This is a genomic window from Pseudoalteromonas ulvae UL12 (assembly GCF_014925405.1).
Taxonomy (GTDB): Bacteria; Pseudomonadota; Gammaproteobacteria; order Enterobacterales; family Alteromonadaceae; genus Pseudoalteromonas; species Pseudoalteromonas ulvae.
In genome coordinates this window covers 57,672-115,342 of sequence record NZ_AQHJ01000022.1, presented here as the reverse complement: position 1 = coordinate 115,342, position 57,671 = coordinate 57,672, and the positions used below count along the sequence as shown (strand labels likewise).

Here is a 57,671-nt window from a genome sequence, read left to right as displayed (position 1 = left end):
CTGCGTGGCAAGGGTTTTCACAAGCGGAAGTGATTTACACGGATGTGAATGATTTAATTGCCAATAAAGCTCGTTTCAAAAGCTTTATCAAACCGACTGAGCAGGTATCAATCAAAGGCATCAATTTCACCAAGTCAGCCATTTTGGTCACGGTGATGGAAGATGTAAAAAATAAAGTTTACCGTTACAGTGAACAAGCCGATGGCCAATGGCAGATAAAACAAATTGGTTTTCCAGAAACCGGCACTGTGTCAGTGTTTAATACTGACACTGATAAAGATGACTTTTTTGTCAATTACACGGATTTTTTAACCCCTTCAAGCTTGTATTTAGTGTCGGGAGATGATCTGAAAATTACCAAATTGAAAGGGGCTAAATCTCAATTTGATAGCAGTCAATATGTTGCCGAACAGCGTTTTGCTACGTCAAAAGATGGCACCAAAGTCCCGTACTTTATTGTTCATGCCAAAAATATGAAACACAATGGTAAAAATCCAACTTTGCTGTATGGCTATGGTGGATTTGAAGTCTCTATGCAGCCTTACTATTCGGCCAGTATTGGTAAAAACTGGTTAGAGCAAGGGGGTGTATATGTGTTATCAAATATTCGTGGTGGTGGCGAATATGGTCCACGCTGGCATCAAGCAGCATTAAAAGAAAATCGCCATAAAGCCTATGAAGATTTTGAAGCCATTGCCGAAGACTTAATTGCGCATAAAGTGACATCGCCGAAGCATTTGGGGATCCAAGGGGGCAGTAATGGTGGTTTGTTAGTTGGTGCGGCGTTTACTCGTCGTCCGGATTTATACAATGCGGTTATTTGCCAAGTGCCTTTACTGGATATGAAGCGCTTTAACCAATTGTTGGCAGGCGCCAGTTGGATGGGGGAATATGGTAACCCAGATATTGCAGAGCAGTGGGATTACATCAAAACGTATTCACCTTATCACAACCTCGATAAACAAACTAAATATCCAAAAGTGTTCTTTACAACATCAACCCGTGATGATCGCGTACACCCTGCGCATGCACGTAAAATGGTCGCGAAGATGAAAGCAATGGGACATGATGTATTGTATTTCGAGAATATGGAAGGCGGCCACGCTGGCGCTGCGAATAACGAACAACGTGCAATGGTCAGTAGTTTAAGCTTTGCTTATTTAATGGATCGTTTGCAATAATCGAGTCAAAATTATCCATTTAAAACGGCACCCTATGCGGGTGCCGTTTTTATTAACGGTGTTGACTTTCGATCTGATTTTTAATACTAAGGCTTTATTTTTCGCCATACTTCGGTTTCGAGTACGCCATTGACCATTCCTTGATGGTGCCAATAAATGCTTTCGACGCCATCCACTTTGCTGGTTTCTAACCATCCTTTGAAGGTGAATGTTTTGCCTTGATGTTCATCACTGCTTCCGGCGGTAATGATTTCAGAATAAGTGTCGCGCTCAGTTTTAAATTCGCCAGCGAGATAACCATTAAATACGCCCTCACGCATATTTGTTAAGGCAAATTTATCCCCTTTGACCGTTTTAATCGCCACAACGGTTTGATTATCAGCTTTTATTATTTCTCCACTTTTAAGCGTGTATTCGCCTTTGATGAAATACCATGCGCCATCATATGTCCCGCTGATGGCTTGAGTGCTGACAAATAAGAATAGGGGCAATAAAAATTTCATAGGTTACTCCTTGGTTATTTTTTTGCACTGTATCAACCATGGTCCATGATTTCGATGTCTGTGATGTGAAATCAGAAAAAATTCAGCTTTTAAATCGTAGGTTTAAAACAAAAAGAGCCGTTAATCTGTGCTAATGTTAATGGTATCAATTTGTGACTCTTTAATTCGATGATATGACACATACGCATATGCCGACATGGATATCGACTTGGTTGTTAGTTTCCAGTGTATCTTATGTTTTTTTTAGTGCGCCACTTTGGGCCCGTGAGTCTGATGCCAACTCCGATTTTTTTGCCTTGAGCATTGAAGATTTAATTAATGTTGAAGTGAGTATTGCCTCGAATAAAAAAACCACTATTCGTGAGCAGCCCAGCACAGTGACTTTATTAAACGCCGAACAAATCGAGCAAATGGGTGCACTGTATTTAATGGATCTCCTCAATCAAGTCCCAGGTTTTTGGGTTGGGACAGATACTATCGGTACATTTTCTGCCAGCTTTCGGGGTGTGTGGGGAATGGAAGCAAAAATTTTATTATTGATTGATGGCATAGAGCAAAATGAGTTGGCATTTGGCTCTATGGTGCTGGGCAATCGTTACCCGACAAATTTGATTGATAAAGTCGAAATTATCCGTGGGCCTGGTTCAGTTAAGTTTGGTGGCCAAGCCGCACTTGCGGTGATCCGCGTGACGACCAAAAGTGTCAGTCAGCTAGGTAGCTCAGTGTCGTTTGCGAGTCATTTAGGAAAAGGAGGCAATCATCAAGGGAATGTCAGCATTCGCTCAGCCCATGAAGTTGCACTGAACCATCAGCCATTGCGCTTGGGGTTTTCTGCTTCAATGGGTCAAGGAGATTATAGTGATAAGTTATGGACGGGGTTGGATGGTTATCAGTTTAACTTAAAAGATAATAGCAATTCTCAACCGACGGAAGTGAACTTAAATCTTGACTATGCTGGCTGGCGAGTGACTTATCAGCATCATGAGTTTGAGCAAGAAGATAAATTATTGTTTGGAGATTCAGGTTTATTTTATTCGCCAAATCAACGTTATACCCAAGCCAATTTATTATCATTTTTGCATCAAGCCATCAATATTAGTCAATCATGGCAAGTTACAAATTCATTCAATATCGAAAGCCGATTGAGTCATACACATCAAAAGCCTTGGAATAGTGAAGGACAATATCAACACCGGGTGTCCCGTACACTCGATCGAACCAGTTTCGATTTAACCGCAGTCGCATCTTTGTCTGAACGTGCGAGTGTGTTATTTGGAACCTCCCTCTATCAAGAGCGTGCGAAAGTCACCAACTCATATATTTTTGATCCCAAGACTCGCTATCAAGGCCAGTCTACTGCCAAAATTAATGATGCTGCGGTGTTTGCTCAATATGAATCATCGTTTGATTGGGGCAACTTAACGGTGGGGGGGCGATTTGAAAACCATGAATATGCAGGCAGTAAGTTTGTACCTAGATTGTCTGTGACTAAACTGTGGCAGCAGTTACATCTTAAATTTGTTTATAACGAAGCCTTCAAAATACCGCAATTTGATACGGTAGCCAGTGCTGCAAATGCAAATCAGCCGATAGAAAAGCCAGAAACAACTAAAAGTTGGGAAATGGAGTTAGGTTATCAGTTCAATGAGTCATTGGCGTTTGTCAGTAATATCTTTTTGCAGCACATTGATAACTACATAGGTTTTAATCCACAAACTGCTTCAAATGCAACGCTGGGAGATTTAGGTAGCTACGGACTCGAATTACAAGCCCATTGGCAATACCAACAGTTGGGTGTCAATGCCAGTTACAGTTATTTTGCCATTGAACACAACACCATTGACACTTTGAGTGTGGCTGAGCATAAAAATAGTGTGCTGGGGATCCCCAACCATATGTTTAAAATCGATGCTCATTATGCATTTAATCAATCATCATCGTTGCATTGGGTCGCACAAACTGTGTCAGCGCGCTATGCCTGTACAGAGGATGCCAACTGGGTTTGTGGTCAAGAGCAATTAATGTCACCACAGACAGATATGAGGCTCTTTTATCAGTTCACGTCTCACCACTGGCAACTTAGCATGGGGATAGAACGGCTGTTAAATGATGATAATGTGTTTATCCAGCCATATCGGGGGAGCCAGTCACCTATTCAAGGACAAGGCCGCCAACTCATGCTCAATGTAGCTTATCGTTTTTAATTAGCGTAACGAGTACAGAGATTAGATGAATGAATCACGCATTGATCATTTGCTGATAGTCAGTGTGGTAAAAAGTTGGTTAATAAAGCAGTTAAACATGCGGTTAACACCGATTAACGGGTAAACTAACGTTCTTTCAAGTACCAATGTTGTAATTATGAACCTATTAACCACCTATGTGTCGGTCTGTTTTTCTGGGCTGACCAAACTGCAAGCATTAACCCTGAATAAAGAATTAGCCGATGTCGATTACTTTCCTCAAAGTGATTGTCACGCACCTTCTACTAAGCAAAACCCTGCGCCAATATACACTGCCATCTTACCTCTTCGAAGCGAAGTCATCGATGATGTCATGAGTTTTTATATTAAGCAGCAGCTCACCATTGAGCAATGCCGTATTCAAATCTCCATTCCGACCCAAGTCTCGGGTACTAAACCGGTATTTACAGTGCCTCCTATTGTTAATCACATGCTAATACACCTCAATTGTGGGCTGGTGGTGATGACTGAGTAGATTCTTTTGAAGAAATAAAGGCACTCAAAACGGTAGTTAATCTATTGATTTATAACTTCATTTATATTTTTGGGTACTGGCTAACACTGTCCTGCTGTTTATGCAGAAAACGTCAGGTAATAAAATGTGCGACAAGTGTCGCATTTTGTCTTGCATATTTGCGACACTTGTCGCACTATGATGACACATTGATTATTTTTGCAGGTGACACAATGCAACCCACAGCCCCAGAATTAGAAATATTAAAATTACTTTGGCTTAACGAACCTCGCACCGCGCGCGAGCTGCATGATCTGATTGCGCCAATTTATGATTGGAGTTACTCGTCGACACGAAAAACACTCGAACGTATGGGTGAAAAAGAATTTGTCCGCAGCGAATCCCAAGGGAATAAGCGTATCTATTATTCGACGTTAGATAAAATGACGACCCTTGCCCAAATAAGTAAAGACTTTGCTAAACGGGTTCTAGAACTTGATGGCCCTTTGCCAATGGCGATGTTTGCTGATAGTAAATTAATCAACAGCAATGAGATTGATGATTTAGAAAAGTTGTTAAATGAATTAGATTCTCCACAAAAAGGGGAGTAAAACAGATGGATCATTCTGTTATTCTTAGCGCTTTTTTTATCCCATTACTGGCATTTATTGTATGCAGCGCAGTCCTTAGCTTATTAAGTTTGGTGATTAATAAATATGCGCAACAATTGTATTTATGGTCTCGATTTTGGCTGATTTTATTAGTATTGGCGTTGCTGCCATTTTTTCCGTTGTCGCTTTTGCCTTCACAGGCGGTGATCCCCGACATACTTAAACAAGAAATATCCAGTGCTTCAGGGCTATGGCTGGCTAAAGTGCATCAACTTGAACATCAAGTCAGTGCCACTGTGTCGTTTCACGAGTTCATGGTGGTATTGTTTTGGCTGTGTGTGCTGGCAGTTTGTCTGGGGTTAATAAAATTTATTCGATCTGTGCGTAAAGTGACCGCAATAATTACTCAAGCCAAAGCGATCAGCGACTTCAGTTGGTTTACCAGCGCGCAGCAGGACGTTATTCGGCGCAATCGTATTAAAGTTAAGATCAGTCAATTGAGTCATTCTCCGTTTGTATTTGGGTTTTTTAAGCCAGTATTGGTGTTACCGTTTACTTTAAATAAGATGGAAGAAGCGCAGCGACACTTGATTTTTGAGCATGAACTCACGCATCTTAAACGCCACGATCACCGTGCAGTATTGTTGTTTAGCTTCTTTAGTTGTGTTTGCTGGTTTAACCCTTTTATTAAACGCTTCGAACAGCGCTTTATAATCAGTATGGAGTTAGAGTGTGATCAAGCGGTAGTATCGAATCATCACAGTCAAAAAGCAACCTATGCCCGAGCGCTGATCAGCAGTTTAAAACTCAATCAAGCCACCATAATGCAATCGGGAAGCTCTTATTTTGGTGATCCGCTATGCAGTAAACAATTTTTCGAACAACGGATCCGAGCGACGATGGCCAATACACCTGCAACACAACTGGGTGGAGTGCATCGCCTAATGTTAGCGATGATATTGCTGTTTTCATGCAGCTTTATGGTGTTAGCACAATCGCCTCATTTAGTGTTGAGCAGCCCTTTGGGTGATGGGCGAGGGCAACATCCAGTGCAATCAGCGTTTATCAGCTCTGATTTTGATGAAATCAATTTATTTCGTGGCGAAAAACCACATCAAGGTATTGATTTTGCTGCACCTTCTGGCACACCTATTATTGCCAGCTTTAGTGGCAAAGTGCTCATTGCTGATGATACGAGCTTAGCCAGTAACTATGGTAAAGTGATTTTAATTGAGCACGGCCAGCATCAAGGTTTATATGCACATTTAAAAACAATCAATGTCAGTGCCGGGCAAATGATTACTGCGGGTGACGTGATTGGTGAGGTCGGCAGTACCGGGCGAGTGACAGGCCCGCACCTTCATTTTGAACTCCTTAAAAATGGCAGCCGCGTTAATCCACGCCCTTATTTAAACCTTTAATTTCTATTTGTTGCAAATTCAAGGGGCTAAGTAATTAGCTCCTCGCTTCTTTGCGGCCAAAATTTGAGAATTGTATGAAATATTTCCTTTATTTACTGTGTTTGTATGTGTTGTCTTGCTCAAATAATTCAGAGAACTCGCAACATGTGCTTAACCATACACCGTTCACACATCATAGCGATCCAACACAAAATGAGAGTCAGTCGGTACATAAACCAACGCATGATGTACGCCAACAGATCAAAACGTTAGCGGTCGGGCAAACCCTCGATAGTTTATTACTGCCTTATAACCTGAGTATTAAACAACTATGGTCAATCGCGCAGCAGCTCAACCCCATTTTTCCCGCTGAAAAATTAAAAGCAGGGCAAAGGTTTACATTTTATGTTGATGACACACAACTAAGCCGTATCGAATTTAGTCCTATGTTCGCTAAAGAAATTCACATCGTATTAAACGGTGAAAATTGGCAGGTGTCTGCTCATGATACTGAAATAAATAGTGAATATGTGTTTGCATCAGGACGTATTCAAGGCAGCTTTTTTCAAAGTGCCCGTGCGGCAAACGTACCAGTAAGTGTGATTAATCAGTTTTTACTGCTTTACTCCCATCAAATAGATTTTCAGCGAGATTTACGATTTGGTGATGAATTTTCACTGATTTATCACCAGCAATCGTTACAAAGTGCACCGCAACAGGTCAATGTTGGGCAACTTGAGTTTGCATCGTTAAGTGCCAATGGGCGAGAACACAAGTTATATGCTTATAGTAATCAACAAGGAGTGCGTAATTTTTATACTCACGAGGGGTTTCAAGTCGGGAGTTTTTTACTCAAAACCCCTTTAGATGGTGCAAGGTTGTCATCTGGTTTTGGGCTGCGCAAGCATCCGGTATTAGGGTATACGCGATTACACAAAGGCCTAGATTTTGGTGCACCGATTGGCACGCCTATTTTAGCGACAGGCAAAGGTGTGATCGAAAAAATAGGTCGTGAAGGCGGTTTTGGTCTGGTGGTGAAAATAAAACATGCCAATGGTTATCAGACTCTATATGCACATTTAAATGGTTTTGCGTCTGGAATTAAAAAGGGCAGTCGAGTAAAACAAGGCCAAGTGATTGGCTACCTGGGTAATACAGGTTTAAGCCAAGCAAAGCACCTTCATTATGAGATACACAAAAATGGTCGTGCGATTGATCCACTGACATTTAAAGGAAATAGTCACAGCCGCTTAACAGCTAATGAATTAAAAAAATTTACAATTAAAAAACAAAACGTTGAACAATTAGCCGCAACGGGGGAAAAGCAAAAACGCATGCCTTATCAATCCGATTTACACCAAGAGAGCTTAATTGCAGAGTAACGCATCCTGTGACTTTTACCTATGCTGACACTTTTTTACAACTACAGGTACAGTTTTAAACACCTTTACACAAAGTCACCACAGATATAACAGTGCTGCCTGCTTATTATCTTGTAAACCCAACACGATAAGGACGCACTGTTATGACACTGTTTACAACTTCATTACTCAAACCAAATTTACTCGCGCTGTCACTGGCCACTGTTTTTATAACGGCCTGTGGCGCTAGTGATAAAAAAAATAGCTCACCTGAAAAGGCCTTAGAAGGTGTTTGGCTTAAACCCGGTTACGGTGAAATTTGGCAGTTTGATCAACAAGGGCTGCAGATTTATCAATATAATCAGTATGGTTGCCTTAAAACTGATACTCACAAAAACGGGACCCTCAAAGATTTAAAAACCTTAGCTCAAGTGTCGGGTGAACAGCTAGTGATCGCTAATCGAATTACAAGTTCGCTGACATTTGAAAAACAACCCACCTTGCCAACGCCATGTCATGAGGCGAACTTACTCAGTACTAATGATGCACTGGTGACGTTTGACTATGTGTGGCATGCCTTTAATGATTATTATGCGTTTTTCAGTGAACGAAATATTGATTGGCAAGCGCAATACGATCAATATCGACCACTCGTTAGTGCGACCACATCTGACCAAGACTTAGCAGAGATACTGAGAGCGATGATTGAGCCTTTTGGTGATAGCCATGTGTGGTTGAGCGACAGCAAAACATTTGGCGTCGATGCAAGCCCAGCAAAAGGGTTAACAAAGGAAATCGCTCGCGTGATGGAACAGGAAGAGATGGAGGATCCTGAGCCTGTTTTAGCGTATTTTCGTCATCAAATAGAACAGCAAACCTTGAACCAACTGCCAAGTGCAAAAATGTCGCAATATGAAGAGTCTGAGGCAGTTCGCTGGGCAACATTACCAGGAAATATCGGATATTTAAGAGTGGATAATTTGTCGGACTTTTATGATACGGATTCTGAGCCTGCGAGTATTGATCAAACTCTGAGTTATTTTGATGCGCAAATGGACTATTTAGGTGTCGTTATGGATACCATGATGGCTGATTTAGCACAAACAGACGCAATGGTGATTGATTTACGCTTTAATGAAGGCGGATTTGACCAAGCTGGGCAAGTGATTGCCAGTTATTTTAATGACCAAGAACGTCTTTTTGCGTATAAATTTGTTGATAATCGCAGCCAATTAGGAGAAAAAACGGCATTAATAATTAATGTCGCCAAAGGTGTGCCTTACATGCAGCCTGTGTATGTGATTATTGGTGGCACCACCGTAAGTGCCGGTGAGGTGATGACATTAGCATTCGATGCATTGCCCCATGCCACTTTGATTGGCGAGCCAACCAATGGCGCGCTTTCCGATATTTTGCAGTTTAACTTACCTAATGGCTGGCAAGTGGGGTTAAGCAATGAGCGTTATACCGACTTGCAGGGTCAATCGATTGAGAATGTTGGTGTTATGCCAGATGTAAATATGCCTGTCTATTCTCGCCAAGACTTTAATTACAACGCCAATACACCGATTGACTATGTATTAAGAACATTGAATGTGACGCCTAATAATAGTGTTAACAATGTAGAATTAACCGAAAAAGTCACTGAACTGTTTGCACAAACAGGTATTCCGGGCATGTCGGCAGCCGTCATTCAAGACAATAGGATTATTTGGCAACAAGGGTTAGGGGTCAATAACATTGAAACACAACAAGCCATGACCGCCAATACGCCAGTAAATGTTGGTTCAATCAGTAAAGCGGTGCTTGCAGTGGGTATTATGCAACAAGTTGAACAAGGAAATGTGGCGCTCAGTGATAGTTTAATGTCTGCCAACTTACCCTTTTCTGTACAAAATCCGCAGGATCTCGACACACCGATTACCCTACAACACTTGATGACTCATACTTCGGGCATTATCGATAATTTGGGCTATCTATGTAGTTATTATATCTATGACAGCAGTTTATCTTTGTACGGCACGTATGGATTAGCTGACTGCCCGCTTGATGTAAGCACCGATCCTGCAACCTTTTATCAGCAATATTTTACACCGGGTGAGAAGTATCATATGGATAATGTCTTTGTCACTGGTGACGATTCTGGTGCAGGTAAGCAGCATGTTTATTCTAACGTTGCTGCGGGATTGGCCGGTTTTATGGTTGAGCAGCGCCTAAATATCAATTTAGCTCAGTCTATGAAAGACACAGTTTTTACCCCTCTGGGTATGAACGATACAGCCTGGTTACATACTGAACTCAATCCAGAGAACCAGAAAGCCACCCAATATACTTTCATTGACGATGAGCTGTTTGAAGTACCTGAATTTAGTTATCCGACTTTTTATGATGGTGACTTAAATACCAGCGCTCAAGATTTGGCGCGCTTTTTAATCGCGATTACTCAAGGCGGGGAGTTAGATGGTAAACGAGTGTTGTCTGAGCAAAGTGTCAAAACGATGTTAAGTTCGCAAACCAGTGCCAATGTTTTAGATTTTGATACACAAGGGTTGTTCTGGTTTTGGCAAGGACCATTTGTGGGCCACACTGGTGGTGATCCGGGCACTCAGGCCGTGATGCATTACAACCCGTATACGCAATCTGGATATGTCATGCTGCTTACAGGAGAAGATAATTCACTCGCAGATGGTAAGCGTAATGCAACTATTGGACACATTACTCAGCTTCTTTATCGTGCCGGGTTAGCGCATCAATAACAAGCTTATTGAATTCTGTTAAAAAAGTCAGCCAATTGGTGCTGACTTTTTTAATAACAAAACACCATTTTACATTTAAGACCCTCAGCCGTTATGATGGTCAAATTAAACACTTTATTAAGAAAAATGATGAAATTAAGCGCCTTAATTATTAGCAGTACGTTGGTATTTTCTTCGCACTCGGCCGTGGCAGGGTTATCGGATTTAACCAAATCTCTTGAAAATCAAGCTAAGTCAGTAGCTAAAGATGCCACAAAATCACAACCGTCAATGACATCAGGTCTGATTGATATGGCTGCTAATCAATTTGGCTTGAGCCCTGAGGTTGCACAAGCGGGCTTAGGGAGTTTGTTAAAAGTCGCGCAAGATCATGTATCAGAAGAAAATTTTTCCATGATCAGTGCTGCCTTACCTGAGACAAACCAATACATTCAATCTGCACCAAATGTCAGTATGTCATCGTTAACATCGATGTTTGGCAAATCAAACGATGAAACCAAAACAGTAGCAAGTTTAGGGTATTTAGATAAGGCGTTTAAAAAACTAGGCATTCCAAAAGAGACCATTTTACCAATGGCCGATATGTTGAGTGGGTACTTAGAACAAAATGGCTACGGCCAAGCATCATCACTCTTAAAGCAAGGACTGAATTTTTTATAAGCTGGCCTTTGAAAGTGTCATTCATATTGTTAGGTAGTAAGGCCAGTTAAACTAACTGTTAAAAACAGCCCATGTGATAGGGCTGTTTTTATTAATTATTGACTGCAATTAAAGCACCCGTCATAACCATCAAACTGCCCGCTGTTTTATTGATTACATTACTTGCTTTTGTTGAGGTAAAGGTTTGTTTTGCTTTGCTGGCGATTAATGCATACGCCAAATTAACACTGCCAAAGGCGAGGGTTGCCACTAACAAAATCAGGGCAGTATCTTGTAGTGTCACTTTGCTGATATCGACAAACGCTGGAAAAAAGCCGACATAAAAGATAATCGCTTTAGGATTACCCAATGCAATGATAAAACCGGTTAAAAAATCAGCTCTAGATGCATTGTGATCAGGTGTTTCAAGTGTGATTTGACTGGTTTTTGCACGTAATAAACTTACACCAAGCCAAATTAAATACGCGGCGCTGAGATACTTAATGATGACAAAGGTTTCGCCCATCATTTGAGCGAGTGCTGATAACCCAAATAGCGCCAAAATAATGAAAACAAAATCCCCAAATAACACGCCTAAAATCAAGTAGAGTGCATGTTTTAAACCCGATGAAAAAGCACGGGCAATCACAGCAAAAACGACCGGACCAGGCACAAGAGCTAAAACAAACATCGCAGTAAATAAGGTTAATAAGCTGGTGGCTGTCATGTCAGAGGCAACAAGTTAGAAGTAGGCGACAACATTGTATCTATCAGTTTTTAGAAGACCAATTAAAAGTGATACAAAATGTAAATAGTGGGCCGAGTCGATTTATTGTTTTTTTTAAACAAGGGTTAACCTGTTCTGAAGTTTTAAACTCAGGCCTTAACAATACAGGTGCAGGCGACAGCTTTATGCTCAAGAGTGAAATAATATTTGCCATTTAAGGACATGATCTAAATTGTAAACATTGTTAGTTTTGGTTAAGTAAAAAATGATTAACGAATAAATCGGTTTTTATAATTTAATCTTTACTGATATGATTTTGTGATTACCTTTAATATGAAAATTCGAATATGCACTCAATGCTACGTCAAGGTACATTCTTAGGGATTTAGATTACTCGAAGCTTCAGCTGCACTCACGTTTGGTCTTCATTCATTATTAACTTACCATCTTGCATAGTGAAATATCAGGATTTATTTAAGCCTATTTAAATCTATTAATATATCTTTAGCTTTGACATTTTATCTATCTTTAAACTCAGGTTTAAAAATCAGTAAAAATTAATTAGAGCTATTGAATGTAAATCGGAACTAAGTTAGTGTTTATCTATTAATAACAATAAATTAGAAATGAGCATCTTTAAATGTGTTCAGCTTATAGAGAGTAGGAATTTTGAGTCGTCCTAAAAAATCTTCGGTATTCAATCCCTTTAAATATATATTTGCTATATACATGCCTTTTTTCATAAAAGCGATATGGACGAATGAGTTAGGAATACCACTAATGAGCAAAAGAGGTGGCGAAGGTGAGGTGCTAACTTTAAGCGATCCCTTAATTCCATTTATTACGATTCCTTTTTTTATTTATGGAGTTTACTATTTTGGAAAGAGAATTAAGTCACATTGGAAGTATGTTGAAGGCTTTGAGGCAAAAACTGGCGCTATAATTTGTGTGCCATTTAGTTTGTTAAGTGTAATATTTGCGTATAATGAAGCTAATAATTTTATTATTTTTGTCTTTTCTGCAATTGGGGCGTTCGGTTTTTTTGCTGTTGAATTCAATGCATCAAATGAAACATAATAAAATATCCATCTAGTCATCTTTTGAGCAAGATACACGCCATATATCGCCACAACCCACTTTGCAAGAATGGACTGCTCATTAACCTATGCTCATGCGACTTCTTACTAATAGATATAAGCCCCTAGTGAGTCTCATGTTTTCATTTGCTTTATTAAGACTGAGCTGATTGTTTCGACCTGCTTAGGCTACGAACAATCAATAACAAAAAGCCGCTGACTAGGTCGATGATAATCGCCATTAACAGCCCTGCCACTAAGCCAAAGCCAATCGCGAGGGGATTTAATACAATCAGATACTCGTAGCTTTGCCAAACTTGGCTACGAATGTCATTAATGGGGGCGAGGGCGACGTGTTGAAATTGCATTAAAGTTGATTGGTTAAAATCCTGCCAAGCTTGTTTGAGCATCGCTTGACGCGAGGCGATAGCGGTAATGCTATTGGCGCCAGCATTAAACACAGCATCGTTTTTATCTTGATAATAAGCAATCAGTTTGCTGATATCGCCATCAAAAAATTTATCGGCATCAGCTTGGAATTGCTTCAAAGCTTGGGAGGACTCAAGCAAACGAGCTTCGAGGTTTTTACCATATTGGTCAACAAATCCGGGAACTTGCACGCCAACTAACACGCCCAGCATAAATAACGATAAGCGCAGGTAACTGGCTAGTTTATGAGTGCAACGCTGTATGAAGGAGTGTGCCATGAGCATGTGTCTTGAAATAACCTTTAAGAATATTCACGCTACCAACTATTTGGCAACTTGCCAAGTCTTGATGATTGAAACTACACGTAAAAAACCGCTATTTAGATCACGCTATGTAGAAAAAATAAATCGTAAAATAGCAGGTTTTATTGGCGCAGAGCCCTTCGAATCGTTTTCCCTGCGAGGGAGTTTTTGGTAAACTGACGGTCCTTTTGCAAATTGGTATTGTAAGTCGTATGGCGCAGGCAGCTCGTGAGTTATATCGCTCGTTAAAACAGTGTTTAAACAAAGATCAGTTTTTCTTTAAACGTCGTTTAGACGGACTAAAAAAAATAAAAAATGAAGATAAACACGCCAAGGCCCTTGCCGAGGTGACACAAGCTATCGAAAAAAGTATCGCCACGCGCGCAGAGCGTTTAGCCAATTTACCTAAGGTTTCTTATCCTGAAACCTTGCCAGTCAGTCAGAAAAAAGATGACATTAAAGACGCCATCGCCAACAACCAAGTGGTGATTGTAGCTGGTGAAACCGGCTCAGGAAAAACCACTCAGCTGCCAAAAATTTGTTTAGAGCTTGGCCGAGGTGCGGCAGGATTTATTGGCCATACTCAACCAAGACGACTGGCAGCGCGTACCGTAGCCAACCGTATTGCTGAAGAACTCGACTGCCCACTTGGCCAAGGGGTGGGTTTTAAAATTCGATTTAACGATCAAGTGTCAGACAAAACCGCAGTTAAATTGATGACCGACGGTATTTTATTGGCCGAAATTCAGCATGATCGTTTTTTAAATCAATATGATACAATCATTATAGATGAAGCGCACGAGCGCAGCTTAAACATTGATTTTATCTTAGGTTATCTTAAAAACTTGTTACCCCGTCGTCCTGATTTAAAAGTCATTATTACCTCGGCAACCATTGATCCGGAGCGTTTTTCTAAGCATTTTAATGATGCGCCTATTATCGAAGTGTCAGGGCGCACCTTCCCGGTCGATGTGCGTTATCGCCCAATTACCGATGTTGATAAAGACGAAATGGAAGCCGAAGGGGATCAGCTGCAGGGGATTTTTGATGCAGTTGATGAACTCATTGAAGAAGGCCCCGGTGACATCCTGATTTTTATGAATGGTGAGCGCGAAATTCGCGATACCGCCGAAGCGCTAAGCAAACGTAAACTCAAGCACACTGAAGTGCTGCCGCTGTATTCGCGTTTATCAAACGCAGAGCAAAATAAAATTTTTGCCAGCCACTCAGGACGACGCATTGTCTTGTCGACCAATGTGGCCGAAACCTCGTTAACCGTGCCGGGCATTAAGTACGTGATTGATCCGGGCACTGCGCGCATCAGCCGCTACAGTTATCGCACTAAAGTACAACGATTACCCATCGAAGCCATTTCGCAAGCTTCTGCCAATCAGCGAAAAGGGCGCTGTGGTCGTGTACAAGCGGGGGTGTGTATTCGGTTGTATTCAGAAGAGGACTTTTTAGGTCGCCCAGAATTTACCGATCCTGAAATCCTACGCACGAACCTCGCGTCAGTTATTTTGCAAATGCTGGCTTTGGGACTCGGTGACATCAGTGAGTTTCCATTTGTGCAGCCACCGGATAACCGCAATATCACTGATGGCTTACGCTTACTTGAAGAGCTCGAAGCGGTCAACGAAGTTAAAGCGGGCAAAACACCTAAACTGACACAATCCGGTCGTGCACTCAGTCGCTTGCCGGTTGATCCGCGTTTAGCAAAAATGGTGCTGGCTGCCAAATCGTTTAATTCGATGTTCGAAGTGATCGTGATTGTTGCGGCACTGTCGATTCAAGATCCACGTGAACGCCCACGAGACAAAAAAGCCCAAAGCGAAGAAAAACATCAGCGTTTCAATGAGCCAGACTCTGATTTCATGTCGTTTTTGAATCTGTGGCGTTACCTTGAAGAGCAGCAACAAGCGCTTTCGAATAATCAATTTAGACGCATGTGCCAGCAAGAATTTTTAGCTTATATGCGGGTTCGCGAATGGCAAGATTTAGTCTATCAACTGACCAATGCTTGCCAAGAAATGGACTTTAAAATTAACGACAATCCGGCCGCGAGCGATGATATTCATCAAGCTTTGTTGGCAGGGCTTCTGAGCCACATTGGTTTTAAAGATGAAGACCGAAGCTATAAAGGCGCACGGAACTCGCGTTTTCATGTTTTCCCTGGGTCGAGTTTATTTAAAAAGAGCCCAAAATGGTTGATGTCGGCAGAATTGGTTGAGACCAGTAAATTATTTGCGCGCATGAATGCCAAAATTGACCTGAAATGGGTTGAGCCACTGGCACAACATCTCATTAAACGCAGTTACTCTGAGCCGCACTGGGAGAAAAAGCCGGGCTGTGTTATTGCGCTTGAGCAACAGACTCTTTACGGGCTGATTATTGTCAACCAGCGCCGTGCAGTGTATAGCAAAATTGACCCGATCCTCAGCCGTGAGTTGTTTATCCGTGAAGCATTGGTCAATCAAGACCTTGGTCGCAATGAAGGGTTTTTAAAACATAATTTAGCTTTAGTTGAAGACATTCAAAGCCTTGAAAATAAAGCGCGTCGCCGTGACATTTTGGTCGATGATCAGACCTTATTTGAATTTTACGATAAGAAAATTCCACAGCACGTTAATAATCGCAATGACTTTGCACATTGGTGGAAAAAGCAGCAAAAAGAACAGGCTGATTTTTTAAACATGAGCCGCGATGATTTAATGATGCATCAAGCCAATCATATCAGCGCATCCGATTACCCCGATGTGTGGCAGCAAGAGCGTTTAATGCTGCCGCTCGAGTATCATTTTGAGCCCGGTCAGCCCGTTGATGGCGTTGCACTGCAAATTCCACTGCCTTTGCTGAACCAAGTACAAGAAACCGGATTTGATTGGCATATTCCGGCATTTCGTCATGAGTTAATTACCGCATTAATTAAATCGCTGCCTAAATCTACGCGCCGTAATTTTGTGCCAGCACCTAACTATGCCGATGCAGTGATGGCAACACTCGAGCCAATGCAAGGCAAGTTTATTGATGCGGTGAGTCATAAATTATTGAAAATGACTGGTGTACGGATTGATGAAAATGAATGGGATTACAGTGCACTGGCTTCGCATTTACGCATTGTGTTTGAAGTACGTGATGACAAAGGGACATTGTTGGCTCGTAACCACAGCTTACAAGCACTCAAAGATCAACTACAAGGTAAAGTGACTGACACTTTGTCAAAAGTGGCCGAAAAGGGCATTGAAAAAACCAATCTTATCGAATGGGATTTTGGTGAGTTACCAGCGGCGTACGTGAAAAAACAAGCGGGTTATGAAATTAAGGCGTTCCCAGCATTAGTCGATAAAAAATCCAGTACTGCGGTGGAATTGTTTGATTCGCAAATCAAGGCAGATCAAGCTCATAAGCAAGGGTTACGTCGCTTAATTTTACTCAATATTCCATCGCCAATTAAATACTTGCAGCAAAAACTGCCCAATAAAGCCAAGCTAGGTTTGTACTTTAATCCGTTTGGTCAAATTAAAGATTTAATTGACGACTGTATCGCTGCTGGTGTGGATGAATTGTGCCCTGATTTTGCGCTTATTCGTGATGACGCGCAGTTTATGGTCGCCAAAGAAAAAGTGCGTGGCGAGCTTGGCGATACTGTCGTGCAAATTGCCACTGATGTGGAGCAAGTGCTGAGTTTAGCCAATGGGATCCATAAACGTTTAAAAGGCAAAGTGGACTTAAGCATGATCACCGCACACGGTGATGTTAAACAACAGTTATCTACATTGATTTTCAAAGGCTTTGTCTGTGAATTCGGCGCATCTAAAATGAAAGACTTAGTGCGTTATTTACAAGCAATCGAACGCCGATTAGAGAAACTGCCTATCGATCCAAATCGTGATCGTTTGTGTGTGCTCGAGCTCGATAAAGTGGCTGAGATCTATAAAGCTGAGGTTAATAAAGTCCCCAAAGGGCACGCGTTACCTGATGAGCTGCAGAATATTTTTTGGATGCAACAGGAACTGCGAGTGTCGCTTTTTGCGCAAACCTTAGGGACACCGTACCCTGTTTCGGCAAAAAGAGTGCTAAATGCGATAACTGATCTAAAATAATTATCAGTTATTTTTGAAATGATCACAGCAAGTTAATGACATTTGACTGAATTTCAACCAAGTTAGTACTTGCAAAAAAAAGTAACCGCTTTAAGTTATAGCTAAGCGCGATTGATAAAGAAGTGCAAACAGCTTTTAAGGACAGATGCGTGAACAAGGAGTCTTTATGACACTAAGCCAGCAAAAGGCAAAAATACTGTTGGTCGATGATGAATATTTTAACTTTGAAGTGCTCAAACATGCGATGTCTGAGCGTTTTGAGCTCGATTATTCAAATTCAGGCCAGTCGTGTTTAGGCCAAATTGTAATGGAGCATCCAGATTTGATTTTACTCGATATCTGTATGCCGGGTTTAGACGGTTATGATACTTGCCGAATGATAAAAAATACGCCAGAAACCAAAGATATTCCTGTTTTGTTACTGACAGGGTTGGAAGCTGAGCGTGATAAACAAGCAGGATTTGATGCAGGCTGCGATGATTACATTATTAAACCGTATTCATTGCCACTATTAATCGAAAAAATATCCCATTATGTTGGAAGATAACCAACAGGGAATAAAATAGGACGAATTTGGGGGTAAGTATGTTGTATGAAGATAAACGCAATTTTTTTAGAATGATGGTCAATGCAGAAGTGCAGTTAACTTTAATTGACTCGGAAGCTGGGCGACAAATTGATGGTGTATGCCGAGATTTAAGTGCCACAGGTATGGCCATTGAAATTGATGAGCCACTTGAAATGAACGTGACATTAAAAGTGAAAGTCGCGTCGTCCAATAACAGTGTGCCCTCACTCGATGCACTGTGTAAAGTGATCCGCAGTACGTCGTTAGAATCTGGGGAATATTTACTGGGCGTTGAAATTATAGAGATGAATTAACAGCGTAGCTGCTACAAACAAAAAAAGCCCAGATAGGGCTTTTTTTGTTTGTGCTGATTGGTTAGTACACTTTACACACTAAGCCTTTTAGGTAAAACCCTTCAGGGTAAGGCCCAGAAATAGGGTGATCGGCGGCTTGATTGAGGCGTTCGATAATCATTAAGTCTTTACCTGCATCGAGAGCGGCATCAGCGACCACTTTTTGGAATAGGTTTTGATCCATCAAGCCCGAACATGAGAAGGTCAATAAGGTGCCACCGGGTTTTAAGATTTGCATCGCTATCATATTGATGTCTTTGTAACCGCGACACGCGCCCGTTAACTGGGCTTTGTTATCGGCGAATTTTGGCGGATCCATCACCACGGTATCAAATAAACGACCTTCGTCACGGTATTGTCGCAATAACTTAAACACATCTTGTTTGACAAATTCAGCCTTAGTTAAATCAAGCTGATTAATTTCAACATTGCGTCTTGCTGTATCGAGCGCAGGCTGAGACACGTCCACATTGATAACGCTGTTACAGTTGCCGCGTAATGCATATAAACCAAATGTGCCGGTGTAACAAAAACAGTTCAGTACATCATTCCCTTCAGAAAAGCGCTCCAGCGCAGCGCGACTGTCTCGTTGATCAAGATAAAACCCTGTTTTGTGACCGCCAATAATGTCGACTTCGATTTTTAAGCCATTTTCTTCAATAATCACAGGCTCAGTCGGCGCATCACCGTGTAACACACCGACGATAGGCTCTAGACCTTCTTTTTTACGCACATCCACGTCAGAACGCTCATAAATATGGCATTCAGGAAAAATAGCCCGCAATGCCATCACGATGTCGCCTTTATGGCGTTCGGCGCCCGCACTGAGTAATTGACACACTAAATAATTGTCGAATTTATCGATGGTAATGCCGGGTAAAAAATCCGACTCTGCAGCTACTAGGCGATAACCCGTTAAGCCACCGGCTTTAATCACTGATTGACGCGCATCGAGTGCGCGACGAATTCGTTGTTCGAAAAACGCAGGATCAATACTGGTATTTTGTTCAAAGCTCCACACACGGGCGCGAATTTGTGAATGAGGGCTATAGGCTGCAACCGCCAGAAAATTACCGTTGGCATCGTAAATATCAACCGTATCACCTAGGCCAGGTTTGCCTTTGATTTTTTTTATGGCTTTAGAAAAAATCCAAGGGTGTTTGCGTTTTAGAGCTTTGTCACGACCGGCTTCAAGGTAAATAGCAGAAGACATAAAGATTCCAAGAAAGAAATAAGGGCGCTAATTTTAGTGAAGCGCCCCCCAAGTTACAATCTAAAATCTGTATTTCAGCTCATTAAGCGAAATAAACCTCTTAATGCTTAACGCTGAAAGTCATACACAGCCCCTAAATTTAATAGTTGGCTTAAGGTGTCTAGGGCTGTTTGGCATTCGAGTAATAAACTCGGATCGGCCAAATCCGCATCTGAGAGGCGGTCGCGGTAATGTTTTTTGACCCAGAGTGTCAGTGTTTGATAAAGCGATTCAGACATTAAACAATGCTGATTGACAGCCCCAAGCTCTTGTGAGGAAAGGGGCACTCGTAAACGTAAACACGCAGGCCCGCCGCCATTTTGCATACTTTGTTTTAAATCATAATATCTGATTTGGCTAATGGGGTTATCGGCTTGTTGTAATACCGCCAAATACGTTGCGACTTTGTCGTTATGTTGACACTCGCTGGGGGCGATAAGCGCCATGCCACCTTCAGGCAAACTAACTAACTGAGAATTAAACAGATAACTGCTCACCGCATCTTCAACACTGATAATATCTTGTTTGATTTCGATTAAATGCAGTGGTCGTTGCCCAGGATACGCAGCTTTAATTTTTGCCATTGCGGATTGACTATTTAAATACGCCATTTCGTGAAATAACAGTACATTTTCATTGCCGACCGCAATGACGTCATTATGAAACACCCCCATATCAATCACGTCAGGGTTTTGTTGTAAAAAGAGGGTGTGCTGAGTATCCAGTTGATGTAAATGGGCGATGGCTTGGCTGGCTTCGAGCATTTGTCTGGCCGGATAACGTGCAGGTTTTTTTATTGCAGGGTTAAAGCTACTGGCACCATAGACAAAAATTTCGAGCCCTTGATGGCCTTGACTGTCGCATAAGCGAGTATGATTAGCTGCGCCTTCATCAGCAAAATGTTGACCACTTAGTAACGCAGGATGATGAGAAAAGTGCTGCTCATTGTTAAACATAGCTTGCAATAAGCGTTCAGTCGTAGGCGCTTCGATGGCGCGATGAAATTTATTGGCCAAGTTGGCGGTGGTAAAGTGTACTTTTTTATCTTGGCTATCAGCGCTTGGCGAGACGGTGGCTGCGTTGGCTGTCCACATTGATGAGGCCGAATAACAAGCGCGAAGCAAATGTGGGGCTTTTTGCGCTGCTTGGCTGATCAGTTGTTGGTCGGTGCCGCGAAAGCCAAGTGCACGCAAGGTGCGGGTATCTGGACGTGCATGAGGAGCAAATACGCCTTGCACTAAGCCACTGTCGTGGAGGGATTTCATTTTACGCAGTCCTTGTAAGGCTGCTTCTTTTGGGTTGGCTATCGCATTGGCATTATTTTGAGAGGCGATGTTACCAAATGAAAGACCTGCATAATTATGGCTTGGGCCAACTAAGCCATCAAAATTAACTTCGTAAAAGTGCATAGAGTGCTCGCTTATAGTGCGCGATGGGATTTATTTGCACCAATTGAGTGCGTTTATGAAGGTTCCATCACTGAGAATAGTCACATACCCAGATAGAGCGAAAAACATGCCAGATAAAACAGCTGACTTTTTAATCGGTCGCCGTACAATAGAATACCGTGCTGTTTTTCAGCTTTTATCAACACGTTATCGCAGAGTGAAGGAGAAGCATGCGACTTTTAATTATCAGTGATATTTTTGGTTTAACCCCCGCGTTTTTGGCCTTTGCTGAGTTATTTGAACAGGCACATCAAGTGCACTGCCTCAGCCCTTATCCGGATAGTCCCCCTGAGTTTAATAACGATACACAGGCTTATGAATATTTCTTATCGAGCAGTGGCCATGAGCAATACCAACAACAAATACTCAGTTTTTTAAAGCAACATCAGGGTGTTGATACCATCATTGCCTTTAGTGCAGGGGCATCGGCACTGTGGCAGGTCAGTGCGCATAATGAGCTTTCTTCTGTAAAGAACATTATCAGCTTTTACCCAAGCCAAATTCGTAATCAGCTAAGATCGACGCCGCGGGTGCCCACTCATTTAATTTTTCCAATCAGCGAGCCACACTTTTCAGTGGATGCAGTACTTGAGCAATTGGCAGGGCGAGTTGGAGTGAGTGTTGAAAAAACCAATTTTTATCATGGCTTTATGAATGCCCAATCACGCCATTTTGACTCGTACGCTTACCAGCAATTTAGCCAAAAAATAGTTGCTCAGTTATCAGCCCTTTGAGTCAGTGCGTGTGGCGTGTTGCAGCTATAAAAACGGTGAGAATATCAAGAGGCCATAAAAAATTCACCGAATTACGTACCTATTTTAATTAAAGCCTATTACATTTATGAAGCCAATAATAAAATAAAGGAACGCCCATGTCAGAATCTACTCGTCCTCCTTATGTCCATTTTCCGGGCAGTGTCATTGCACAACCCCCTTGTCGCATGCTCAATGCCAATATGTATGGTTTTTTTGTCAAAGGGGAGCTTGCACGCATTCAGGCTTATTTAGATATGACTTTAAATACCACTGCAACAGATGCAATGCGTTTTAAAGCGTTATCTGCATATACCTTGCTGACGTTTACGGATATTGAAAATATCGCCGCTAAGAACCCGCCATACCGAGATCAAGGTTGGATGCAAGAAACGGACATCATTATTTGGTTACCCGTTGCAAAAATGGTGAATAAACGGGGAAAAGAAAAAGTTGACCATATTTATTGGTACCCCGCATTTATATGTGTCAACAATATTTACGCTTTAATTAATGGCAGAGAAACATGGGGATATAACAAATACTTGTGCCAATATCAGATGCCAAATATCGGTGATCCTGCCAATTATTTTTCCCTGAGTGTTGATGCGTTTCAACCGTTTACCCTTGAAACAAAAATGGCGGAACATCATTTGCTCGAAGTCAAAAAAATAGCAGAGGGTAGTGAGAACCTGATTGTAGAGTTTGTTGATTTAGTGAAAGAAGTGATAGAGCTACTTAAATCTGAGCATGATTTTTTCGACCTTGACTGGAATGCACTTAAGCAATTGCTCGATGGGTTTATCAATCCGCAAATGGACCAAATTTTATTCAAGCAATTTCCTGATGGTGAAGCCAAACAGGCTGTCTATCAGGCGGTAATGCATTCACCCTCAATCATAAAAAAAGTCCATAAAGCGGCTATTTTGACGCACGAATATCAAGTGACGCTCCATCAAGTGGATACTTTCCCGTTAGATCAGATGTTTGGCCTTACACTCGGTCAGCAAGATGCGATTTTACCTTTCACTGTTTTGATGGACTTTGATCAAGAGCCTGCATTTGAAATTGCAACCAACCCAGCATGTTAAGGACGCAGAAATGAGTAAACAAAAAATAGCCATTTTGGGAGGCGGGGTGTCTGCAATGACGTCGGCTTTTTATCTAACCCAGCAACAAAATTGGCAAGAAAAATATGATATTACTGTCTATCAACAAGGCTGGCGTTTAGGTGGAAAAGGGGCCAGTGGCCGCAATGCAGCCCTCGGACACCGTATTGAAGAGCATGGTTTACATGTGTGGTTTGGTGCTTATGTCAATTCGTTTAAAACCATCGAAGCGGTGTATGACCAACTCGCACGTGACCCTAATGAGCCATTAGCAACGTGGCAAGAAGCCTTTAAGCCTCACAGTTTTGTGGTACTGCAAGAATATGTTAATGATGAATGGGATACTTGGTCGATTGATTTTCCAGAAATCCCCGGTAATCCGGCAGAGGGCAGTTTAGATTTTCATTTTTGGGAAGTGGTGCAGTTTGTTTACGTGTGGCTTAAAAAATTCATCGATGATTTAGAAGATAAAGGCAAGCAGCTAAATAAGAGCAGTAAAGTGGCTGTCGCTGAAGATGACGACGAAGGCCTGCTCACGCATTTTTATGAACAAATTAAAGATAAAACCGATGATATTCGCGATGATTTTGCCGAGTTTAAAGATGACCTTGATGATTCATTGGAGCATATTTCCGATCATATTCGTCTGTCTAGTTTGCAATTGGGGCAGTTTTTGCAAAAACGAGTCGATGATAAAGATTTAAGCAATACAAAGCATCACAGTGCACTGGCCTTTTTATTACGCAAAATGAAAAAATGGTTAGTGGATGAATTTGATGACTTACTTGAAGAGCAAGATGAGATCCGCCGTGTGTATATTTGTGTTGATTTAGGGCTGGCAATTTTAACTGGCTTACTGGATGACAAAGTGTATGACAAAGGATTTGGTGTTCTAAATCAGTATGACTTTAGACAATGGCTACTCAAAAGTGGTGCAAACGATAAGTTTTCGGTGCATTCAGCGCCAGTACGCGGGTTTTACGACTTAGTTTTTGGTTATGAAGACGGTAATTTTGAAAAACCCAACGTCGAAGCTGGCGTTGCTTGTCTTGCGATGTTGCGTATTATGCTGTGTTACCGTGGTGGGGTGATGTGGAAAATGCAAGCAGGGATGGGGGATACCATTTTTAGTCCTATCTACCAGTTATTGAGCCAGCAAGGGGTTAAATTTGAATTTTTCCACCAAGTGACCGATCTTGTACCAGGCAAAGATTTATTACAACAAGACTGTATTGAAACCATACAAATGGTGCAGCAAGTGACGCTCAAAAATGAAAATCAAACTTATCAACCTTTGGTCGATGTAAAAAGCCTAGATTGTTGGCCATCAGAGCCATTATTAGCGCAAATAACACCTGAACAAGCGGCACTCATAACTGAACATGAAATCAATTTAGAAGCATTTTGGACCACTTGGCCAGAGGTATATCAGGCAGCGTTTAATCAACCATTACCAGTAAAAAGCCTGCAACGTGGGGTGGATTTTGATCAGATTATTTTTGGTATTTCGGTTGGGGGATTACCTCATGTGGCCAAACAATTGTTGGAGATGGACGATAAACTCAAATTAACATCTGAGAAAGTACAAACCGTCGCAACACAGGCGTTTCAGCTATGGCTCGATTTGCCTCTAGAAGGACTCGGTTGGACCGATATTCCCGATTCTGGTCAAGAGCCAATTTTAAGTGGTTTCAGTGAGCCCTTCGATACGTGGGCGTCGATGGATCAACTCATCTGCCGCGAAACTTGGACCCCTGAGTTAGAACCCAAAAATGTCGCCTATTTTTGCAGTGCCTTGCCGATGGCGCATTACCCGCCGCAATCTGAGTCGGGCTTTGCAAAATCATGTACTTTGACCGTTAAAGACAACGCAATGTTTAAATTAAAACATCAAATGTTTGAATTATGGCCTTTGGTTGCTGGTGAAGGGGAATTTGAGTGGCAGCACCTTATTGATCCACAAAATTGTATCGGCGAAGCGCGTTTTGATAGCCAATATTGGCGCGCCAATGTCGACCCATCCGAGCGGTATGTTTTATCAGTGAAAGGCAGCAGCGAATTTCGTTTAGCGACTGATGAAACTATTTTTACTAACCTTTATTTAACAGGTGATTGGATTAAAACAGGCGTGAATGCAGGCTGTGTTGAAGCTGCAGTGATGGCGGGAATGGCAACGTCACGCGCCATTTCGGGGTATCCAGTACAGATCAGCGGTGAGCATGGCTTCGATCCTGACTGATGCTTGGTTAAGCTAAAATAGAGATAATTGATTGATTTCTATATATCTATTTCTAATTGATGAAAGTTTTGCAATAATTGGTTTTGGATAACGTGGTGCTGTTGATCTTCTGTGGTTGTGTTTGTCTCGAACAAAATTTTGCTACGAAAGATCAACAGCTCCTAATTATTGCTTTGCTTTTCTAGCGGTACGAATATTTCAGCTATACTGCATCAAGAAGTCTGTTTTTTCGCCAAGCTACTTATAATAATGGATATTTACTATGATATTGCAGCCTGCATGCTTTTCTCTTTCCGCGATTTCTATCGCGTTATTATCTTGCTCTTTTGCTGTATTTGCTGAGCAAACAGCCCAGAGCAAAGATGTTGAAGACATTGAAGTGATTGAAGTCTATGCACAAAAACGGTTACAACGAATTCAGGATGTCAGTGTTGCAGTGACCTCAATATCAGGCCAAGCACTTGCTGAACAGCAGATCAAAGATACCACCGAATTATCGGCGTTTACGCCCAACCTAAAAATTAGCCAAAATGCCGCAGAAGGCACCCCGCCAGCCGTGAATATTCGTGGAGTAGGCTTAATTGATTACAATACGTCAAATACGTCACCTATCGCATTTTATGTCGATGATGTCGTGGTGGGTTCAGCAAATAATCAAATAGTTAATTTGTTCGATATGGAACAAGTCGAAGTATTACGAGGCCCGCAAGGTACGCTCTTTGGTCGAAACACGACTGGCGGGGCAATTTTGTTGCGCTCAGCGCGCCCCGAGCAAGAATTTGGCGGCTTTTTTAATGTCAGTGTTGGAAATAATAGCAGCAGTAAATTTGAAGGCGCACTGAATATTCCGTTAACGGATGCCACCGCGATGCGTTTTTCGGCCAGCCATCACGATTATGAATATACAACAAACAATATTTATCCTGCTTCTCCTGAAGCGGGTCTTAAGCAAAGTAACTACCGTTTGTTGCTAAGTAGTCAATATGATGATTTATCTGTGCTGTTCAAAGCGCATTTAGAAGACTGGTCAGGTATTGTCCAACCTGTTGGTAGTATTGGGATTTTTAAAAATCCAGCCACTCAAGAACTGTGTTCACCTAGTGAGGCGGGTTCGTCCAGCTGCTTTGATGTATTTGGCTTCAATAAAGGCAATGATAATTTTTTTGATGTGATGGTCAATAACGACAGTCCACACGACACTGAGGGTCAAGGGGCAAGTTTAAACCTCGATTGGCAATTTTCAGAGACGACCTCATTGGTCTCAGTCAGTAGTTTCGATGATTTAGATCGCGACCATGCATTTAATTGTGATGGCTCACCAGCACGATTATGTGAAGGTAATTTGGGCTTAGATAATCAGGTCTTTACTCAAGAATTGCGTTTACATCACCAGTTTGGCGATCACTATTTTATTGCCGGGCTGTTTTATTTGGATGAGCGCATTAAGCAAGATAATTACAATGATATCTTAAGAGAGCTTCGGGGGATTAATCCGCGAGCATTAACCTTTATATATGATAATCAGATTGATATCACGTCAGCTGCGATGTTTGCTCAGCTTGATTATGCCCTAAGCGACCTCACCACAGTGACGGCAGGGTTACGTTATACCGATGAAACAACCGACTATCAAAGTGTCTCACACATTAATGTAGGGGTTGATCCTAATGATTACGTCGGTCTCACTCTGCCTTATTACACTGTTTCTGGTGAAGTGGACGATAACCAATTATCGGGTAAAGTGGCCATTAATCATAAAATTGATGATAACAGTACTGTTTACTACAGCTTTGCCAATGGGTTTAAAAGTGGTGGTTATAACGGTGGCTTTTTATCAACTCCCGAGCAAGCTACGCTGGCCGATTATGGCTCAGAGACCCTTAATGCTCATGAGGTGGGCGCAAAATTTGCGCTCTTGAATCAAAACTTAAGCGTTAATGTGGCTGGGTTTTATTATGATTATAAAGATCAGCAAGTTTTTATGAATCAAGAGTCAACAATACCAGGGGCTCCTCCATTACAGTTGCTCGAAAATGTGGGTAATTCGACCATTTACGGTAGCGAAGTAGAAGTATTTTACACGCCCACAAACGATTTATATTTGCAGTTTGGCTTAGGCTATATTCCTGAAGCTAACTTTGATGAATTTATTGATCCCACAGGTAAAGTGTTGACTGATAACCGCTTGCCTTTTACGTCAGAGTGGAACGTCAGTGGTTTAGCCAACTACCAAGTCCCAATGTTTGGCAATCAACTAGTGTTTGAATTGAATTTTGATTATCAGTCTGAGTTTTACTTTGACCAAAATGAGAGCGATTATGCAATGCAGGCAGGTTATACCTTATGGAATGGCTTTATTCGTTATGAAACCACCGATTGGGATGTGTCACTGTGGGGCAAAAACTTACTCGATGAACATTACAGTCATTTAAAATTTGATTTAAGTAGTTTCCTTGGCATGCTAGAGGATTTTAAAGGCGAAGGGCGTCGCTATGGCGTTCAGTTTCAATATTATTTTTAAATGTGTTGATTTTAAAATGTGTGTTTATAGGTGGTTTATCAACTAGTGATATATAAGGCAAAGCAGTGTTCTCGGTGGCGCGTATTATACGCGCTCTGTCTTTTAGTCATGAGCTTTTTGAGCTTAGTGGCTCATGCTGAGCAAAATCAGATTTTTGAACTCACCAATAAAACGTTACATGATAATTTACTCGTTAAAGGGAAGTTATATCAAGCTGATTCAACAGAGTTTCCTGAAGAGTTTCAAGATATTGAGCAATGGCTCATCGATAAAAAACCACTGGAGGAAAATAGTCCGTTTGGTGGTCAATATTGGTTTGTGGTTAAGTTGGTTAACAAAACTGATTATCAAGACATGGTCTTTTATCCATACAATACAGTGATGGATAGTATTAAATCTCATCTCTACTCGCCGAGTTATTCACAACAAGTCGAAACAGGCGCTAAATTTCAAACTGAATTCGATTTCCATTATGGTAATCGAGTGTTTTTAGCCAAAGATCGCCCTCACTATATTGTCACTTTGTTTACCAGCGAATACTTTTATACTCCCGCTAAATTAGTCATGGTGCCAGAAGAAACATTTGATAAAAAGGTGACTCGAGAAAACGCGGTGCTCGTGCTTTGTTTGGGGTTTGGTTTAGCGCTGGGTTTTTATAATTTCTTGATTTATCTTGGCTCAAGGGATGTCACTAATTTGTATTATGCCTTTTTTACAATTTCGTGGATTTTTGCTTGGTCGTTTTTTTTCCATATCCCAAAAGAGTTATTTGATATCGATAACTCCAGCCTGCACTGGGTAGGATTTACGCTTACACCCATTACCAATATCTTATTTTATAACCACTTTTTGAAGTTGAGAGAGACAGCTCCAACACGTGCCAAAGTGTCCTTGTTCATAGGGTGGGGGGCCGCAGCCGGTTTACCTTTAGTGATGTACTCACCAGGTTTTGGCTTTTTATGGGCTTCTTTGGTGACCGGCGTCGCGATGATGTTTGGTTTTTATGTTGGGATCCGCTCATGGTTAAGTGGCTTTAAACCAGCGAAGTATTTCATCATGGCCTATTTGGCGATGTTTTTGCCCAATATGTTTGCCAACATGACCAATTTGGGAGTGTTACCGCCTATAGATATGAACTTGTATCTGCTAGGTTTGATTGGCACCACATTAGATGCCTTATTATTGGCTTTTGCTGTGGCAGATAAACTTCGAATATTAAATGAAGAAAACCATGAGCTAACTAAAAATTTAGAAGTCAAAGTACAAAATCGTACCCAAATGCTCGAGGAATTGACCCATGAATTACGCGATGCCAATGAAGCAAAAAGTCGATTTTTGGCCAATATGAGTCATGAAATTCGCACGCCAATGACGTCGATTATTGGCTATGCAGACGGAATTATACTCGGTGATATTGAGCCAAGAAATCACGCCAAGGCTGTTCAGGTTATTGCACAAAATGGTAATCACGTGTTGGGGATTATCAATGACATTTTAGACATGTCAAAAATCGAAGCCAACAAACTTGAAGTTGAATGGATCGAAACGGATTTATTTAGCACCATTGCCAATGTCGAGTCTATTTTAGGTAAGCAAATTCGCGATAAAGGCCTTGAATTCAAAGTGATGTATCAGTTTCCGTTACCGGATAAAATTATTATTGATCCCACTCGTTTGCGGCAAATCCTGCTCAATTTGACTAATAACGCCATGAAATTTACCGAATATGGCACGATTAGTTTAATCGTTCGCCATGAAGCAGATAAATTGCGCATTACCGTTAAAGATACTGGTATTGGTATGACGAAAGAGCAAGCGAGTAAATTATTTGCGGCATTTTCTCAAGCAGACTCTTCTATGACGCGTAAATACGGCGGCACTGGACTTGGCCTGAATATTTCTAAAAATTTGGCTCAAAAACTGGGGGGAGACATTACGCTTAGCAGCGAAATAGGCAAGGGCAGTGAATTTACCGTCACGCTAACCAGTCGCTTAGCCAGCAATGCACGCATGATCAACGATATGCTCGATTTAATTCGTTTACCCGATACGGGTTATCAAGAAACGGCGTTGCCAGACAGTTTATGCGGCAAAGTATTACTGGCAGAAGATCACCCTGATAACCGCGCTTTAGTGACTCGGATATTAGAGCGAATGGGCCTTGAAGTGACAGCGGTTGCCAATGGGCAAGAAGCCGTTCAGGCTACATTAGATGATGAATTTGACCTGATCTTATTGGATATTCAGATGCCAGTGATGGATGGCACACAAGCAATCAGTATTATTTTGGCGACCGGTTGTACCACCCCGATCATTGCTCTGACGGCTAATGCGATGGATCACGAAGTACAACGTTACATGAAGCTAGGCTTTAGCGACCATTTAGCTAAACCTATCGACCGCAGTAAATTTGTACAAAAAATATCGCATTATTTACAACTCGATTTAGACGATGATGTTGAGTTATCGTCATTAGAATTGACCAAATTGAAAGCTAATTTTGTCAAAAGTCTGCAAGACAGTATCCATTCGATAGAGCTACAAATGCGTGCAAAAGCATGGCAAGAGTTGGGGCTAAATGCGCATGCGATTAAAGGCGCTGCGGGCATGTTTGGTTTTGATTCAATCAGTGCGTCAGCTGATAAACTCGAACAAGAAGTACATAAAAAAATAGAAGCAGATATCGTTAGTTGTACTGAGCAACTTTTGAGTGAGATTAAGCTCGTGTTTAAAAACGAGCATTAGAGGCTGTGAATTACTCGAAGTTCAACAGTGTTTTATTTTAACTTGTGGCACAATAGAGAAAAATAATTTTTAAGTGTCACTATGAAAAAAACGCTTTCAATATTAGTGGGTTCAATGAACCCGGTCAAAATCAATGCTGTCCATACAGCATTCTCGCAGGCATTTCCTGATTGTGATTGTCACTGCCAAGGTATCCACGCGCCGTCAAAAGTGGCAGAGCAACCTATGACAGAGCAAGAAACATTAGATGGGGCGATTAATCGCGTAAAATTCTGTCAACAAACGCCCGCTGACTTTTATGTGGCAATTGAAGGGGGAGTCGATCACTTTAGTTATGGACCTGCCACCTTTGCATTCATTGTGATTGCTTCTCAACATCAACAATCGATTGGCCGAAGTGCCAACTTACCCTTGCCAAACTCTATTTATCAAGCACTTCAAGCAGGGCAAGAATTGGGGCCTTTAATGGATTCTTTATTTAATACCGACAATATTAAACAAAAAGGTGGGGCTATCTCATTGCTGACTAATGGTTTAGCCAGCCGCGAGAGTAATTATCACAATGCGATGATTTTGGCATTGGCACCTTTTATTAATCAAGCCCACTATTCATAACGACATAACGTATTAGCACTAAAGTGATAAAATGTGCTGTAAAGTCGCCATATTTTCGATGGTGTACGTCGCAGGCTCAGTATTGTCTGGGCGCGTTTGCCGCTGCGGGTTGAACCAGCACGTATCAAAGCCCACATTTTGTCCACCATGAATATCAGGAATAAAATTATCTCCGACCATTAATATTTGGCTAGGCTGCACTTGGCCCATTTGCGATAACGCATAATGGAAAATAGCGGGATCGGGTTTAGCCACCCCAGCTTGCTCTGATGAAACGACAATATCAAAAGTGTCAGTTAAGCCCAATTGCGCTAGGCGGATCCCCTGTAGGGCCGTAAATCCATTGGTAACAATCCCAAGCTTTACTTTGTCGCGTAAATAAGCCAATAACGGTTCAACTCCGTCAATAAGTGTTGTGATGGTGGCCATTGCTTGTAAAAAACGTTGGTTTAGTTCAATCGGCGCGACGCCTAATCGCTTGCCCCAATACGAAAAGCGTTGGGTTTGAAGGTCGTTCGCGGTTATTTGGCCAAGTTGAAATTGCTGCCACAGCGGTTTATTGGTGAGTTGGTAATGTTCGAAATCGGCTGCAGAAAATTCAACATCGTAATGTTTGAAAACCAGCTGCAAACCGCGAAAAGCATCAAAATGAAATAAGGTTTCATCAGCGTCAAAGAGTACCCACGTATAGTGCAAAGCGATTTCCTTAATGTTGAGCACAATAGGCCAATATCTTACTGGTTTAATTTGCTTTTTACAGCAGTAAATTGGCGAGAGAGAAAAACTCTCTCTGTGGTGAGCTTTAGTTTATTGATGACTTTGCTGTTTCCGAGTGTGTACATTTGAAGCGTGAATTTGGTTTGTTTGGTGTTAAAATTTCAATTTGTTGGTAAGTTAAACCGTCTAAACTGGCATTGATAGCGTGCTCAAAACGATTCGCTGCTTGCTCTATCTCACTTGCCGTTACTTCAAGGTGATCAAATTGTGGTTGATGCTCGTCCATTATGCGCTCTATTTGTTCACTGATAGAGTTTATTTTGACCATAGTGTCACTATTGGGTTGCCAATCGCTTAAAGATTGCAATTTTGTATGGGTGGTTAGCTCTTCTAGTTGGCGGCTCAGTGCCGTGATTTGGGCTTCGATGTCGTGAAGTGGTTGCTCTGCGAGATGAATTTTTACTTCAATATCTTGCATCTCATTGTAGTGTTGTACTTGTAATCTATTCAGAGGAATATCGGCAACAAGTTCGCATTGATCGTAGGCCAACATGCGATAAGTACCTGATGTACCTGCGTGGTTTGACTGCGCTGCAATTAAGTTAAGGCTCAGTGCACCCAGTATTAGCATTGCGGGTACAGCAATGATGTTTAATGTTTTTTTCATGATTATCTTTCCTGTGGGTCAGTGTTAGATAATTAGTCGTAGCGGAAGTTAAAAAAGTTTATATGCAGATTAAATAAAAGAATAAGGCGAATAAAAAAGCGGCCTAAGCCGCTTTAAATGGGATTTACTCGCTGATTAAAAACGATAATTGGTACTGAGATAAAAAGTGCGTCCGACCACATCGTATAAGCTTGGGATCGTATTCATGTCATTGCCATCAGGCACATATTCAGGATCAGTATCGAGTAAGTTTTTGATCCCGCTATTGATTTTCCATTGATCATTGATGTTATATGACGCACTGACACTATGGTAAACCACATCATCTGTTGAGTAGGTATCGCCATAATTTTCACCATCCATACCTTGAATATATTGTGCGTTATAATAGAGACTTAAATCATCGCTGACACTGTAATCAACAGCGAGATTGGCCTTAAGCTTAGAATAACCACCCATGTTGCCATCAATCGTGCCTTCGTAACTAATGCCGTCTTCTTCAAAACCAAGTAAATAAGTGGTATCAAGGGACACTTTCACTACGTCATGTCGATAGCTAATATTCCAATCAATACCTGATGTTTTTTGAGAACCAATATTAGTGAGAGTCGAGGTCATGTTTGATAAATCGCCCTCAGCAGTAATATTAATGGCATCGCAGGCTAATTGGTTGCCAGCAAAGCATTGGTTCATTTGATTTTGTACATTTAAGCGGCTGATTGCATTGGTAATATCAAATGACCAGTAGTCAATTGTTGTTGATAATCCGTCAGTGACTTCCCAAACAGCGCCTAAGGTGAATGATTCACTTTCTTCTGGTTGCAGGTTTTCATCGCCGGTGTAGTTGACCAGAATTTGGGGATCCGGTGCATTTCCCCATGGATCGTCTAAGTAATCAAACGAGCCTGAGTTACCACCATAAAGCTCAGCCACATTTGGTGCTCTAAAGCCTGTTGCTGCAACAGAGCGCACCATGAAAGTATCACTAAAGCGATACGTCGCGCCGAGTTTCCAGGTGGTCGCGCTACCAAAGGTCGAGTAGTTATCAAAGCGGGTCGCAGCTTCAACGGCGAGTTCATCGCTCAGCGGCAATGATATTTCACCATACACTGATTGTACTGAGTAATTTCCTGACGTGGGATCTTGTTGCGCTGCGGTACTTTCGCCTGCTTGTGTTACTGCATCTGGAGTATAAAAACCACTTTCAAAACGGTTTTCGACTCCAACCGCGTAACCCAGATCGGAATCTGTTAAACCACTCAAACCTGCCGCCATAATGAATTGTTCATTGCCTCCTTTATTTTCTTCGGTGTAAATAATGTTTTGGTCCACTAAGAAACTTTGGTCAATGTTATTGCCGCTAAACCATAAGTCTTGGTGGTTATAAATACTTTTTTCCATGTTACCAGCGTGGATAGAATTTTGTACTTTGTCGACTGCGTCATTACGACCATAGGTCATCGACACATCCCATGAGGTGCTGGATTCTAACTCACCGGTTAAACCTAACGATAGGCGATAAGTATCGGTTGTTTGTTCATAAATACGAGGGCCCGCATCCGTCATACGGCGACGATAATTAAGCTCATCAGGCAGGGTACCATCGTCATTTTTGAATTGCTCAGTGTACTTTTCATCGAGTTTTGCGGTGTTTAAATCAATATTGGCAGGCTGTGGGGCCATTTGTTGATTTGAATCACGGCGGGTGTACATGGCATCGGCATTTAAAATTGTGTCTGAATCGAGTTCTTTACTAAAGCTGGTGAATGCACTGAATAATTGGTTAGGGGTTTGTGCATAGCTATCTTTGGTGTAATCATAGCAAGTATCACGAGGCTTAAAACCACCTTCGCCATCAGGAACTTGACCACCGAGTGATCCGCCCGGAACAAAAGATGAGCAACCGGGTTCAACATGATCACGATCTGATTGGATGATTTCGCCGCGCTCGGAGTATTGAAGTCCGACAACTAAATTGCCGCCAGCTAAATCAACACCATGTAGTAGACTCGCGCCGCCACTGGTGCCATCTCCCGCACCCGCTTGGCTCAGATCGGCAGATATGTCAGTACCAACAAAATCTTTTTTAGTAATGATATTAATCACACCCGCGATGGCGTCTGAGCCATATACAGCCGAGGCGCCATCTTTGAGAATTTCGATATTTTTAATCATCGCAACCGGAATGGTGTTTAAATCGACGGATGAGTCAGCGCCGGTGCCAGATGCAACCATTCTGCGGCCATTTAACAGCACTAACGTGCGGTTTGTGCCCATGCCACGTAAATTAACGGTGGCCGAGCCTCCCGAGCCATTGTTCGAGGTGGATCCTAAATTCATGCCAGCTGCGGCAGGCTGTGTTGATAAGATTTCTTCTACTGAGGTGTAGCCATTTTGCGAAATAAAGTCAGCAGAAATAACTGTGATTGGGCTGGCTGTTTCCATATCGGTGCGGTTAATCCGCGAGCCTGTTACTTGAATTTTCTCTATCGCATCTAAAGATGTTTGAGCAGCTGCAAAACTGGTTGAAGTTATAAAAGGCGCAGTGGCAGCAAGCGCTAAGCTAATGGGCGTTTTTTTCATATGAACCTACTTGTTGTTATCAGTTTAAAAACAGTGACGAGAAAAAATTGAAAGCTAGCCACTGGGTTGGCAGTCAAACTAGGGCTCTGAAACTGAATGAAAACTGAATGCATGATGGTGTTTTATTCAGTACAAAATACTCAGGAAATTATTGGTAGGAACAGATGAAGGTGTTACATAAGTGTACGAGTATTTAGGTTTAAATATCAGTTGTTTAACACTAAATAACTCGATAATTTATACAGGTGTAATAACGATGATGCAATGTGTAATTGAATGTAATCTAGTCGTTAAATATTACTTTTTTACTCTTTGCTACACAGTTGTAACTTTTAGCTGAAATTGTTTAACAATCGATTAGCGAGATGAAATTTTATCGAGCATCGCGACGTACATGCCGTTAAAATAGAAGTTAATTCTATATTGAGAAACTAACCACAATGAAAATGAGTAAAATCCAGCAGCGATTAAATGACAAACTGCTTTTAGTGTTGGCTGATGTTGAACAAGAGGCCCGCGATACATTGTCTGGTTTTACTGAGCTGAGTCACACGGTCGTTTTTGATTGCTTTCCGGGAAGTTTGTTAGTCAATTGTGCCATCGATAATCAAGACAATCTGAGCCAAGCACATAGTGAAAAGGCTGAAAAAAAATTACAAAAGGTGTTACACAAAAAGCTCTTTAGAAAAGGAATTTTACTCAAACAACCCGAGCAGAACTTAAAGCTGGTTTTAGCGGCGCAATAATACTAGGGGTTGTTGATCTTTCGTGATGATTTTTGCAGCGAATTGTTGGGTATTTATACAAAGCAGCGCTTTTGTGGTGTAGCGAGCTACACGAAAAAGCGATAACGCAGTAGAAATACCCAACAAACGCTGCCCGAAGGGTTCGGCTAAAAGCGTATTTCTCTTTGTTGAGCAGTATTTGCTTAGAATGACTAGGCTACACACTACTCGCCGCGATAAATACGCTTTTATCTCGAACAAAATTTAACCACGAAAGATCAACAACCCCTAGCAAACGAACAATAAAATAAGGGCGTACAGTGACGCCCTTATTGTTTAACTTATTTTACGATTTTCATTTCGTCTAACAAGTTTTGGGCATTATCAACCTTATCCATCACCCACAGCATGTAGCGTGAATCAACGTGGATAGAGCGGTTATAGACTGGGTTATAATCCCAATCCCCAATGATGCTTTCGTACACACCATCAAACAGTAAACCGACTAATTCAGCTTTGCCGTTTAATGTGGGTGAACCTGAGTTACCGCCTGTTGTATCAACATTCGATAAGAAATTCACTGGTACGGTATTCATACCGCCTGTGTAGTCACCAAATAACTTCGCTTTGATTAGTTCTTGCTGTTTTTTCGGGGCATCGAATGGTTCAACATCCGTATTTTTGGCCAGTAACCCTTCTAATGATGTAAATGGTGTCGCCACTAAACCATCTTGTGGCGAATACCCACCGACCGTGCCGTAAGTAACACGTAAAGTGCTGTTTGCATCAGCATAAACTGGTTTGTTAATTGATTGATTGTAAGCAATGATTGCTTCCATCAATTCAGGACGAGCTGATTGCAGTTTACCCGCTAAGGCTTTTTCTTTGTCTTCTTCAGCTTTCATTACTGCAAAAATAGCGTCGGCGTAACGAAGGAACGGATCATCGCTGGCTTTTAATTGCTCCAGTGTTTGACCGTAAAAATCTACACGTGCAGTTTCATCTGCAAGCGTTGATTTAGCATACATATCATCAAGTAACGTTTGAGCATCTGCTTTGTTAAAGCCATTTTTTAGATTAAAGGCAATATCGATTTCACTGTAGCGCTCATTTTGCGGTAATGCAGCGTAAAGCTCTAAGAAGTGCAATAAGATTGCCTTATCGACATTCGCATCAAAACGACGTGTCATACGTTTTAAGCCAGCCTCAAAGCGAGGCATATCACGTTCTTGATAACCTGATTCACGCTCTTCATTTGGTTTTTGGTTTTCATACGCTAAACGATATAAACGTCGCGCGGTTGAAATCATTTGCGAGCGATGAACATAGCCCACCATGCGATCACGTTCGTTATGTTGTTGTGATTCAGCCACTAACGCAGATAACTCGTTGAGTACTTTGCCATACTGTTTTTTACGTTTACGATCGCTGTTGATCCAAGCACTTAAATCTTGTTCAAACTGTTTTTTACGTTCAAACATTGTGCCTTTATTAAAGCTTTCGATCATTGAGCCATAATTTTTGATGTAATTGTTATAGCCTGCAATCGTACTTTCATAGGCTATACGCGCTTGGCTGCCATCTTCTGAGTTTTCTTCAATCAAAGAAACATATTTAGAATTATGCTCGCGAGATTTGGGGTAAGCTGTATTGAACACATAATCCACTTCAGCGGCAATGCGATAGCGGTTTGTGCGCCCCGGATAACCGGTTACCATCACAAAGTCACCTTCTTGCACGCCTTTTGCACTGACACTTAAATGCGAAGCGGGCTCGTACGGTACATTGTCTTGGCTAAACTCAGCAGGCTTACCGTCTTTACCGACATAAGCGCGGTAAAAGGCAAAATCACCCGTATGGCGCGGCCACATCCAGTTATCGATATCACCGCCGTATTTACCGACACCCATTGCAGGGGTGTACGCAAGACGAACGTCTTTAATTTCAAGAGATTTGATTAAGTAAAACTCAAGACCACCGTGGAATGAATAGACATTACAACGATAGTTTTTATCGGATTCACACTCAGCTACTAAGGCTTTTTCGTTTTTTTCGAGCGCATCGTAACGGGCTTTAGCTTTCAGTTTTTTAGTGCCTTTTAACACTTTGTCTGTGACATCAGTAACGGTTTCGGTGACATACACACGAGAACCGGGTGCCGCTGGTAAGTCTTCGGCAGGCGTTTTAGCTAAAAAGCCATTTTGCAGAATGTTGTTTTCAGGAGTGGAGTTATATTGAATCGAGCCATAGGCACAGTGATGGTTGGTGACTACTAGGCCTTTTGGCGATACAAACGATGCAGTACAGCCACCAAGGCTGATGACCGCATTCATTGGGAACTCTGTCAGTTTAGAAATTGATTTTGCATCAATTTCGAGGCCTTTAGCTTTTAAAATTGATTCAAGTTCTGGAAGTTGGTGTGGCTGCCACATGCCTTCATCAGCAAGGACATTGCCCGATAGCGCCAGGGCTAAAGTGGCAACAAGAGGTTTTAAACGCATTTTTGTTCCTTATTATTATTTCCCAAATAGGGTAGGGGCTGTGTTGTCTTGGGTCAATCACTCTGCGATAAAATGTGATAATGTAACGTTAAAGTGCGGTGTTTGACTAGAATTTATTGTTACTTCAACAAAGTTTAACTGTTGGTGTCTTTCTGGCAACTAAACTGCGTTTGTTGTTTACAGCGTGCTTCGCTGGCTTCGAGGGAGTCTCCACCCATACAAAAATCGAGCCGAATCACTTGTTCGCTGGCTTTTGCAATCTGATCAGGTTGGGGTTGCCAAGCAAACTTTTTGATTATTTTTCGACCTTCTTTAGCAAGGGAGTTTTTAGTTGAGACTTGGCTTATTAACTTTATGGCTTGAGTTTTGCCTTGCTCAGAAATAGCAACATTGTAAACGGCACAGCAGACAACGCCATTCATCGCAAGCTTAACTGGGTATTTGGGACTGACGTGAGTGCTACGTTGCCAAATAGCCTGCTCAGGTACTGGCGAGATTTGGGTTACTTGAATATCGGCATATTGGGTATTGGCAAATAGCGAAGTAGAAAAGACTAAAATGCTGATTAGCATTGTTTTTTGCATATTAAACATCCTTATTCTTATTATTTCATCAGTGTACCTTAAATTTAAAATGAATAAAATCACCAAAACAGCCTGGGCGAAACTTGGCAGTTTTCGTTTATTTAACTAAATTTCGCTCATTAAGTGAACAAACCTGAGGTCGCTGATGTCAGTCAAAACATTCAGAGTAATTGTCAGTGGTAAAGTGCAAGGGGTGTCTTATCGTGCAACGGCGAAGCAATATGCAATTGAGCATGGCATTCAAGGCTATGCAAAAAACTTGCTGCATGGTGAAGTCGAAATTGAAGCGACGGGCACTGAATCACAGTTGGTTAATTTTGCGCAATTCCTTGAGCAAGGTCCACCTCATGCTCATGTTGAAACAGTTGCTTGGGATTATGTGCAATTAAAAGATTATAAAGGATTTGAGGTTTGTTGAAGCGTTTGATCAGGTCGAAACCAAAACAAAGAGTTGTCCAGCGGGGTGAGTTTGGGGAGTTGCTGATTGGTTAGTTCAATAATTTGTTTGTTGTTTAAGTCTGCTCGGGCGATTTCTTTGGCAAAAAAACGGTTAAATAAGCGTTCAAATTCACCGTTGTGATGCATCGCCATTAAGCCTTTTTCGACAGCATTTGCTAATGTGTGATCTTGTTTGTTAAAAAAGAAATACATTGCAGTGGGGTAATACAAAGCTGTATGATTGATTACGGCAAATTCATTGCGATCATCGCGGTGACTTAACTCCCAATCCACTTCGATAATACTGCGTGGAAAGACATCCCCTCTGCCTTTGAGCAGCATTTGAAACAATGCTTCATAGCTCACAGCCGTCGTTACGTTAAAGTCATTATCTTGTAAAATTTCGCTGTCGGGCCAATCATGGCCTTGTAAATAAATCAGTTTTTTAAACCGTTCAACATTGTTGTATGTCTGGTAGATTTCAGCTTTTTTCTGAGTGGTTATTAATAAACGCCAACCGTAAAGCCCTTTGTAAATCGGGATCCGAACAGGTAGTAATTCATCCTCACGGGTTTTATCGGTCATCGTCCATGTCACAGTAATTGCATCACCATGAGTGAGCTCTTTGATTGCGCGACTTTGCACCATGACGGATGAGGTGGGCCTTAACCAATAACGCAATTCACTGTGATCTAATGCACTTTTGAGCAAAATAAGAGGGTACCATTTTTCGAGATCTTCACCACGAGATGGCCTTGGGTAGATAATTTCTCTGGCATTGATTGACGCTTGGCTAAATAAAGGCGACTCTTCTGCAATGGCAAAGTGATGAAGGCAGAGCAGCAATGGAATGAGTAACCACAGTTTCATTATCTTTCCTTGTTTTAGCCTTGACTGGGTAGAGTAGTATTGGTTTATGAAACGTTTTAAAATCAGTCATGAGTATAGACTGTATCATGAAGAAAATAGATGTAACCAATACATGCAACCTGCATGAGTTAAAAGTGTAACAAAAATTAGGTACTTGAAAAGTAATGACTTATAAATATTGAATTTGTTCCCCGATTAAAGTGGTATCTGATCAACACACGATAGAATAAACCTGTAAAAATGAGTATCGTAGTCTTTAATTCGTAAACTAAATAAAACGGTATATACAGCAACTGATTTTAACGGCTCATTTAGAGTGAACATAAAACGATGATAAAAAATAAAAAACTACGTAATTGGGTTAGAGCGGCATTGGGTGTGTCAACACTGGCCTCGTTATTCTTTGTACCTTGGATTTTAGTTTGGGCGTGGCTATTACCTTTGCCAGCGACGATGCAAGGGCAAGTCGATCAAGCGATAGCGCACGGCTTTGATGGCATGGTTGTGTATGTCGAGCAAAAAGGTGAGCCCGCGAGGTTCTATACCGCAGGTGTGCGGGATAGGGCGCAGAACATACCGGCTGATGCTAATGGGTTATTTAAAATAGCCAGTATTGGCAAACTGTATCACGCGGTTGCGATTACGCAGTTAGTGTATGAAAAACAGCTTTCGTTGACGGCTACCCTCGGTGATTATTTCCCGGAATTAATAAGCCGGATTGAACATGCAGAGCATATTTCTCTTAAAAATATGGTGCAACACCGCAGTGGTATTCCTAATTACACAAATTATCCTAATTACTGGGGCAACCCCGCTTTGACTTATCAAGGCAAATTAGATCTTGCACTGGATTTACCTGCTAGTTTTAAGCCGGATCAGGGCTATGAGTATTCCAATACTAATTATTTACTGTTGTCAGAGCTGATCCGTCGCACCACAGGTTTGACTTCACAACAGTATATAAAACAACATATTTTACAACCTTTAGGGCTTTACCATACCTTTGGCTCGTTACGTGATGTTGATTTAAACGACGTGATGGGCGGCTATTATGTTGGTTACCAAGAAGACATTAAAGGCAATGATTATGGCTCAATGCTCGCAACTGTGGCAGATGTCGGTGTCTTTTTACGGGCTCTCAACGATGGCAGTGTGTTTCGTGAGGGCGAGCAAGCACTTTATAGCTCATTGTATGTGTATGATCATGGCGGATTATTACCCGGCTTTCAAAGCCAAGCCAGCTACTACAAAGATATCGACACTGTGGTGGTACAAGTTATCAATACTACTAATCTCGATGGATACGATTGGAATTTATCACAAATTATCCATCATCGGATTTATACAATTCTTGTGCGTCAGTCTAAAAAGTAGTGGGGTAGAAAAATAAAGAAGATGAATATAAGTAAACGAAAAATATTAATGAATTTGGATAGAAGAGGGGAATTGAGTGGTCGGCATAGCAGGATTCGAACCTGCGACCCCTTCACCCCCAGCGAAGTGCGCTACCAAGCTGCGCTATATGCCGACAACAGAAGCCAATAGTACGCATTTATTTTATAAAATCAATACACTTCAAACTGTTTGCACACAAACTGAGCACATTGCTCAGTTTGTTGTCTTTTCTAGCCATTTATTGATCTCTTTGCTCATAAAATCTCGTATGATTGGTTGGGCTTGCACATTTGGGTGTAGGTTATCGTTTTGCATCAGGCTTGGATCGTCAGCGACTTCTAGCATGAAAAACGGCATCAAATAGCTCTCTGTTGCAAAGGCCACTTTTTCGAAGCTGGCAGTGAACATTTGCGTGTACCTGGGGCCTAAATTTGGCGTGATGTGAATTTCCATTAATGCCACGTGAGCACCAAAAGCGTGGCTTTGCTCGACTAAGGCGGTGAGGTCTTTTTGCAGGCCTTTGATAGGGAAACCTCTTAGGCCGTCGTTGGCACCAAGCTCAATCAACACATGAGTTGGTTGAGTCTGCTCTAAATGGCCAGCAAGGGTGAGTAATGCATTGCCCGATGTTTGACCGCTGACGCTGGCATTGACCAGTGTGAGTTCAGGATGGGATTGTTGATATTTATCTTGTAACAATTTAACCCAGCCTTGGTGTTGTTTCATGCCATAGGCCGCGCTTAAGCTATCACCAATAATTAACACAGTTTGTTTAGCAAAACTGATAGCTGGGTTGCTAAGTAGAATAACGAAAATAAAGAATCGAATAATTTTAGGAGTCATATGTCAGTGCTTACTCAACTTAATGTTATACAGGTCAATGGATTATCGAAAACGGTTAATACCTTTGAAGGTGAGTTAACCATCCTCAAGGACATTAGCTTTAATGTCAAGTCAGGTGATTCCGTAGCTATTGTTGGTGCATCAGGTTCGGGTAAATCGACATTATTGAGTTTACTCGCTGGGTTAGATATCGCTAGCCAAGGGTCAATTAGCCTCGATGGTGCGTTATTAAACGAACTGGATGAAGAAGCCCGTGCGGCGCTGCGTGCTGAAAAAATAGGGTTTGTATTTCAATCTTTCATGTTAGTTCAAAGTCTCACGGCCCTTGAAAATGTCATGTTACCGGCAGAGCTTGCAGGGCAAAAAGATGCCAAACAGCAAGCTATGGAGCTGCTCGAAAAAGTGGGCTTAGCGCATCGGGTAGGTCATTACCCTTCACAGCTGTCTGGTGGTGAGCAACAACGTGTGGCCATTGCCCGTGCCTTTGTTGGTAAACCAAAAATCCTGTTTGCAGATGAGCCTTCGGCTAATCTTGATTCTAAAAATGGCCACTTAATCGAGAATTTATTGTTCGAACTCAATGAGCAAAATGGCACCACTTTAGTGCTGGTCACTCATGACGAAATCTTGGCGCAAAAGTGCCATCAAATTTTGCACATTGAAGGCGGTGAGCTTGAGAAGTCAACGACTGGGGAGCGCGCAAATGTGGGCTAAATTAGCACTTAAATTATTTTTGCGAGAGCTTAAACGCGGTGAGTTGACCATTATTTCGGCTGCCATTGCTTTGGCGGTATTGACTGTGTTTACTCTGTCTTCAGTGACAGATCGCATTGGTCTTAACATTGAGCAAAAATCGACAGAGTTTATTGCTGCTGATCGCCGTATGGACTCTAATCACCCTCTTGACGAAGCATACCTGACAGAGGCGCAACAAAGGGGGCTTGAAACGGCTCGCTTAACCTACTTCGACACCATGGTGTTTGCTGGTGAAGAAATGTTGTTAGCATCAGTAAAAGCGGCCACACAAGGCTATCCTCTTCGCGGGAAAGTGACCCTTAAAGACAGCTTAGATGGCTCGGAGTATGTGGTTGATTCTGGCCCATTACCAGGTGAAGTATGGGTCAGTGAATCGATATTTTATAGCTTGAACGTAAAGGTCGGCGATACCATTGAGCTGGGCGCAGGCCAATTTGCGATTGGAAAAGTGCTGGTGGATGAACCAGATGGTGCATTGTTTTCGTTATCGGGTAATCGGCGTATTATTATCAACCACGAAGATATTGCACTGACGAAAGTGATTCAGCCGGGTAGTCGTGTATTTTATCGCTTTTTGTTTGCTGGAGAAGAACCGGTTTTGAAAGCGTATTACGCTTGGCTCAAACCTCAAATGAAAGACAACCAAAGCTGGGAAGGCATCAAAGATCGCCAATCGCCACTTGGCGATAATCTTGCTCGTTCGAGCAACTTTTTATTAATTGCAGGTTTGCTGGGCATTATTTTAGCAGCAGTTGCGATGGCTGTGTCGGCGAAACGCTATTGTGAACGTCAGTACGATCCGGTTGCGATGATGAAGACATTAGGTGGTTCACGTACCATGATCCGCAAAATTTATCTGCTGCATTTGGGCTTAGTGTGTTTCACATCGATTATTTTGGGTCTGGCCGTTGGTTTTGTTTTACAGAACATAGGTGCGAACTATTTAGCTCAGTCAATGGGCACAGTGTTGCCACAAGCTGGGCCAAAACCTTGGTTGATGGCGATTTTTATTGGTGTTATTTGTGCGGTGATGTTTGCAATTAAACCATTGTTAGATTTATTTGATATTCCTCCTTTGCGTGTATTACGACGTAACTTGGGCGATCAGTTGGCTGTGAGTCGTATTCATTTAGCGATGTCGACACTGACGATTTTCTTATTAATGTGGTTATTTAGCGCCGACTTAAAACTGTCAGTGTTGTTATTTATTTCGTGCTTGGTGGTGGTTTTGGTGCTGTTTGGCTTGTCACGTTTGATTTTTGGCACGGGTCGGCGGTTAGGATTAAGCCCAGGGAATAGCTGGTCGTTGGCGCTTGCAACCATTCAAAAACGTGCCAATGCAAACGCGGTGCAACTAATTAGTTTTGCGTTGGCTATTAAGCTGATGTTGTTTTTGGTGGTATTAAAAAATGACATGATCAGCGATTGGCAACAGCAATTACCTGAAGGTGCACCGAATGCCTTTTTGATTAATATCAACGAAGCCGAAGTGGCACCGATGCAAGCGTATTTTGCTGAGCATGGCTTAATCGATAATGGTTTTTACCCGGTTGTTCGCGGTCGTGTTCATGCGCTTAACGATGAAAAATTTGCTCGCGAAGTTTCTTTGCAAGAAGGTGAAGAGCGCGATGAAGAGGCACGCAACGGTGTAGGCAGGGAGCTGAATTTAACGTGGCTTGCCAACATGCCAGGCAGTAATATGTTAACTGATGGTCAATGGTTTGATGACACTGATACGCCGCAAGTGTCGGTCGAAAAAGGCATGGCTGAACGTTTAGAAATGAAGCTCGGTGATTCGCTGACCTTATTGATTAATAACCGAGAAGTGAATGCGACAGTAACCAGCTTTCGCGAAGTCGATTGGGCGAGTTTGCAGCCTAATTTCTTTATGATTTTAAACCCACAAGCCATGGAGCAATTTCCTGCCACTTATTTTACGGCCACCCATGTTAAAGATGAGCAGCAAAAGGTGTTTAATCAATTGTTAGTTCAGTATCCAACGGTGAGTGTGGTTGATATCAAAGCACGTATTGAGCAAGCACAATCAATTATTGATCAGGTTTCCCTTGCGATTGGCTTTGTACTGGCGATTGTGGTTGCGTGTGGAGCATTAGTGTTGATTTCGCAGGTTCAAGCAAGCTTAGCTGAGCGTATGCAAGAAATCGTAATACTGCGTACTCTTGGCGCAAAAGGGCGTTTAATTAAACAAGCGACACTGTATGAATTTTTATTACTGGGCATGTTCGCTGGGTTTGTGGCGTCTTTAGTCAGTGATGTGGCTCTGTTTGTGATCCAACGCCAAGTGTTTGATGTGGCGGGAACGCTGCACCCTTATATTTGGTTACTCGGACCGCTTTCGGGTGGTGTGTTTGTTGCGTTAGTGGGTTACAGCATGGTGGCGCGTACCATGAGACAAAATACGCAAGGATTGTTGCGTTCATTGGCGTAATCTTTGGAATAAGCAGTACTTACAAGCTCTGCTTAAAAATAAACACTAAAAAAGGTGCATATAATGCACCTTTTTTAATGGAAAAAACGGCGATTATTTATTTAATAAACTCTGCAGCGCTTCATTTAGGTATTGGTGATGAAAACGAAAGCCAGAATCAAGCAACACTTGAGGTTTCACTGCTTGACCGTGGACGAGTAGGTCGGCCATTTCTCCGAATAGCAGTCGCAATATAGCAGCAGGCATAGTTAAAAAGTCAGGACGACGAATTGTTTTCGCCAAAGCATGGCTAAATTGCGCATTACTGACGGGATTGGGAGCCGTCGCATTAATGGGCCCTTGCAAATTAGGTGTTTCAAGGATAAATAAAATAGCACTGATCATGTCATCAATATGGATCCACGACATCATTTGTTGCCCAGTGGCAATAGGGCCGCCAAGCCCCAATTTAAAGGCTGGTAACATTTTTTGTAGGGCTCCGCCTTTATCACACAGCACAATACCGGTTCTAAGCAGGCAAACCCGCGTCTGCTCGGTTTTCGCCCCGAGTGCTATTTGCTCCCACTTTTTACACAGCTGGTGACTAAATTCATCAAAATAGTCGGTATGGCTTTCATCAACTTGAGTTGTTTGACGACCATAATAACCAATGGCACTGCCAGAAATAAATGTATGGGGCGGAGTATCGGCGGCGTTGATCCCATCGACCAATGCTTGAGTAATGGTAAAACGTGATTGTTCTATTTTTTGCTTTTGTTTGGCGCTCCAGCGTTTATCGGCAATGGGTTCACCAGCTAAGTTAATCACGGTATCAATATTATTAAAATTAATTTGCGACAGAGCAGTGACAGCTTGCACTTGGTGACCATTGATCTGGTAGGCTTTATCAAGTTGCCGGGTGAGGACCGTCACGTGATGATGATTATTTAGGAATTGAACCAGCTTAGTACCGATTAACCCGGTTCCACCTGTAATTAAAATATTCATTTTTTTCACATCTGAGAGCAAGATCATATCCTTCAGTGTAGTTAAGCAATCGATAACATAACAGACTTTGTACCTATTTTGTTTTTTGACGAGCTTGTATTTGCAGTGTTTTTTATCTAATACGGTGATGGGTTTAGATCTGATCAGGTTAAACAGTCGGTTATTGATAGCTAAGCGATTTATTTTATGTGGCTTTTACCTTAGTATCCATGAGTATCTTGAGCTTAGTAATAAGCCAACAGCATGACTTTAAGGAAACAACATGGTTCAACCTAATTTATCAGGGATAGGCAAACGCTTGCTTATTTTAGCGGCTGCAGTAGTTGTGCTCGCGGGGGTAAAGGCTGCGAGCGTAGTAATAGTGCCTTTTTTATTATCGTTATTCTTGGCGATTATTTGTAATCCCCTGATTAACTTTTTTGCGCGTTACCGTATTCCAAAAGGGGTGGCGGTAGTGTTGGTGATTTTACTGATCGTGCTGCTTGGTATGTCGTTAGCTGGCTTAGTGGGTCAGTCGGTGAATGACTTTTCTCGTAATATTCCTGAATATAAAGTGAAGTTGCAGCAAGAATTTATTTGGGCAGTTGATGTGGCTGCTAATTATAATATTTTGCTCAACAAAGAACAGATTTTAGAGTTATTTGATCCGGGTAAAGTGATTGATATGGCTTCGAACATGCTTGCTGGTGTGGGAGGAGTGATGACGAATTTATTTCTGATTATATTGACTGTGGTGTTTATGTTGTTTGAAGCGCCGGTGATCAGTAAAAAAGTGCATTTGGCGTTAGACGATCCGGATATGAAAATGAAGCAAATAGATCGCTTCTTAGAGTCAGTCAATGCTTACCTGGCAATTAAAACGTTAGTCAGTTTAGCCACTGGTTTTTGTGCAGGATTATTGCTGTGGATCTTAAATGTGGATTACTTTGTATTGTGGGGGGTGTTGGCATTTATGTTTAATTACATTCCAAATATTGGGTCGATTATTGCAGCAGTCCCGGCAGTGTTATTGGCGTTAATTTTACAAGGGCCAGCAGTGGCCAGCATGGTGGCTGTGGGATATGTCGCCATTAATATGGTGATGGGTAATGTTATCGAGCCGAAATACATGGGCCGAGGATTAGGGTTATCGACCTTAGTGGTGTTTTTATCGTTAATTTTTTGGGGTTGGTTACTGGGTACTGTCGGTATGTTGTTGTCGGTTCCGCTGACAATGATTGTCAAAATTGGTTTAGAGGCGAGTGATGATGGCCGTTGGCTTGCTGTATTACTAGGCTCAGGTGATGAAGAAGGCAGTGTCATTGAGCAATTGTGCCCAGAGCAAATCGAGCAAGAAACAAAAGCTCCGGCAGAATAAGCCCCTAATAAAAAACGCCTGCTTATAAGCTAAGCCGGCGTTTTTTTATGCACTGAATTACAAAGCGCTTACTTGAATTTTAGCGTTTCGGCATGAAATTGTCGTAATTGGAGTTCACAGCGTTTATAGGTAATCGCCGCTGCAATCGTATCGGGCAAAAGATTAAGATAGCGCCAGCGGCAGCTATCTTCTAAGTATTTGTCAAATTCTTGTTCTGACCGTTTAAACACTCTTAATAACTGGACATTGCCTGTTTCAGTTTGCTTTTTTTCTAAATTTAAGCTGATTTTGTTCACATAGGTTTCGGTCGTGCGCTTTTGCTCTGCGATTTTATTTTCGAGGCAGCGGATATAACGCGGATTGGTTGATTTTTCATCTTGGCAGCCATCATCAAAAGCAGACACTGAGCCTGAACACAAAAACGCGAGCGTGGCACAGACGATACTAGCAATTCGTTTTATGGAATATAACATTAAATAAAGCGCCTCCTAACGGGCTATCACTGATGGTTAACTGCCCTTGATAGGCACTGACTAAGTCGTTGACGATGGCCATGCCGATACCATGGCCTGCTTCATAACTATCGAGGCGTTTACCTCGTTCAGTTAAACTGGCACGATCGGCAGGTTTAATACCGGGTCCATCGTCGGACACTGCTACCGTTAGCTGATTGATTTTATCATCGATAACAACCTGAACTTGATTGACACAGGCTTTGCATGCGTTGTCGATCAGGTTGCCGAGAATTTCCATTAAATCGGTCTTGTCACCTAAAAATTGTGCACTCTCACAACAGACTAGGTCAATATTAATCCCTTTGTCACGGTAAACTTTGCTCATGGCATTTAAAATCGATTGCGCAACAGGCGCAACTAAAGTGTGCTTTTTCCAAGTATCGGTTGCACCACTGGCGGCACGTTTGAGCTGATGTTCAATCATATGATTGATGCGATCGAGTTGTTCGTTGTTTTCGGCACTTAATGCTTGTTCACTGGATTTGAGTACAGCTAAGGGGGTTTTAAGCGCATGAGCTAAGTCACTGAGCGATTTACGATATTGCTCTTTTTGCCGGCGTTGTGACTCTAACAGTAAATTGAGATCTTGCTGGATTTTACGCAGCTCTACAGGGTAATGGCCCGCTATTTCAGTATGTTGGCCAGACTCAATCGCCATAATTTCATGATCGAGTAACCGAAGAGGGCGACTACTCCAATAAAAACCTACCATAAGTAAGACACTAATGACGATGCCCATGATGATCAGCCATTCAATCAAGGTTTGTCTAAAGCCTTGCATGACATCGAGTAAGGCGTTGTTATCTTTGAGTAAGTAAAAACTGAAGGTATGTGATGCATCATTGGTGTCATATATGAGTGAAAAACTCAGTTGCCAATACTCACGATCGTCCAAAATGATTTTTTCATAGTGCTTTTCACCGAGTAAGTCCGCTCTTACTTGAGGGTGGACGTCTTTGTTGATACTGGATTCTGATTGCCATTGTTTTTCATCATCTTTATACACATAGGCAAAGGTATCTGAGTTGATGCGGTTGAGCTCAGGTGCCAACAAGGTTTGTGGCATTTCGATGCCATTTTCGGAGAAGTCGACTTCGCCTATAAGCGAATATAAATGGGCTTCGAGGGTATTTTCTGTCGCATCAACCAGCGAGGCATAGTAAGACTTGCCGATAGAAACAAATAATATCGGCAAGGCCACCAGTAATAAAAAGACAAGAATAAACCCTTGCCTAATTTTTAAGGAAATAACAGGCATTACCAATGACTGCGCAAACGATACCCTCGGCCACGCAGTGTTTCAATGGGCGCTATGGTGCCATCAGGGTCGATTTTTTTGCGTAATCTGAGAACAAATACTTCAATTACATTGGAGTCTAAATCAAAATCTTGATCGTAAATATGCTCGGTCAGCTCTGATTTTGAAATCACTTTTTGTGGATTGACCATGAGATATTCCAGCACTCGATATTCGTAGCCAGTTAAGGTCACTTCGAGATCGTTAACCCACACTTGTTGAGAGCGAGTATTGACTTTGATAGGGCCTGCAGACATTTCAGGATTGGCTTGACCGGCGCTGCGGCGAATAAGCGCATTACAGCGCGCAATGAGCTCTTCAGTATGAAATGGTTTAGTCAGGTAGTCGTCTGCACCGGCATCAAGGCCTTCAACTTTGTCTTGCCAGCGATCACGGGCGGTGAGGATTAAAATGGGGAGCTCGGCGTTGTTGGCTCGGGCTTGTTTAATGACTTCGATGCCATCCATTTTAGGTAAGCCTAAATCAATCACAGCTAAATCAAGCGGGTACTCGGTTAAATGAAATAAGCCACTTTCGCCATCGTTTGCGATATCGATACTGTACTTTTCTTTTTCTAAGGCGCTGCGAAGGTTTTCAGCTAAATGAAGATCATCTTCAATAATTAAAATACGCATTAATTTTTATCCTTTTTCACTTTGCCATCCGCTTTATTCACTTTGACATCAATGACGCGACCTTGAGTTTGCAGCACTCTGACTTTGTAGTGCTTGTCTTGATCTTTCACTTTTAATACTTTGCCAGGATATTCCTTTTTGACGATTTGGACTGCTTGGCGCTTGCCCATTTTATCTGCTTTCACCTGTGGATCCGGTGTAGCAGTCGCAAAAAATGGTAATAGGCTAAGCAGTATTACCAAGCATATTCTGTGTGCTGAAAGTGTAGTTCGCATCAAGACTCTCCTCATTGATACCGTCAGTTTAAAGAAGATACCTTGTTAAACTCAAGCTTATTTATCAATTACTTTGCTTATTTTGGGTAATAATGCCCCACCTTATTTCGGTGACTGTGATGAATGGGCGCGATATTGAGCTTTACAGTTATTCGATGACCAGGATGTTCCTTGGTAAATGTATGAAATACATTTCCTTTATATTTATAGGTAACATTAAAGCCTGCTAATTCATTATGGCGATAATCATGCTTAGGTTGTTTATGATGTTGGTGGCGCTCCTGATGACCATGATGTTTTACCCGTACTTTAACGTTATTGTGCTTAAGCTCGGCTGAATAATGCGTTAAAGGGTGTGCCGAATGATTGTAATGCTGCACCGTTTTTTTATAAACGGGAGTGACTTTGATGACTTTGGCTTCATCGTACCAGCTATCGTGGCTGGCTAAAGCGGGGAAACTCAATAGAGTAACGATACTGCTGAGAATTAATGTTTTCATAATAGTGACTCTTTTTGTTAAGGGTTTACCTTAACTTAGAGAGTCACCCATGAATTGTAACTGAACGATTACATTTTGATTTTATGGTAGCACTTTTTTAAATGGCTTTACGATGGATTCGGCATACACACCCGCAGCCACATACGGATCTTCTGAGGCCCATTGGCGTGCCTCTTCAAGTGATGCAAATTCAGCGATGACCAGTGATCCTGTAAAACCGGCCTCTGCTGGCTCGTCACTATCAATGGCCGGCATTGGGCCTGCGACAAACAAACGACCTTGCTCATTCAATGTCTCTAGGCGAGCGAGGTGTGCAGGGCGGGCCTCTTTACGAAGAGGCAGAGAGTTTTCAATATCGGTTGAACAAATCATGTATAACATGGCGCTTCCTTAAGCTGTGTGTCTTATTTGGCCTATTATCTCTGTTTTATTTTGCTTATGTAAAGAATCTTCACAAAAGCTTGAAACAAGGGCTCGAACACTGCTAGCATCGGCGAGATAACATAATAAAAAGAAGGGTCGCTCCATGAGTGCAAGTCGCGAGCATTTTAGTTCTCGTTTAGGGTTTATTTTAGCTGCTGCAGGTTCGGCTGTAGGCATTGGTAATCTGGTGGGATTTCCTGTTTCGGCCACCAAAAATGGTGGGGGCGCGTTTTTAGTGACCTACGCGCTGTTTGTCGCGTTTATTTGTTTACCTGTGATGATGGCCGAAATGGCTATGGGTCGTCATGCTCAAAAAGATCCGCTTGGATCATATCGTCAATTATCAAATAACAGTAAAGGGTGGAGAAAGGCTGGCTTTTTAGCGGTATTAACCCCATTTATGATTGCTGTTTTCTACATGGTTATTACTGTGTGGATTTTCGGTTACTTAGTCCAAACGGGTCTCGGTAATTTAGATTTGCTAGCTCAACCTGAAAGTTTCGGCACGTTTATAAATTCGACCACCGTATTTATTTACATGGCGTTGGTTGGCGTAATTATTAATTTAATTTTGGTCGGTGGTGTTAAGCAAGGCATTGAAAAAGCATCAAAAATATTAATGCCTGCGTTGTTTGTATTATTGATTGGTTTGGTGGGCTATGTGCTGACACTCGATAATGCGATGGCTGGTGTGAAATACTATGTAGTGCCTGATTTTTCTAAACTAGATGCCAGTGTGCTGAACGGGGCCTTGTCGCAAGCGTTCTTTTCGTTATCGCTGGGTATGGGGATTTTGATGACGTATGCCTCGTACATATCTAAAAAAGACGACATTGTTGGTGCAGCTAAAATGGTGGCTGTAACAGACTCGTTAGTGGCATTTATTGCTGGTTTGATGGTTTTACCTGCAATTTTCAGTTTTAATCCTAACACCGATCCTAGCCAATTGAGTGACTCTTCAGTTTCGATGATATTTGTCTACTTACCAAAAATCTTACTCGCCTTGCAAGCTGATGTTGGTTACTTAGGAGCTTCTGTTATTGCGTTTATCTTTTTCTTATTAGTATTTTTTGCTGCGATTACTTCTTTGGTTTCGATTATTGAAGTACCAACATCGACGTTGATGGAAGAGAAAAACTTGAGTCGTAAAAAAGCACTGGGTGTGCTGTCGGTCTCGATGGGGTTATTAACCATTTTATGTACGGTGTCTTTTGGTATGGTCGAATGGTTGACAAATTTCACCAGCTACGGAGGCGGTAATAAGAGCTTATTTGATATTGTGTATGATGTTTTTTATGACACTATCTTGCCGTTAAACGGGCTGCTTGTGTGTTTATTTGTGATGTATCGTTGGAAGAAAAGCGAGTTATCGAAGGAGTTAAGTCAAGGCTGTGATAGCTACCAAGGAAGCTTTATGGAGCGTTATGTGAATTTTTCACTTTCGACGTTTATTCCGGTGATTTTGGCAATTATTTTCATCAATACTGTCGCCACTAAATTCTTTAATGTGAGTTTATTAGGCTTTTAATTTTTTGAGCGCTTCGGCTTGTCCGAAGCGCTATCCTATTGCCCCAGCATCTAAATATTGCCCTAAACCTAACGTAAATAGCCACAACCCCCATACACTGTGCTCTAACACACATACTAAGGTCGAACGCGTGTAAGCATAGGTATAAGCAAACATCAGCCCCCCCACAAACGCCAGTGCTACAGCAATCCAATTGTCGTAAATAAGATGCGCCAAACTAAATGTCAACGCGCTTAGCAGGATCCGCCAGCGTTTGTCTGGGATAATTTTTTTATATCGATGAAAAAAATAAGTTCGAAAGATCAACTCTTGCGGCAAGACCGACACTAAAGGGTACAGCACGATTAACATTAACCAGTTCATCGGGGTGTGTAATGGCAAAGCAAACCAGTGCTCCTGATTCAGCATGGCGTAAAACGCGCAGCTGAAAATAGCCCCGACACTGAATAACGTGAGCATTCGTTTCTTGGCGCTACTGATTTGATTAAAGTTGGTTAACCGAAAGCGTTTAAATTTTGGATCTTTAAGCAGTAAAGTGAAACACCACGCAGTGAGCAATAGCAGCGCAGGAATAAGCAGAGCACGTAAATAGTCTTTAACTAAGTAGCCGCATAACGGTAATAAAATAAAAATGACACACAGTTCAAACCAGCGATATTGGCTGTAATTCATCTAGGCAGGCACTCGCAAACTATCAAAATAAGCTATCAAAAGAGTGTGTAGCAAGCATCACTATCTCATTGCTACGCTCAATAAAGCTTAGCAAGTGCGTGTGTGTTTTATGTGAATCTTTAGTGATCTCGAATTTAGCCAGAAGGGGGTGTCACAGATAAAAAAATAGGGAGCGTGCGCTCCCTATTTTTATGAGTGCTTATACATTGTTCTTACGCGCGATGGGTGGCTGCTTTCATTTTACTAACAAAGGCTTTTAATTCATCTTGCATCACAGCTGGATTATCGAGATGTTGTTCGATAATTTTTACTACCGCAGAGCCTGAAATCGCACCTGCTGCGCCAGAATCAAGCGCTGCTTTTACATGCTCAGGTGATGAAACACCAAAGCCAAGTAAAGCTGGAGCTGCTCGGTATTCAGCGAGCTTTTTAATCATGGCATCAGCAGGTAACTGCACTTGGCTGTCTGTGCCTGTTACACCTGCGCGCGAAAGCAAATAGGTGTATCCACGACCATATGAAGCGCATGTTCGTAAGGTATCGTCATCTGCGTTTGGCGTAGCAATAAATATTTGTTCAATCCCAGCCGCTTTTGAGGCAACTCGAAAAGGTTTTGATTCATGCAGTGGCACATCCGCAATCAAAATTGAATCAACCCCAGCCGCTTTTGCTTGTTGATAAAAATGATCAAGCCCTTTAGCAAAAACCAAATTTGAATACAACAGCAGACCAATAGGGATCTCAGTGTTGTACTCACGAATTTGTTTGATAATGGCAAAACAAGCATCAGTATTGATGTGTTGCTCAAGAGCACGAATGTTAGCCGCTTGAATAACCGGACCATCAGCGATTGGGTCGGAAAATGGGATACCCAGCTCTAATGCATCGGCTCCACCATCGATCAGGCTTTTAATGATGTCAACACTTAAGGCTGCATTCGGATCACCAATAGTAACAAAAGGAACAAACGCTCCTTGTTGTTTGGCGGCTAGTTGCTCAAATGTGGCTTGATAACGGCTCATAGTTTGCCTCCTGCAGTTAATACACTGTGAACATGGGTCAAATCTTTATCGCCTCGGCCACTTAAGTTGACAACGAGTATGGTTTCCTCAGTTTGCGCTTCGGCCATTTTTAACGCATAAGCAAGTGCGTGACTCGATTCAAGAGCAGGGATAATACCTTCATTGCGCGCTAAAGACTGAAAAGCCTCTAATGCTTCATCATCACTAATAGCGACATATTGAGCGCGACCCGTTTCGTGTAAAAACGCGTGTTGCGGGCCGACAGCTGGGTAATCAAGACCAGCAGAGACTGAATACGACTCTTCAATTTGGCCATCGGTATTTTGCATGATGTAAGTGTAAGCACCGTGCAAAATGCCTTTCGTTCCTTTACATAATGCCGCACCGTGCTCGTCTGTATTGAGCCCTTTACCTGCGGGCTCTACGCCAATTAACTTCACCGATGGCTCATCAATAAAGTCGGTAAACATCCCAATGGCATTGGAGCCGCCGCCCACACACGCGATGACCGCATCAGGTAAGCGACCTTCTGCTTTTAATACTTGTTGTTTGGCTTCTTCACCAATCATTTTTTGGAATTCGCGCACGACGGTTGGGAATGGGTGCGGGCCTGCTGCGGTGCCCAATAAGTAGTGAGCATCTTTATAGTTTGCAGACCAGTCGCGCATTGCTTCATTAACGGCATCTTTGAGAGTACCAGAGCCCGCTGTGACAGGAATAACTTCGGCTCCCATGAGTTTCATACGAAACACATTCGGTTGCTGGCGCTCGACATCTTTGGCACCCATGTAAACACGACACTTTAAGCCTAATAATGCACAAGCTAAAGCTGTGGCGACACCATGTTGACCCGCACCGGTTTCGGCAATGACTTCTTTTTTGCCCATCCGCTTCGTTAATAAAGCTTGGCCAAGCACTTGGTTAGTTTTGTGCGCGCCACCGTGTAATAAGTCTTCACGTTTTAGATATAATTTGACTTTTGGGTTGCTGATCAAGTTACGAGTAAGGGTCAAAGGCGTTGGCCGACCGGCATACTCATTGAGTAATTGTTGAAACTCTGCTTGAAAAGCTGGATCTTTCTGAGCTAGGTTAAACTCTTGCTCGAGCTGCTTAAGCGCAGGGACGAGGAGCTCTGGCACAAACATGCCCCCAAACTCACCAAAATAGGCTGGATTTTGCATTTTCACCTCATTCATTCTTTAAATTTGCAAATACTGCTGCGATTTTTGTTGGACACTTTTTCCCTGGGCTTGTTTCGACCCCAGAGTTAATGTCTAAACCAATGGCGTGTGTGCCACGGGCTTGTTTAATGTTTTGGCTATTGAGTCCGCCAGCTAACATAAAGCCAGCTTGTTCATCTAACAACTGCCAATTAAATTGTTGACCTGTTCCACCGGCTAATGTGTCACTGTGTGTATCAAATAGATAACGATCTGCCCCTTGAACGAGTTCGGGTAGTTGCTTTGCGACACTGTGGGCTTTCCACACTTCACACCCAGTAGGGAGCTGTGCTTTTAATGTGGCAATAAACGCTGAATCTTCTTGTCCATGCAGTTGAATGGCATGTAGTTGTAAGCGTTGTGCGTGCTCGATGATATCAGTCACATCAGCATTCACAAAGACCCCAACAAACTTTAATGGAGCACTTTGTACAATCGCTTGCGCACAATCAAAATCGACAAAACGAGGGGACTTAGGATAAAAAATTAAGCCACCGTAAACTGCACCATTGTTGTAGGCTGCAATAGCGTCATCGGTGCGAGTTAAGCCGCAGACTTTATTTTGTCCATAAATCAGTGTTCGACAGGCTAAATCTAAATCGGTCTGTGCCATTAATGAACTGCCGACTAAAAAACCATTACACAGTGGGCGCAAGCGTTTTACATCATCATGGGTGTAAATCCCTGATTCTGATATGACGACTTTGTCCGTTGGGATGAGGGTCCGTAAGTGCTCAGTTGTTGCTAAATCTGTACTGAGGTCACGCAAATTACGGTTATTAATCCCGATGATGTTTGCATCTAAGGCGAGTGCACGCATAACCTCTTCTTCATTGCTGACCTCCGTTAAAATGCTCATGTTCAGTGAGCGTGCAACGGTTGCAAGCGCTTGGTATTGAGCATCGTCGAGCACAGATAACATCAGTAAAATCGCATCAGCACCATGTAAGCGGGCGTAATAGACTTGATATTCATCAATGTAAAAATCTTTCCCTATCAGAGGTTGATTGACAGATTCTCGTACTTTTTTCAAATAATTAAAGTTACCTTGAAAATATTTTTCATCTGTTAAGACACTGATGCAGGTGGCATATTTTTTATATACGGTTGTGATTTCATCAAGATTAAATACATCACGAATTAACCCTTTTGATGGTGAGGCTTTTTTACACTCTAAAATGTAATGTGTGCCAGGCGCGGCTAGAGCACCATGGAAATCGCGTTGGCTCGGTGTAACGTCATTGATGAAGCTTACAAGCGGCTCAGCCACTTTACGCCCGGCGATTTCTAATTTTTTATCGGCGACAATTTTTTCTAGTACATTA

49 protein-coding genes and 1 tRNA gene (3 of these 50 running past the window's edge) are annotated in these 57,671 nt (G+C 42.0%); 25 read left to right on the top strand and 25 right to left on the bottom strand.

Going from position 1 to position 57,671, the window contains the following annotated elements; all coding sequences use genetic code 11:
• Positions 1 to 1,181, top strand: the 3' portion of a protein-coding gene (locus tag PULV_RS02670; protein WP_193330936.1) for a prolyl oligopeptidase family serine peptidase. The gene continues 853 nt to the left of window position 1, outside the view; 1,181 of the gene's 2,034 nt are visible here — the last part of the coding sequence; its start codon lies beyond the left edge, outside the window; its stop codon occupies positions 1,179 to 1,181.
• 86 nt (positions 1,182 to 1,267) lie between these two features.
• On the opposite strand, the gene PULV_RS02665 is transcribed toward PULV_RS02670, so the two are convergent.
• A complete protein-coding gene (locus tag PULV_RS02665; RefSeq protein WP_193330874.1) occupies positions 1,268 to 1,684 on the bottom strand; it encodes a hypothetical protein in 417 nt (138 codons plus the stop codon).
• A 173-nt stretch (positions 1,685 to 1,857) separates the two neighbouring features.
• Between PULV_RS02665 and PULV_RS02660 the strand changes: the two genes are divergently transcribed.
• The 7 genes from PULV_RS02660 (at position 1,858) to PULV_RS02630 (ending at position 11,169) form a co-directional block, all read left to right on the top strand.
• Positions 1,858 to 3,888: a TonB-dependent receptor plug domain-containing protein gene (locus PULV_RS02660; RefSeq protein ID WP_193330873.1), complete on the top strand. Its 2,031-nt coding sequence runs from the start codon at positions 1,858 to 1,860 to the stop codon at positions 3,886 to 3,888.
• A 157-nt stretch (positions 3,889 to 4,045) separates the two neighbouring features.
• Positions 4,046 to 4,402 (top strand): hypothetical protein, encoded by a 357-nt coding sequence (locus tag PULV_RS02655; protein WP_193330872.1) that lies wholly within the window; start codon positions 4,046 to 4,048, stop codon positions 4,400 to 4,402.
• A 212-nt stretch (positions 4,403 to 4,614) separates the two neighbouring features.
• A complete protein-coding gene (locus tag PULV_RS02650; protein ID WP_193330871.1) occupies positions 4,615 to 4,992 on the top strand; it encodes a BlaI/MecI/CopY family transcriptional regulator in 378 nt (125 codons plus the stop codon).
• A gap of 5 nt (positions 4,993 to 4,997) precedes the next feature.
• Positions 4,998 to 6,413 (top strand): M23/M56 family metallopeptidase, encoded by a 1,416-nt coding sequence (locus tag PULV_RS02645; protein WP_193330870.1) that lies wholly within the window; start codon positions 4,998 to 5,000, stop codon positions 6,411 to 6,413.
• Positions 6,414 to 6,487: 74 nt separating this feature from the next.
• The gene (locus PULV_RS02640; protein WP_193330869.1) at positions 6,488 to 7,774 is read left to right on the top strand and encodes a M23 family metallopeptidase; all 1,287 of its coding nucleotides are present in this window, start codon (positions 6,488 to 6,490) and stop codon (positions 7,772 to 7,774) included.
• A gap of 143 nt (positions 7,775 to 7,917) precedes the next feature.
• Positions 7,918 to 10,509 carry a serine hydrolase gene (locus PULV_RS02635; RefSeq protein ID WP_193330868.1) on the top strand — a complete coding sequence of 864 codons (2,592 nt, stop codon included), beginning with the start codon at positions 7,918 to 7,920 and terminating at the stop codon, positions 10,507 to 10,509.
• Between the two features lie 129 nt (positions 10,510 to 10,638).
• On the top strand, positions 10,639 to 11,169 hold the full coding sequence (locus tag PULV_RS02630) for a DUF2780 domain-containing protein (protein ID WP_193330867.1): 531 nt from the start codon (positions 10,639 to 10,641) through the stop codon (positions 11,167 to 11,169).
• A 91-nt stretch (positions 11,170 to 11,260) separates the two neighbouring features.
• Here PULV_RS02630 and PULV_RS02625 read toward each other — a convergent pair whose 3' ends face one another.
• Entirely contained in the window at positions 11,261 to 11,875 is a 615-nt protein-coding gene (locus PULV_RS02625; RefSeq protein ID WP_086743026.1) for a LysE family translocator, read from the bottom strand.
• Between the two features lie 780 nt (positions 11,876 to 12,655).
• Between PULV_RS02625 and PULV_RS02620 the strand changes: the two genes are divergently transcribed.
• Positions 12,656 to 12,952 (top strand): hypothetical protein, encoded by a 297-nt coding sequence (locus PULV_RS02620; RefSeq protein WP_086743027.1) that lies wholly within the window; start codon positions 12,656 to 12,658, stop codon positions 12,950 to 12,952.
• Between the two features lie 154 nt (positions 12,953 to 13,106).
• Here PULV_RS02620 and PULV_RS02615 read toward each other — a convergent pair whose 3' ends face one another.
• A complete protein-coding gene (locus PULV_RS02615) occupies positions 13,107 to 13,658 on the bottom strand; it encodes a DUF2937 family protein (RefSeq protein ID WP_193330866.1) in 552 nt (183 codons plus the stop codon).
• Between the two features lie 236 nt (positions 13,659 to 13,894).
• Here PULV_RS02615 and hrpA point away from each other — a divergent pair, with 236 nt between their 5' ends.
• The 3 genes from hrpA to PULV_RS02600 all read left to right on the top strand — a co-directional run bounded on the left by hrpA (position 13,895) and on the right by PULV_RS02600 (position 18,667).
• Positions 13,895 to 17,785, top strand: coding sequence for an ATP-dependent RNA helicase HrpA (gene hrpA / locus PULV_RS02610; RefSeq protein ID WP_193330865.1), 3,891 nt, complete (start codon positions 13,895 to 13,897; stop codon positions 17,783 to 17,785).
• Positions 17,786 to 17,951: 166 nt separating this feature from the next.
• Positions 17,952 to 18,332 carry a response regulator gene (locus PULV_RS02605; RefSeq protein ID WP_193330864.1) on the top strand — a complete coding sequence of 127 codons (381 nt, stop codon included), beginning with the start codon at positions 17,952 to 17,954 and terminating at the stop codon, positions 18,330 to 18,332.
• A 38-nt stretch (positions 18,333 to 18,370) separates the two neighbouring features.
• On the top strand, positions 18,371 to 18,667 hold the full coding sequence (locus PULV_RS02600) for a PilZ domain-containing protein (RefSeq protein WP_086743028.1): 297 nt from the start codon (positions 18,371 to 18,373) through the stop codon (positions 18,665 to 18,667).
• 61 nt (positions 18,668 to 18,728) lie between these two features.
• Here PULV_RS02600 and PULV_RS02595 read toward each other — a convergent pair whose 3' ends face one another.
• On the bottom strand, positions 18,729 to 19,919 hold the full coding sequence (locus PULV_RS02595) for a class I SAM-dependent methyltransferase (RefSeq protein WP_193330863.1): 1,191 nt from the start codon (positions 19,917 to 19,919) through the stop codon (positions 18,729 to 18,731).
• Between the two features lie 107 nt (positions 19,920 to 20,026).
• Positions 20,027 to 21,367: an N-succinylarginine dihydrolase gene (gene astB, locus PULV_RS02590; RefSeq protein WP_193330862.1), complete on the bottom strand. Its 1,341-nt coding sequence runs from the start codon at positions 21,365 to 21,367 to the stop codon at positions 20,027 to 20,029.
• 209 nt (positions 21,368 to 21,576) lie between these two features.
• Between astB and PULV_RS02585 the strand changes: the two genes are divergently transcribed.
• From PULV_RS02585 to yjjX, 6 genes are all read left to right on the top strand, one after another.
• A complete protein-coding gene (locus PULV_RS02585) occupies positions 21,577 to 22,140 on the top strand; it encodes a dienelactone hydrolase family protein (RefSeq protein ID WP_193330861.1) in 564 nt (187 codons plus the stop codon).
• A gap of 137 nt (positions 22,141 to 22,277) precedes the next feature.
• Entirely contained in the window at positions 22,278 to 23,249 is a 972-nt protein-coding gene (locus PULV_RS02580; RefSeq protein WP_193330860.1) for an acetoacetate decarboxylase family protein, read from the top strand.
• A gap of 10 nt (positions 23,250 to 23,259) precedes the next feature.
• Complete coding sequence (locus tag PULV_RS02575; protein WP_193330859.1) at positions 23,260 to 25,506, top strand: NAD(P)-binding protein; 2,247 nt, start codon at positions 23,260 to 23,262, stop codon at positions 25,504 to 25,506.
• A gap of 262 nt (positions 25,507 to 25,768) precedes the next feature.
• Complete coding sequence (locus tag PULV_RS02570) at positions 25,769 to 28,027, top strand: TonB-dependent receptor (RefSeq protein WP_193330858.1); 2,259 nt, start codon at positions 25,769 to 25,771, stop codon at positions 28,025 to 28,027.
• Positions 28,028 to 28,135: 108 nt separating this feature from the next.
• Positions 28,136 to 30,772: a 7TM diverse intracellular signaling domain-containing protein gene (locus PULV_RS02565; RefSeq protein ID WP_193330857.1), complete on the top strand. Its 2,637-nt coding sequence runs from the start codon at positions 28,136 to 28,138 to the stop codon at positions 30,770 to 30,772.
• 81 nt (positions 30,773 to 30,853) lie between these two features.
• Positions 30,854 to 31,387 carry an inosine/xanthosine triphosphatase gene (yjjX, locus tag PULV_RS02560; RefSeq protein ID WP_086743036.1) on the top strand — a complete coding sequence of 178 codons (534 nt, stop codon included), beginning with the start codon at positions 30,854 to 30,856 and terminating at the stop codon, positions 31,385 to 31,387.
• A gap of 18 nt (positions 31,388 to 31,405) precedes the next feature.
• Here yjjX and yjjG read toward each other — a convergent pair whose 3' ends face one another.
• From yjjG to PULV_RS02545, 3 genes are all read right to left on the bottom strand, one after another.
• Entirely contained in the window at positions 31,406 to 32,083 is a 678-nt protein-coding gene (gene yjjG, locus PULV_RS02555; RefSeq protein ID WP_086743037.1) for a pyrimidine 5'-nucleotidase, read from the bottom strand.
• 106 nt (positions 32,084 to 32,189) lie between these two features.
• Positions 32,190 to 32,771 carry a hypothetical protein gene (locus PULV_RS02550; RefSeq protein WP_193330856.1) on the bottom strand — a complete coding sequence of 194 codons (582 nt, stop codon included), beginning with the start codon at positions 32,769 to 32,771 and terminating at the stop codon, positions 32,190 to 32,192.
• Between the two features lie 135 nt (positions 32,772 to 32,906).
• The gene (locus tag PULV_RS02545) at positions 32,907 to 35,354 is read right to left on the bottom strand and encodes a TonB-dependent receptor (protein WP_193330855.1); all 2,448 of its coding nucleotides are present in this window, start codon (positions 35,352 to 35,354) and stop codon (positions 32,907 to 32,909) included.
• Positions 35,355 to 35,794: 440 nt separating this feature from the next.
• Here PULV_RS02545 and PULV_RS02540 point away from each other — a divergent pair, with 440 nt between their 5' ends.
• Entirely contained in the window at positions 35,795 to 36,100 is a 306-nt protein-coding gene (locus PULV_RS02540) for a hypothetical protein (protein ID WP_193330854.1), read from the top strand.
• A 320-nt stretch (positions 36,101 to 36,420) separates the two neighbouring features.
• On the opposite strand, the gene PULV_RS02535 is transcribed toward PULV_RS02540, so the two are convergent.
• Both PULV_RS02535 and PULV_RS02530 read right to left on the bottom strand, forming a co-directional pair.
• Complete coding sequence (locus PULV_RS02535; RefSeq protein WP_193330853.1) at positions 36,421 to 38,580, bottom strand: S46 family peptidase; 2,160 nt, start codon at positions 38,578 to 38,580, stop codon at positions 36,421 to 36,423.
• A gap of 134 nt (positions 38,581 to 38,714) precedes the next feature.
• Positions 38,715 to 39,164, bottom strand: coding sequence for an energy transducer TonB (locus PULV_RS02530; protein ID WP_193330852.1), 450 nt, complete (start codon positions 39,162 to 39,164; stop codon positions 38,715 to 38,717).
• 145 nt (positions 39,165 to 39,309) lie between these two features.
• Between PULV_RS02530 and PULV_RS02525 the strand changes: the two genes are divergently transcribed.
• Positions 39,310 to 39,582, top strand: a complete 273-nt coding sequence (locus tag PULV_RS02525; RefSeq protein ID WP_086743043.1) for an acylphosphatase — start codon at positions 39,310 to 39,312, stop codon at positions 39,580 to 39,582.
• Here the strand turns inward: PULV_RS02525 and PULV_RS02520 are convergent.
• Entirely contained in the window at positions 39,558 to 40,472 is a 915-nt protein-coding gene (locus tag PULV_RS02520) for a substrate-binding periplasmic protein (RefSeq protein ID WP_086743044.1), read from the bottom strand. The two genes, PULV_RS02525 and PULV_RS02520, sit on opposite strands and share 25 nt — an antisense overlap.
• Before the next feature lie 330 nt (positions 40,473 to 40,802).
• On the opposite strand from PULV_RS02520, the gene PULV_RS02515 reads away from it, so the two are divergent.
• Positions 40,803 to 41,846, top strand: a complete 1,044-nt coding sequence (locus PULV_RS02515; protein ID WP_193330851.1) for a serine hydrolase domain-containing protein — start codon at positions 40,803 to 40,805, stop codon at positions 41,844 to 41,846.
• 77 nt (positions 41,847 to 41,923) lie between these two features.
• Here the strand turns inward: PULV_RS02515 and PULV_RS02510 are convergent.
• Both PULV_RS02510 and PULV_RS02505 read right to left on the bottom strand, forming a co-directional pair.
• Positions 41,924 to 42,000: transfer RNA gene (locus PULV_RS02510), tRNA-Pro, on the bottom strand.
• An 80-nt stretch (positions 42,001 to 42,080) separates the two neighbouring features.
• A complete protein-coding gene (locus tag PULV_RS02505; protein ID WP_086743046.1) occupies positions 42,081 to 42,710 on the bottom strand; it encodes an arylesterase in 630 nt (209 codons plus the stop codon).
• Here PULV_RS02505 and PULV_RS02500 point away from each other — a divergent pair, their 5' ends adjacent.
• Both PULV_RS02500 and PULV_RS02495 read left to right on the top strand, forming a co-directional pair.
• The gene (locus tag PULV_RS02500; protein WP_086743047.1) at positions 42,711 to 43,424 is read left to right on the top strand and encodes an ABC transporter ATP-binding protein; all 714 of its coding nucleotides are present in this window, start codon (positions 42,711 to 42,713) and stop codon (positions 43,422 to 43,424) included. It begins immediately after the preceding gene.
• Positions 43,414 to 45,915: an ABC transporter permease gene (locus PULV_RS02495; RefSeq protein ID WP_086743048.1), complete on the top strand. Its 2,502-nt coding sequence runs from the start codon at positions 43,414 to 43,416 to the stop codon at positions 45,913 to 45,915. The genes PULV_RS02500 and PULV_RS02495 overlap by 11 nt, the downstream gene beginning before the upstream one ends.
• 93 nt (positions 45,916 to 46,008) lie before the next feature.
• Here the strand turns inward: PULV_RS02495 and PULV_RS02490 are convergent, their stop codons facing one another.
• Complete coding sequence (locus tag PULV_RS02490; protein WP_193330850.1) at positions 46,009 to 46,902, bottom strand: TIGR01777 family oxidoreductase; 894 nt, start codon at positions 46,900 to 46,902, stop codon at positions 46,009 to 46,011.
• Positions 46,903 to 47,164: 262 nt separating this feature from the next.
• Between PULV_RS02490 and PULV_RS02485 the strand changes: the two genes are divergently transcribed.
• The gene (locus PULV_RS02485; RefSeq protein ID WP_193330849.1) at positions 47,165 to 48,259 is read left to right on the top strand and encodes an AI-2E family transporter; all 1,095 of its coding nucleotides are present in this window, start codon (positions 47,165 to 47,167) and stop codon (positions 48,257 to 48,259) included.
• Between the two features lie 68 nt (positions 48,260 to 48,327).
• On the opposite strand, the gene PULV_RS02480 is transcribed toward PULV_RS02485, so the two are convergent.
• The 6 genes from PULV_RS02480 to PULV_RS02455 form a co-directional block, all read right to left on the bottom strand.
• Entirely contained in the window at positions 48,328 to 48,732 is a 405-nt protein-coding gene (locus tag PULV_RS02480) for a lysozyme inhibitor LprI family protein (RefSeq protein ID WP_086743050.1), read from the bottom strand.
• Positions 48,704 to 50,038, bottom strand: a complete 1,335-nt coding sequence (locus tag PULV_RS02475; RefSeq protein WP_086743051.1) for an ATP-binding protein — start codon at positions 50,036 to 50,038, stop codon at positions 48,704 to 48,706. The genes PULV_RS02480 and PULV_RS02475 overlap by 29 nt, the downstream gene beginning before the upstream one ends.
• Positions 50,032 to 50,706, bottom strand: coding sequence for a response regulator transcription factor (locus PULV_RS02470; RefSeq protein WP_086743052.1), 675 nt, complete (start codon positions 50,704 to 50,706; stop codon positions 50,032 to 50,034). Before PULV_RS02470 ends, PULV_RS02475 begins: the two co-directional genes overlap by 7 nt.
• Positions 50,706 to 50,981: a PepSY domain-containing protein gene (locus PULV_RS02465; RefSeq protein WP_176365131.1), complete on the bottom strand. Its 276-nt coding sequence runs from the start codon at positions 50,979 to 50,981 to the stop codon at positions 50,706 to 50,708. Before PULV_RS02465 ends, PULV_RS02470 begins: the two co-directional genes overlap by 1 nt.
• A 77-nt stretch (positions 50,982 to 51,058) precedes the next feature.
• Entirely contained in the window at positions 51,059 to 51,481 is a 423-nt protein-coding gene (locus tag PULV_RS02460) for a hypothetical protein (protein WP_086743054.1), read from the bottom strand.
• Positions 51,482 to 51,562: 81 nt separating this feature from the next.
• Positions 51,563 to 51,862, bottom strand: coding sequence for a YciI family protein (locus tag PULV_RS02455; RefSeq protein ID WP_086743055.1), 300 nt, complete (start codon positions 51,860 to 51,862; stop codon positions 51,563 to 51,565).
• 145 nt (positions 51,863 to 52,007) lie between these two features.
• Between PULV_RS02455 and PULV_RS02450 the strand changes: the two genes are divergently transcribed.
• Entirely contained in the window at positions 52,008 to 53,432 is a 1,425-nt protein-coding gene (locus PULV_RS02450) for a sodium-dependent transporter (RefSeq protein ID WP_193330848.1), read from the top strand.
• Positions 53,433 to 53,462: 30 nt separating this feature from the next.
• Here the strand turns inward: PULV_RS02450 and PULV_RS02445 are convergent, their stop codons facing one another.
• Positions 53,463 to 54,104: a CPBP family intramembrane glutamic endopeptidase gene (locus tag PULV_RS02445; protein ID WP_086743057.1), complete on the bottom strand. Its 642-nt coding sequence runs from the start codon at positions 54,102 to 54,104 to the stop codon at positions 53,463 to 53,465.
• Positions 54,105 to 54,316: 212 nt separating this feature from the next.
• Positions 54,317 to 55,126: a tryptophan synthase subunit alpha gene (trpA, locus tag PULV_RS02440; RefSeq protein ID WP_193330847.1), complete on the bottom strand. Its 810-nt coding sequence runs from the start codon at positions 55,124 to 55,126 to the stop codon at positions 54,317 to 54,319.
• Complete coding sequence (gene trpB, locus PULV_RS02435) at positions 55,123 to 56,307, bottom strand: tryptophan synthase subunit beta (RefSeq protein WP_193330846.1); 1,185 nt, start codon at positions 56,305 to 56,307, stop codon at positions 55,123 to 55,125. The genes trpA and trpB overlap by 4 nt, the downstream gene beginning before the upstream one ends.
• A 7-nt stretch (positions 56,308 to 56,314) precedes the next feature.
• Positions 56,315 to 57,671 carry the 3' portion of a bifunctional indole-3-glycerol-phosphate synthase TrpC/phosphoribosylanthranilate isomerase TrpF gene (gene trpCF / locus PULV_RS02430; protein ID WP_086743059.1) on the bottom strand. The gene runs 5 nt beyond the window's last position, so 1,357 of the gene's 1,362 nt are visible here — the last part of the coding sequence; the start codon falls outside the window, past its right edge; the stop codon is at positions 56,315 to 56,317.
• Positions 57,669 to 57,671 carry the 3' portion of an anthranilate phosphoribosyltransferase gene (gene trpD, locus PULV_RS02425; RefSeq protein WP_086743060.1) on the bottom strand. 1,005 nt of this gene lie beyond the right edge of the window, so 3 of the gene's 1,008 nt are visible here — the last part of the coding sequence; its start codon lies off the right edge, out of view; its stop codon occupies positions 57,669 to 57,671. Before trpD ends, trpCF begins: the two co-directional genes overlap by 8 nt.

Bases quoted from the DNA above. Each gene is read 5' to 3' on its own strand.
- PULV_RS02500 (WP_086743047.1), top strand. From the start codon at position 42,711: ATGTCAGTGCTTACTCAACTTAATGTTATACAGGTCAATGGATTATCG.
- PULV_RS02505 (WP_086743046.1), bottom strand. From the start codon at position 42,710: ATGACTCCTAAAATTATTCGATTCTTTATTTTCGTTATTCTACTTAGC.
- hrpA (WP_193330865.1), top strand. From the start codon at position 13,895: ATGGCGCAGGCAGCTCGTGAGTTATATCGCTCGTTAAAACAGTGTTTA.
- PULV_RS02455 (WP_086743055.1), bottom strand. From the start codon at position 51,862: ATGTTATACATGATTTGTTCAACCGATATTGAAAACTCTCTGCCTCTT.
- PULV_RS02450 (WP_193330848.1), top strand. From the start codon at position 52,008: ATGAGTGCAAGTCGCGAGCATTTTAGTTCTCGTTTAGGGTTTATTTTA.
- trpB (WP_193330846.1), bottom strand. From the start codon at position 56,307: ATGCAAAATCCAGCCTATTTTGGTGAGTTTGGGGGCATGTTTGTGCCA.
- PULV_RS02595 (WP_193330863.1), bottom strand. From the start codon at position 19,919: ATGTCTTCTGCTATTTACCTTGAAGCCGGTCGTGACAAAGCTCTAAAA.
- PULV_RS02545 (WP_193330855.1), bottom strand. From the start codon at position 35,354: ATGAAAAAAACGCCCATTAGCTTAGCGCTTGCTGCCACTGCGCCTTTT.
- PULV_RS02605 (WP_193330864.1), top strand. From the start codon at position 17,952: ATGACACTAAGCCAGCAAAAGGCAAAAATACTGTTGGTCGATGATGAA.
- PULV_RS02600 (WP_086743028.1), top strand. From the start codon at position 18,371: ATGTTGTATGAAGATAAACGCAATTTTTTTAGAATGATGGTCAATGCA.
- PULV_RS02645 (WP_193330870.1), top strand. From the start codon at position 4,998: ATGGATCATTCTGTTATTCTTAGCGCTTTTTTTATCCCATTACTGGCA.
- PULV_RS02520 (WP_086743044.1), bottom strand. From the start codon at position 40,472: ATGAAACTGTGGTTACTCATTCCATTGCTGCTCTGCCTTCATCACTTT.
- PULV_RS02575 (WP_193330859.1), top strand. From the start codon at position 23,260: ATGAGTAAACAAAAAATAGCCATTTTGGGAGGCGGGGTGTCTGCAATG.
- PULV_RS02525 (WP_086743043.1), top strand. From the start codon at position 39,310: ATGTCAGTCAAAACATTCAGAGTAATTGTCAGTGGTAAAGTGCAAGGG.
- PULV_RS02565 (WP_193330857.1), top strand. From the start codon at position 28,136: ATGAGCTTTTTGAGCTTAGTGGCTCATGCTGAGCAAAATCAGATTTTT.
- PULV_RS02470 (WP_086743052.1), bottom strand. From the start codon at position 50,706: ATGCGTATTTTAATTATTGAAGATGATCTTCATTTAGCTGAAAACCTT.
- PULV_RS02625 (WP_086743026.1), bottom strand. From the start codon at position 11,875: ATGACAGCCACCAGCTTATTAACCTTATTTACTGCGATGTTTGTTTTA.
- yjjX (WP_086743036.1), top strand. From the start codon at position 30,854: ATGAAAAAAACGCTTTCAATATTAGTGGGTTCAATGAACCCGGTCAAA.
- PULV_RS02665 (WP_193330874.1), bottom strand. From the start codon at position 1,684: ATGAAATTTTTATTGCCCCTATTCTTATTTGTCAGCACTCAAGCCATC.
- PULV_RS02580 (WP_193330860.1), top strand. From the start codon at position 22,278: ATGTCAGAATCTACTCGTCCTCCTTATGTCCATTTTCCGGGCAGTGTC.
- trpA (WP_193330847.1), bottom strand. From the start codon at position 55,126: ATGAGCCGTTATCAAGCCACATTTGAGCAACTAGCCGCCAAACAACAA.
- PULV_RS02495 (WP_086743048.1), top strand. From the start codon at position 43,414: ATGTGGGCTAAATTAGCACTTAAATTATTTTTGCGAGAGCTTAAACGC.
- PULV_RS02465 (WP_176365131.1), bottom strand. From the start codon at position 50,981: ATGCGAACTACACTTTCAGCACACAGAATATGCTTGGTAATACTGCTT.
- PULV_RS02540 (WP_193330854.1), top strand. From the start codon at position 35,795: ATGAAAATGAGTAAAATCCAGCAGCGATTAAATGACAAACTGCTTTTA.
- PULV_RS02650 (WP_193330871.1), top strand. From the start codon at position 4,615: ATGCAACCCACAGCCCCAGAATTAGAAATATTAAAATTACTTTGGCTT.
- PULV_RS02655 (WP_193330872.1), top strand. From the start codon at position 4,046: ATGAACCTATTAACCACCTATGTGTCGGTCTGTTTTTCTGGGCTGACC.
- PULV_RS02480 (WP_086743050.1), bottom strand. From the start codon at position 48,732: ATGTTATATTCCATAAAACGAATTGCTAGTATCGTCTGTGCCACGCTC.
- PULV_RS02550 (WP_193330856.1), bottom strand. From the start codon at position 32,771: ATGAAAAAAACATTAAACATCATTGCTGTACCCGCAATGCTAATACTG.
- astB (WP_193330862.1), bottom strand. From the start codon at position 21,367: ATGCACTTTTACGAAGTTAATTTTGATGGCTTAGTTGGCCCAAGCCAT.
- PULV_RS02490 (WP_193330850.1), bottom strand. From the start codon at position 46,902: ATGAATATTTTAATTACAGGTGGAACCGGGTTAATCGGTACTAAGCTG.
- PULV_RS02460 (WP_086743054.1), bottom strand. From the start codon at position 51,481: ATGAAAACATTAATTCTCAGCAGTATCGTTACTCTATTGAGTTTCCCC.
- PULV_RS02660 (WP_193330873.1), top strand. From the start codon at position 1,858: ATGACACATACGCATATGCCGACATGGATATCGACTTGGTTGTTAGTT.
- PULV_RS02630 (WP_193330867.1), top strand. From the start codon at position 10,639: ATGAAATTAAGCGCCTTAATTATTAGCAGTACGTTGGTATTTTCTTCG.
- PULV_RS02515 (WP_193330851.1), top strand. From the start codon at position 40,803: ATGATAAAAAATAAAAAACTACGTAATTGGGTTAGAGCGGCATTGGGT.
- PULV_RS02640 (WP_193330869.1), top strand. From the start codon at position 6,488: ATGAAATATTTCCTTTATTTACTGTGTTTGTATGTGTTGTCTTGCTCA.
- PULV_RS02615 (WP_193330866.1), bottom strand. From the start codon at position 13,658: ATGGCACACTCCTTCATACAGCGTTGCACTCATAAACTAGCCAGTTAC.
- PULV_RS02620 (WP_086743027.1), top strand. From the start codon at position 12,656: ATGAGCAAAAGAGGTGGCGAAGGTGAGGTGCTAACTTTAAGCGATCCC.
- PULV_RS02570 (WP_193330858.1), top strand. From the start codon at position 25,769: ATGATATTGCAGCCTGCATGCTTTTCTCTTTCCGCGATTTCTATCGCG.
- PULV_RS02535 (WP_193330853.1), bottom strand. From the start codon at position 38,580: ATGCGTTTAAAACCTCTTGTTGCCACTTTAGCCCTGGCGCTATCGGGC.
- PULV_RS02530 (WP_193330852.1), bottom strand. From the start codon at position 39,164: ATGCAAAAAACAATGCTAATCAGCATTTTAGTCTTTTCTACTTCGCTA.
- PULV_RS02585 (WP_193330861.1), top strand. From the start codon at position 21,577: ATGCGACTTTTAATTATCAGTGATATTTTTGGTTTAACCCCCGCGTTT.
- PULV_RS02485 (WP_193330849.1), top strand. From the start codon at position 47,165: ATGGTTCAACCTAATTTATCAGGGATAGGCAAACGCTTGCTTATTTTA.
- PULV_RS02445 (WP_086743057.1), bottom strand. From the start codon at position 54,104: ATGAATTACAGCCAATATCGCTGGTTTGAACTGTGTGTCATTTTTATT.
- PULV_RS02635 (WP_193330868.1), top strand. From the start codon at position 7,918: ATGACACTGTTTACAACTTCATTACTCAAACCAAATTTACTCGCGCTG.